At 46.8% G+C, this 57,671-nt stretch carries 52 protein-coding genes (2 of these 52 cut by a window edge); 27 read left to right on the top strand and 25 right to left on the bottom strand.

Annotated elements, in window-relative coordinates:
• The 7 genes from A4R26_RS00475 to A4R26_RS00445 form a co-directional block, all read right to left on the bottom strand.
• On the bottom strand, window positions 1-175 hold the 5' portion of the coding sequence (locus A4R26_RS00475) for a PQQ-dependent sugar dehydrogenase (RefSeq protein ID WP_207625652.1). Its footprint begins 1,310 nt before the window's first position; 175 of the gene's 1,485 nt are visible here — the first part of the coding sequence; it begins with the start codon at window positions 173-175; the stop codon falls past the left edge of the window.
• Between the two features lie 5 nt (window positions 176-180).
• Window positions 181-1,641: a BNR-4 repeat-containing protein gene (locus A4R26_RS00470; protein ID WP_081158536.1), complete on the bottom strand. Its 1,461-nt coding sequence runs from the start codon at window positions 1,639-1,641 to the stop codon at window positions 181-183.
• A 125-nt stretch (window positions 1,642-1,766) separates the two neighbouring features.
• Window positions 1,767-3,233 (bottom strand): RagB/SusD family nutrient uptake outer membrane protein, encoded by a 1,467-nt coding sequence (locus A4R26_RS00465; protein WP_081158534.1) that lies wholly within the window; start codon window positions 3,231-3,233, stop codon window positions 1,767-1,769.
• Between the two features lie 22 nt (window positions 3,234-3,255).
• Entirely contained in the window at window positions 3,256-6,681 is a 3,426-nt protein-coding gene (locus tag A4R26_RS00460; protein ID WP_081159405.1) for a TonB-dependent receptor, read from the bottom strand.
• A 231-nt stretch (window positions 6,682-6,912) separates the two neighbouring features.
• A complete protein-coding gene (locus tag A4R26_RS00455) occupies window positions 6,913-8,097 on the bottom strand; it encodes a FecR family protein (protein ID WP_081158531.1) in 1,185 nt (394 codons plus the stop codon).
• A 68-nt stretch (window positions 8,098-8,165) separates the two neighbouring features.
• Window positions 8,166-8,744, bottom strand: a complete 579-nt coding sequence (locus A4R26_RS00450; protein ID WP_107685780.1) for an RNA polymerase sigma factor — start codon at window positions 8,742-8,744, stop codon at window positions 8,166-8,168.
• A 102-nt stretch (window positions 8,745-8,846) separates the two neighbouring features.
• Window positions 8,847-10,145, bottom strand: a complete 1,299-nt coding sequence (locus tag A4R26_RS00445; protein ID WP_207625651.1) for a glycoside hydrolase family 88 protein — start codon at window positions 10,143-10,145, stop codon at window positions 8,847-8,849.
• Window positions 10,146-10,388: 243 nt separating this feature from the next.
• On the opposite strand from A4R26_RS00445, the gene katG reads away from it, so the two are divergent.
• Both katG and A4R26_RS00435 read left to right on the top strand, forming a co-directional pair.
• Window positions 10,389-12,662: a catalase/peroxidase HPI gene (gene katG / locus A4R26_RS00440; protein ID WP_081158525.1), complete on the top strand. Its 2,274-nt coding sequence runs from the start codon at window positions 10,389-10,391 to the stop codon at window positions 12,660-12,662.
• 395 nt (window positions 12,663-13,057) lie between these two features.
• Window positions 13,058-16,039: a PQQ-dependent sugar dehydrogenase gene (locus A4R26_RS00435; protein WP_081158523.1), complete on the top strand. Its 2,982-nt coding sequence runs from the start codon at window positions 13,058-13,060 to the stop codon at window positions 16,037-16,039.
• A gap of 138 nt (window positions 16,040-16,177) precedes the next feature.
• Here the strand turns inward: A4R26_RS00435 and A4R26_RS34705 are convergent, their stop codons facing one another.
• Together A4R26_RS34705 and A4R26_RS00430 are read right to left on the bottom strand one after the other, a co-directional pair.
• A complete protein-coding gene (locus tag A4R26_RS34705; protein ID WP_165760107.1) occupies window positions 16,178-16,345 on the bottom strand; it encodes a hypothetical protein in 168 nt (55 codons plus the stop codon).
• A gap of 82 nt (window positions 16,346-16,427) precedes the next feature.
• On the bottom strand, window positions 16,428-17,666 hold the full coding sequence (locus A4R26_RS00430) for an MFS transporter (RefSeq protein ID WP_081158520.1): 1,239 nt from the start codon (window positions 17,664-17,666) through the stop codon (window positions 16,428-16,430).
• A gap of 396 nt (window positions 17,667-18,062) precedes the next feature.
• Here A4R26_RS00430 and A4R26_RS00425 point away from each other — a divergent pair, with 396 nt between their 5' ends.
• Complete coding sequence (locus A4R26_RS00425; protein ID WP_081158517.1) at window positions 18,063-18,914, top strand: sigma factor; 852 nt, start codon at window positions 18,063-18,065, stop codon at window positions 18,912-18,914.
• Here A4R26_RS00425 and A4R26_RS00420 read toward each other — a convergent pair.
• Both A4R26_RS00420 and A4R26_RS00415 read right to left on the bottom strand, forming a co-directional pair.
• On the bottom strand, window positions 18,909-19,481 hold the full coding sequence (locus A4R26_RS00420) for a carboxymuconolactone decarboxylase family protein (protein ID WP_081158514.1): 573 nt from the start codon (window positions 19,479-19,481) through the stop codon (window positions 18,909-18,911). The genes A4R26_RS00425 and A4R26_RS00420 overlap by 6 nt on opposite strands.
• Window positions 19,482-19,590: 109 nt before the next feature.
• A complete protein-coding gene (locus tag A4R26_RS00415; protein WP_081158512.1) occupies window positions 19,591-19,836 on the bottom strand; it encodes a hypothetical protein in 246 nt (81 codons plus the stop codon).
• Between the two features lie 256 nt (window positions 19,837-20,092).
• Between A4R26_RS00415 and A4R26_RS00410 the strand changes: the two genes are divergently transcribed.
• Window positions 20,093-21,166: a ligand-binding sensor domain-containing protein gene (locus tag A4R26_RS00410; protein ID WP_081158509.1), complete on the top strand. Its 1,074-nt coding sequence runs from the start codon at window positions 20,093-20,095 to the stop codon at window positions 21,164-21,166.
• Between the two features lie 92 nt (window positions 21,167-21,258).
• On the opposite strand, the gene A4R26_RS00405 is transcribed toward A4R26_RS00410, so the two are convergent.
• Window positions 21,259-21,939 carry a DUF3826 domain-containing protein gene (locus A4R26_RS00405; protein ID WP_081158507.1) on the bottom strand — a complete coding sequence of 227 codons (681 nt, stop codon included), beginning with the start codon at window positions 21,937-21,939 and terminating at the stop codon, window positions 21,259-21,261.
• A gap of 201 nt (window positions 21,940-22,140) precedes the next feature.
• Between A4R26_RS00405 and A4R26_RS00400 the strand changes: the two genes are divergently transcribed.
• From A4R26_RS00400 to A4R26_RS00325, 16 genes are all read left to right on the top strand, one after another.
• Window positions 22,141-23,073, top strand: coding sequence for a helix-turn-helix domain-containing protein (locus A4R26_RS00400; protein WP_081158505.1), 933 nt, complete (start codon window positions 22,141-22,143; stop codon window positions 23,071-23,073).
• A gap of 93 nt (window positions 23,074-23,166) precedes the next feature.
• A complete protein-coding gene (locus A4R26_RS00395) occupies window positions 23,167-23,886 on the top strand; it encodes an SDR family oxidoreductase (protein ID WP_207625650.1) in 720 nt (239 codons plus the stop codon).
• 86 nt (window positions 23,887-23,972) lie between these two features.
• The gene (locus A4R26_RS00390; protein WP_081158501.1) at window positions 23,973-24,608 is read left to right on the top strand and encodes a class I SAM-dependent methyltransferase; all 636 of its coding nucleotides are present in this window, start codon (window positions 23,973-23,975) and stop codon (window positions 24,606-24,608) included.
• Between the two features lie 226 nt (window positions 24,609-24,834).
• Entirely contained in the window at window positions 24,835-25,731 is an 897-nt protein-coding gene (locus A4R26_RS00385) for a helix-turn-helix domain-containing protein (RefSeq protein WP_081158499.1), read from the top strand.
• Window positions 25,732-26,001: 270 nt separating this feature from the next.
• Window positions 26,002-27,213 carry a serine palmitoyltransferase gene (gene spt, locus A4R26_RS00380; RefSeq protein ID WP_081158497.1) on the top strand — a complete coding sequence of 404 codons (1,212 nt, stop codon included), beginning with the start codon at window positions 26,002-26,004 and terminating at the stop codon, window positions 27,211-27,213.
• Complete coding sequence (locus A4R26_RS00375) at window positions 27,210-28,349, top strand: GNAT family N-acetyltransferase (RefSeq protein ID WP_081158495.1); 1,140 nt, start codon at window positions 27,210-27,212, stop codon at window positions 28,347-28,349. The genes spt and A4R26_RS00375 overlap by 4 nt, the downstream gene beginning before the upstream one ends.
• Before the next feature lie 151 nt (window positions 28,350-28,500).
• Entirely contained in the window at window positions 28,501-29,493 is a 993-nt protein-coding gene (locus A4R26_RS00370) for an NAD-dependent epimerase/dehydratase family protein (protein ID WP_081158493.1), read from the top strand.
• A gap of 25 nt (window positions 29,494-29,518) precedes the next feature.
• Window positions 29,519-30,847, top strand: coding sequence for an inositol-3-phosphate synthase (locus A4R26_RS00365; RefSeq protein WP_081158491.1), 1,329 nt, complete (start codon window positions 29,519-29,521; stop codon window positions 30,845-30,847).
• Complete coding sequence (locus tag A4R26_RS00360; protein ID WP_081158489.1) at window positions 30,847-31,317, top strand: phosphatidylglycerophosphatase A family protein; 471 nt, start codon at window positions 30,847-30,849, stop codon at window positions 31,315-31,317. Before A4R26_RS00365 ends, A4R26_RS00360 begins: the two co-directional genes overlap by 1 nt.
• A 56-nt stretch (window positions 31,318-31,373) precedes the next feature.
• The gene (locus A4R26_RS00355; protein ID WP_081158487.1) at window positions 31,374-31,754 is read left to right on the top strand and encodes a GtrA family protein; all 381 of its coding nucleotides are present in this window, start codon (window positions 31,374-31,376) and stop codon (window positions 31,752-31,754) included.
• Complete coding sequence (locus A4R26_RS00350; protein WP_242674790.1) at window positions 31,755-34,307, top strand: DUF5686 and carboxypeptidase-like regulatory domain-containing protein; 2,553 nt, start codon at window positions 31,755-31,757, stop codon at window positions 34,305-34,307.
• 14 nt (window positions 34,308-34,321) lie between these two features.
• Window positions 34,322-35,029 carry a CDP-alcohol phosphatidyltransferase family protein gene (locus tag A4R26_RS00345; RefSeq protein ID WP_081158485.1) on the top strand — a complete coding sequence of 236 codons (708 nt, stop codon included), beginning with the start codon at window positions 34,322-34,324 and terminating at the stop codon, window positions 35,027-35,029.
• Window positions 35,026-35,580 carry a DUF4833 domain-containing protein gene (locus A4R26_RS00340; protein WP_081158483.1) on the top strand — a complete coding sequence of 185 codons (555 nt, stop codon included), beginning with the start codon at window positions 35,026-35,028 and terminating at the stop codon, window positions 35,578-35,580. Before A4R26_RS00345 ends, A4R26_RS00340 begins: the two co-directional genes overlap by 4 nt.
• 239 nt (window positions 35,581-35,819) lie before the next feature.
• Window positions 35,820-36,446 carry a sterol desaturase family protein gene (locus A4R26_RS00335; RefSeq protein ID WP_081158481.1) on the top strand — a complete coding sequence of 209 codons (627 nt, stop codon included), beginning with the start codon at window positions 35,820-35,822 and terminating at the stop codon, window positions 36,444-36,446.
• Window position 36,447: 1 nt separating this feature from the next.
• Window positions 36,448-37,383 carry a phosphatase PAP2 family protein gene (locus A4R26_RS00330; RefSeq protein ID WP_081158479.1) on the top strand — a complete coding sequence of 312 codons (936 nt, stop codon included), beginning with the start codon at window positions 36,448-36,450 and terminating at the stop codon, window positions 37,381-37,383.
• Between the two features lie 10 nt (window positions 37,384-37,393).
• On the top strand, window positions 37,394-38,014 hold the full coding sequence (locus tag A4R26_RS00325; protein WP_081158477.1) for an HAD family hydrolase: 621 nt from the start codon (window positions 37,394-37,396) through the stop codon (window positions 38,012-38,014).
• Between the two features lie 96 nt (window positions 38,015-38,110).
• On the opposite strand, the gene A4R26_RS00320 is transcribed toward A4R26_RS00325, so the two are convergent.
• From A4R26_RS00320 to A4R26_RS00280, 9 genes are all read right to left on the bottom strand, one after another.
• Window positions 38,111-38,926, bottom strand: a complete 816-nt coding sequence (locus A4R26_RS00320; RefSeq protein WP_081159396.1) for a universal stress protein — start codon at window positions 38,924-38,926, stop codon at window positions 38,111-38,113.
• 318 nt (window positions 38,927-39,244) lie between these two features.
• Window positions 39,245-39,970 (bottom strand): DUF5131 family protein, encoded by a 726-nt coding sequence (locus A4R26_RS00315; RefSeq protein WP_081158475.1) that lies wholly within the window; start codon window positions 39,968-39,970, stop codon window positions 39,245-39,247.
• 1 nt (window position 39,971) lies between these two features.
• The gene (gene tcmP / locus A4R26_RS00310) at window positions 39,972-41,096 is read right to left on the bottom strand and encodes a three-Cys-motif partner protein TcmP (RefSeq protein ID WP_081158473.1); all 1,125 of its coding nucleotides are present in this window, start codon (window positions 41,094-41,096) and stop codon (window positions 39,972-39,974) included.
• Between the two features lie 547 nt (window positions 41,097-41,643).
• Window positions 41,644-42,465 carry an outer membrane beta-barrel protein gene (locus A4R26_RS00305; RefSeq protein ID WP_081158471.1) on the bottom strand — a complete coding sequence of 274 codons (822 nt, stop codon included), beginning with the start codon at window positions 42,463-42,465 and terminating at the stop codon, window positions 41,644-41,646.
• 195 nt (window positions 42,466-42,660) lie between these two features.
• Window positions 42,661-43,158, bottom strand: a complete 498-nt coding sequence (locus tag A4R26_RS00300) for a carbohydrate-binding protein (RefSeq protein ID WP_081158469.1) — start codon at window positions 43,156-43,158, stop codon at window positions 42,661-42,663.
• Between the two features lie 253 nt (window positions 43,159-43,411).
• Window positions 43,412-44,302, bottom strand: a complete 891-nt coding sequence (locus A4R26_RS00295) for a helix-turn-helix domain-containing protein (RefSeq protein ID WP_081158467.1) — start codon at window positions 44,300-44,302, stop codon at window positions 43,412-43,414.
• An 82-nt stretch (window positions 44,303-44,384) separates the two neighbouring features.
• A complete protein-coding gene (locus A4R26_RS00290; protein WP_081158465.1) occupies window positions 44,385-45,206 on the bottom strand; it encodes an SDR family NAD(P)-dependent oxidoreductase in 822 nt (273 codons plus the stop codon).
• A 105-nt stretch (window positions 45,207-45,311) separates the two neighbouring features.
• Window positions 45,312-46,304 (bottom strand): aldo/keto reductase, encoded by a 993-nt coding sequence (locus A4R26_RS00285; protein ID WP_081158463.1) that lies wholly within the window; start codon window positions 46,302-46,304, stop codon window positions 45,312-45,314.
• Between the two features lie 62 nt (window positions 46,305-46,366).
• A complete protein-coding gene (locus A4R26_RS00280; RefSeq protein WP_081158461.1) occupies window positions 46,367-47,224 on the bottom strand; it encodes a helix-turn-helix domain-containing protein in 858 nt (285 codons plus the stop codon).
• Between the two features lie 155 nt (window positions 47,225-47,379).
• Here A4R26_RS00280 and A4R26_RS00275 point away from each other — a divergent pair, with 155 nt between their 5' ends.
• Window positions 47,380-48,312: an alpha/beta fold hydrolase gene (locus tag A4R26_RS00275; protein WP_081158459.1), complete on the top strand. Its 933-nt coding sequence runs from the start codon at window positions 47,380-47,382 to the stop codon at window positions 48,310-48,312.
• 41 nt (window positions 48,313-48,353) lie between these two features.
• Window positions 48,354-49,283 carry a VOC family protein gene (locus A4R26_RS00270; protein ID WP_081158457.1) on the top strand — a complete coding sequence of 310 codons (930 nt, stop codon included), beginning with the start codon at window positions 48,354-48,356 and terminating at the stop codon, window positions 49,281-49,283.
• Between the two features lie 3 nt (window positions 49,284-49,286).
• Here the strand turns inward: A4R26_RS00270 and A4R26_RS35780 are convergent, their stop codons facing one another.
• Entirely contained in the window at window positions 49,287-49,418 is a 132-nt protein-coding gene (locus tag A4R26_RS35780) for a hypothetical protein (protein WP_278248395.1), read from the bottom strand.
• Between the two features lie 53 nt (window positions 49,419-49,471).
• Here A4R26_RS35780 and A4R26_RS00265 point away from each other — a divergent pair, with 53 nt between their 5' ends.
• Window positions 49,472-49,798: a hypothetical protein gene (locus tag A4R26_RS00265; RefSeq protein WP_081158456.1), complete on the top strand. Its 327-nt coding sequence runs from the start codon at window positions 49,472-49,474 to the stop codon at window positions 49,796-49,798.
• A 126-nt stretch (window positions 49,799-49,924) separates the two neighbouring features.
• Entirely contained in the window at window positions 49,925-51,040 is a 1,116-nt protein-coding gene (locus A4R26_RS00260; RefSeq protein WP_081158454.1) for an AI-2E family transporter, read from the top strand.
• Between the two features lie 268 nt (window positions 51,041-51,308).
• Here the strand turns inward: A4R26_RS00260 and A4R26_RS00250 are convergent, their stop codons facing one another.
• The 3 genes from A4R26_RS00250 to A4R26_RS00240 all read right to left on the bottom strand — a co-directional run bounded on the left by A4R26_RS00250 (window position 51,309) and on the right by A4R26_RS00240 (window position 54,354).
• A complete protein-coding gene (locus A4R26_RS00250; protein ID WP_081158450.1) occupies window positions 51,309-52,541 on the bottom strand; it encodes a PQQ-dependent sugar dehydrogenase in 1,233 nt (410 codons plus the stop codon).
• Window positions 52,542-52,690: 149 nt separating this feature from the next.
• Window positions 52,691-53,794: a PQQ-dependent sugar dehydrogenase gene (locus tag A4R26_RS00245; protein ID WP_081158449.1), complete on the bottom strand. Its 1,104-nt coding sequence runs from the start codon at window positions 53,792-53,794 to the stop codon at window positions 52,691-52,693.
• A gap of 11 nt (window positions 53,795-53,805) precedes the next feature.
• The gene (locus tag A4R26_RS00240; protein ID WP_081158447.1) at window positions 53,806-54,354 is read right to left on the bottom strand and encodes a hypothetical protein; all 549 of its coding nucleotides are present in this window, start codon (window positions 54,352-54,354) and stop codon (window positions 53,806-53,808) included.
• A 479-nt stretch (window positions 54,355-54,833) separates the two neighbouring features.
• On the opposite strand from A4R26_RS00240, the gene A4R26_RS00235 reads away from it, so the two are divergent.
• From A4R26_RS00235 to A4R26_RS00225, 3 genes are all read left to right on the top strand, one after another.
• Window positions 54,834-55,394 carry an RNA polymerase sigma-70 factor gene (locus tag A4R26_RS00235; RefSeq protein WP_081158445.1) on the top strand — a complete coding sequence of 187 codons (561 nt, stop codon included), beginning with the start codon at window positions 54,834-54,836 and terminating at the stop codon, window positions 55,392-55,394.
• A 60-nt stretch (window positions 55,395-55,454) separates the two neighbouring features.
• On the top strand, window positions 55,455-56,357 hold the full coding sequence (locus tag A4R26_RS00230) for a FecR family protein (RefSeq protein ID WP_081158443.1): 903 nt from the start codon (window positions 55,455-55,457) through the stop codon (window positions 56,355-56,357).
• Between the two features lie 108 nt (window positions 56,358-56,465).
• Window positions 56,466-57,671, top strand: the beginning of a protein-coding gene (locus A4R26_RS00225; RefSeq protein WP_081158441.1) for a SusC/RagA family TonB-linked outer membrane protein. It continues 2,187 nt past the right edge of the window; only the first 1,206 of its 3,393 coding nucleotides appear in the window; it begins with the start codon at window positions 56,466-56,468; its stop codon lies off the right edge, out of view.

Here is a 57,671-nt window from a genome sequence, read left to right as displayed (position 1 = left end):
GATCGTCTGAACCATAATGCAGGTCCCAGGGAACATCCATACCCGATACAAGTACTTCCACTTTCAACAAAGTGTTCGCGGGTTGCAGGTTATCTATGGTCTGTAATTCTTCTCCCTTCCGGCCTGTGCAGGCAGCAAACGACAACAAAAAAAGAATGCTAATTTTCTTTCGCAAAAAAATCATTTTACGGGATCGATCTTTACGGGTTGAGCAAATTCAGTTTCCATTTTTACGGGCAGTTGATACACATTGCCTTTACTATCGCAGAAATACAATCGTGAAGCAGAAGGGGCTCTTCCGTTTCCATCGGCCCAGAAAGCATAAAAGTCTTTGTGCGCATTTACCGGCCGGCGCGGGTATGAATGATTGTATGTGCTGTTATGCGTTAATTGTTTGCTTGTCCAGGTACGGCCTTTATTGCTGCTCGTCCACAAAACAATTTCACCGCCTGTATTGTATCGTTGCGGCCCATCGGCCGTAGGACCGATAATTTGCCAGGTATGGCCGCTGATGTACAGCGACCCCATATCGTAATTGTTGTCAGACTGTGTAACCTCACGGATCTCCCACTCTTTTCCGGTATAGTATGCGGTATACCATTGTCTCGGGCCTTTTTCGGGCCCTGCTTCAAAACCTTTGGCCGTGATATATAGAATAACCGGCCGGCCTTTCTTATCGAAACCGACATCGTTGATGTACACATTCAGTCCCGCGGAAAAATAATCTTTTACCAATGCCTCATTTTGAACCGTGGAAAGCGGCAGGGTTACCTCTCGCCCTTCGGCACTCTGCCAGCTTTTGCCAAAATCTTTGCTTTGCAGGTAATACAGGTTAGACCGGTAATTCAACCCGTTCTCCCCTTTTTTAACGGGATGAAAATTGAACGCAGTAGCAACGGTATTTTTAAACTGGCCGCTTGACTGGTAATGTCCTTCTTCAATTACAGCAATGTCTTTCCAGGAGCTGTAAGCTAACCCGTCGCTGCTTGTCATATAACTGATGGTGCGGCGTGGTTTGGAAGGCTGGCCCGGAATTACATTCCGGTCGTAGTGTGTAAGCAGGTTTATAAAACCCCTGCCCTGCTGATACCAGGTTTGCAGGTAAGAAAAATTATGCAGCGGCACTGCTGTATCATGTTCAATTTTGGTTGCTTTAACCTCCCTGAATTCCGACACATCGTAAGGCTTTACACTTTTATGAATGTATGAAGGCCCGCTGGTACCATGCGCTGTTGAGAAGATCCAGATATAACCCGCTGCATCTACATTCAGTACGGGGTTATCATGTGCGTCGTTCGTTTTTTTATCCAATACTATGGTCGGGCGCGGCACCATCCCTGTTGTATGGTCGAAATAAGAAACGGCATGCAGCAGGGTCTTCCCCGCCGCATCTGTTCCGCCGTAACAGAAAAAGGTCTTTTTTACTTTTGCCACATACACCGAAAACGGGTAATGGTTCGCCGGATAGGTTGCCAGCCCGCCGCCGTACTTATACACATACTCATCGTTCGATGGCTGGTTGGCATACCAGATACCCCGGTACCCATCGTCTTTTGCATTGAGTGTTAAAGCGGCCTGTTGTGCGGTTGCAAATAAGCACAGGAACAAACATGCCGGTAAGAAGAAGAATGTATTCCTCATCTATCAAAAGTTTTTCGAAAAAGTTCAGGCAATAAGGATTACCGGCTGCACTTTTTTACAAAAGCGCAACCCCTGGTACAGGATATACCGGGCCCCGGTATATCCTGTATTATTTGAAAAGATGATTAATTGTACCCGGGATTCTGTTTAATCACTTCAGGATTGATATCGATCTGGCTTTGCGGTAGCGGGAACAATACATGATCAGCCTGCATACCCAATGACGCCAGCACTGCCAAAGCCCGGTCGGTACGTACGAGATCGAACCAGCGATGGCCTTCAAAAGCAAGCTCCACCCTGCGTTCCTGTTCAACAGCCAACCGGAACGAAGCCTGGTCGGCAACCTGCAGGGCGGCATTCGCATTACTGCTTGTCTTTGATGCCAGCCCCGCCCTGGTTCTTACCAGGTTCAGATAGGTAAATGCAGGTCCGTCGGCCACATAACCTGTTTCATTCAGTGCTTCGGCATACATTAGCAAAACATCGGCATAACGTAGTACGATCCAGTTGTTGTCATTATCGAGACTGGCGGCCGGTACACCTGCGTATTTGATGATATAATTATGGTTCACGGTATTCCCGCTCAATACATAACTGTTTCGCATCGACGCTGCTTTACGCAGATCGCCTGCTTCATAGGCATTGCTCATATCGTCGGTAGGTATGTTTTGACCAAGCGGGTTACCCACACTCACCACAGCAGTACCTGAACCAATCGGCGCAAACTGGTTGGTGAACGGACTGCCTTCGCCGCCCGCACCTTTACGGAACTGTACTTCAAAGATCGATTCCCGGTTATTTTCATTGGCAGCGCCAAACAAACCGGCATAAGAAGCAATGAGCTGGTATTTTGTTTGTGCGGAAGCATCGATCAATGCTTTCAGCTTTTGTGCGGCCAGCGGCCATTGTTTCTGCGTTAGATATACCTTACCCAACAATGCCATGGCTGCGCCTTTGGTAGCTCTTCCTATATCTCCGCCGGTAAATTCATAAGGCAGGCTTTGTTCGGCGGCCTCCAGGTCGGCTTTGATCTGTTCGTACACTTTTGCCGTGGTTTCCCTGCCGTACCGGTAACCCTCTTCGGGATTATTGATTATAACGGTGATCAGGGGTACGTCGCCAAATATGCGTACCAGGTTGAAATACATCAACGCCCGCAGAAAAAGGGCTTCGCCTTTATAACGCGCTTTCAACGTTTCGTCCATACTTACTGCGTCTATCTTATTGATCACGATGTTGGCCGACTGTATGCCCTGGTAATGGCCATTCCAGGTGGTGCTGCTGATAGAGTTTACTGCACTATTGGTGAACATATCTACCGCCTGCATATCGGCGCCGGCATTGGGATTGGTGATCTCTGTATTGTCTGAACGCAGATCGCCAATGATGTGCATGGAAGAATAATAAAGGCCGCCGTATTGCAAAGCGCCATAGACCGACGACAATGCATTCTTCATATCTTCTGCTGTACGGTAAAAATTATTTCCGTTCTGCTGCGATACGGGAGCAAGATCCAGAAAGGTTTTCCTGCAACTGCTTCCTGCCAACAACACAACAGCGCAAATGATCATTATTTTATTACTGGTCTTCATGTCGTTTTTTTTGAGGGATGAGTTAAAAACCAATATTTATTCCCAGGTTAAAACTTCTTGCAAGCGGGTAACCGCCTGCATCTACACCGGGCACCAGCGGGCTGCCGCCCTGTGCGCTTACTTCGGGATTATACCCCTCGTACCGGGTAAACGTATAGGCATTCTGCACCGTAAAACTGAAACGGGCATTGTTGATCCTGAGCGTACGCAATGCCTCCTGTGGCAGGCTATACCCCAGTGTAATGTTACGGATGCGCAGGAAAGAACCATTTTCCACAAAATTGGATGTAACGTTATTGATAACGTTGCTGCCTGCATAGGAATTAAAGTTGCGGTCGATCATAGGCGTGATCCCATCGCCCGGCTGCGATTCAGAACGCCATCCATTTGCGGCGCTGCGCAACACATTGTATGAACCTGCATAATTACCATAATAACGACGGGCTAAGTTCAGCACCTCCACGCCCTGTACCCCCTGCAATGTAAAAGCAAGATCAAAGTTGCTGTAGCTGAAGGTATTGGTTATCCCATATGTAAAGTCGGGGAACGGATCGCCGATGACAGTGCGGTCGTCTGATGTTATTTCTCCGTCATCATTTACATCGAGGAACTTCAGCTGACCCGGGCGTGATTGTGTAGTGCCATTGGCATTGATAATGGAAGGCCCTTTTGCCACCTCTGCATCGTTTTGGTAAACGCCTGTTACCTGGTAGCCAAAGAATGCACCCGGTACATCGCCTATTTGGGTGATATGCGTTGGCGCACTGGCCGAAGTGGCCTGCCGTGAAATGATCGGCGAACCATCGGGCCCCAATGCGATCACTTTTACCCGGTTCGTTGAAAAATTAACATCGGTCGTCCACCTGAACTTACCTGTCGTATTGCGGCTGGTAATCGCAAACTCGAAACCCCTGTTCTCTATCTCGCCTATATTTTGTAAAGCATTGGAATAACCTGTAAGTGTGGGCACCGGAACACTCAGCAACAGGTCGGATGTGCGTTTGTTGTAATAATCTGCAACCAGGGTAAGGCGGTTGCCTAATACCACCAGTTCGAAACCGGCATCCATCTGCCTGTTCTTTTCCCAACCCAGTTCGCTGTTCGGGATATTGTTTAAACGAATACCATTGCTAACCGAGCCGCCGTTGTTTCCAAAAACATAGTTATCGGCAATGGTAAGGCCAATGTGGCCGTAATTACTAATGAAGTTGTTGCCGGTAAGGCCATAGCTGGCACGCAGTTTCAGGTCACTGATCCAGCTTACATTTTTCAGGAAATTTTCTTCACTCAAACGCCAGCCCACCGACAGGGAAGGAAACAATCCCCACCTGTTATCTGAACCAAAGCGGGAAGAGCCGTCACGGCGGAACGCTGCAGTAAGCAAATACTTGCCATCATAACTGTAGTTCAGCCTTGCCAGGTAAGAAAGCAGCGACCATTCTTCTTTTGTTGAATTGGCGCTGGTAATTAAACCTGCGGCGTTGATTGTGCGGATAATATCGTTCGGGAAATTGGTACCGTTTATGGTATTTTCGTCGATATATTCTTTCTGAACAGTGTAACCCAGCAACCCCTGCACTTTATGACGGTTGAACGTGCGGTTATAGTTCAGCGTAAATTCAGCCAGCCAGTTTTTGCTTTCAAACGTACTGCTGCTGCCGGTAGGCACTTTGGTAGCATTTACACTGTTCGGATTGACAATGGATGGACTGAACACATCCTGCCGGTTGTTGCGGATATCGGTACCCGCAAGGGCTTTAAATGTGAACTGTTTTGCAATACTGAGTTCCGCAAAAGCAGTACCCAGTAAACGCAGGCTGCCCAGCTGGTTCATACCTTCCCTGGCCAGCTTTACCGGATTATCAACCTCGCTTGTTCCAATACCCTGCCCGGTTATTTTGGTATAATTGCCACTGGCATCGTAAGGTTTCAGGTGCGGGCCGGCAGTAATAGCGGATTGTATAATACCCCCACCCTGCCAGTTACCTTCTGCCGTTACAAGATTGGTGAAGGTATAGGCAGGCATTAAATTCGCGCCCACTTTCAGGTTATCATTCAGCTTTGATTCTGCATTGATACGGAAAGAATAACGCTTAAGGTCAGAATTTAACACAACTCCCTGCTGGTTAAGATATCCTGCAGAAATGAAATAATTCGTTTTATCGTTGCCGCCGGAAATATTCAACTGATAGTTTTGCATATATGCCGCACGGAAGATCTCTTTTTGCCAATTGGTTCCTTCGCCCAACGAATCGGGATTGCTGAGCGCATCGGGCAACCGGTACATTACATTATTGAGGCGTGCCGAATTAGGATCGGATGCCGAACGGCCGGCGCCTGAATTAACCCAAGCATTGTTCCTTGATTCGTTTACATAGTTGGCAAACTCCCGGGCATTTAAAACATCTACCAGTTTCTCAACCGTTTGTACCCCGGTAGTAACGTTGACGTTCATCCGGGTAACGCCATTTTTTCCAGATTTCGTGGTAATGATCACCACGCCGTTTGAACCCCGGGAACCATAGATTGCCGTTGCAGATGCATCTTTGAGTACCTGTATGCTTTCAATATCAGCCGGATTAATAGTGTTCAGCGGGTTATTGCGTTGATCATAATCGTTGGTAACCGGGAACCCATCAATTACATACAGGGGTTCATTGCCCGCGCTGAGCGAACCCGCTCCCCTGATCCGTACTGCTGCGCCCCCGCCGGGCGCCCCTGTGGCCTGTGTTACCTGCACACCTGCCATTTGCCCGGCCATAGCCTGGTCAATACTAACCACCGGCTGGTCTTTAATTTTTTGTGAATTGATAGTACTGATAGAACCCGTTACGTCTTTGCGCAGCTGGGTGCCATAACCTACTACCACAATAGCGTTCAGGTGCTGGTTGGCCGTACGCATCCGCACGGTAACACTCGTTTTTCCTGCAACAGGTACTTCCTGCTCTTCATATCCGGTGTAGCTGATAACAAGAACGGCTGCGGGGCCAAGATCATCGAAACGGAAATTTCCCTTTGCATCGGTTACCCGCATCAGGCTTGTTCCTTTTACCTGTACCGTAGCGCCGGCCAGGGGTTCGCCTTTTTCACCCACAACCGTTCCCCGGGTTTCCTCAATTACAACAACCGGCTGCGGCTCCTTTACAGTAACGGCTTTAACCCTGGTGATCACAATGGTTTTCTGATCGATGGTGTAGGTAAACGGTTGCCCTTTTAACGACTCCTGCAGGGCTTTTTCAAGCGGAACATTTTTCAGATTTAAAGTTACCCTTTTGGCATCCTGCAATTCGTTGTACCGGTAAAAAAAGAAATAACCGCTCTGGTTGCCGATCTCACTCAATACACGGTCGAGCGGGTGATTTTTAACAGTGAGGCTGATGGTTTGCGAAAATCCCCTGGCATGTAACTGCACACAGCCAACAACCAGGAGAATCGTAATTAGTTTCATGCGTAGAAACAATTTAAGGCGCAAACGGGAAGCGGTTCCCGTTTTGCCATTAGCAGTCAATTGCATACTTTTGCAGCGTTTGGTTGATGATTAAGATTCTTTTTCCGGGAATTTTGAGCGCATCCAAATAAGTTCCTTCGGGAACTCAGGGCCGGCAGTGTTGGTAGCACTTCCGGTTTTTTTTGGGGCTTAATGAATACGGTTTTACGATCTCATACTTTCGCGTTTTATTTATTGATTCAAAACAATGATTTTACGTCCTTCAATGGAAGTTTTGATCTTGCTCAAAGCCAGTATTTTCAATACGCCCGATACATTTTCACTCCGGGCAATTTTACCAACGAATACATCATCACTGATCCTGCCACGATACTCTACTTCCACATTGTACCAACGGGCTACCTGCCGCATAATGGTTTGAATATCTACCCGGTCGAACTTAAAGTAGCCATTCTTCCATGCAACCGCTTCTTCCAAATCGGCCGATTGAACACGGATGGGCTCTTTTGACCCGGTGACGACTGACTGTTGACCGGGCACCAATACTTTCGATGAGGTTGCTTTATTTTTTACGCCCCCGGTACAGTTTACTTTTACGCTGCCTTCCAACAGCGTGGTTTTTGCAGCAGGTTCATCAGGGTAGGTATTCACATTAAAATGCGTTCCCAGCACTTCTACCACCTGGTTTTTCGAAATCACTTTAAACGGATGACGTTTGTCCCTGGCCACTTCGAAGTAAGCTTCGCCGGTGATCTGTACTTCTCTGGCTGCGGCGGTAAAAGAGGTAGGAAACGTAATGGAGGAAGCCGCATTAAGCCACACATTAGTTCCATCAGATAAGGTGAGCTGGTACTGGCCGCCATTGGGTGTGGTAATTGTGTTGATGGCCATTGCCGCGCTTTTTTCATTCTCAGTATACACAACGTGGCCGTCGGCGGTCTTTTTTACCAGTGTTCCCTGCTGTTGCGAAATAACACCGTTCGCTTTATCATCGAGTGCGATCACAGATCCGTCGGCCAGTGTAAGCATGGCCTGGTTGCGGCCCGGGGCAATATCATTTACAGTGGGTGCAGCCGGTAGGTCGTTTACTGCAGCAACGCTTTGGACGGCAGGCTGGCGAAGGTTGTATAATACGGCGCCTATGGCAACAATTAACAGCACAGATGCTGCAGCCAACCATTTGAAACGAACGTTGATATACCGGACGGGTGAAGCTGGTTTACCGGTTATCTTTTCATTTATACCGGCACGGATGTCTTCCTTCAACGCCTTTACTTCTGCAGCAGCTTTGGAGGCAATCACATCTTCCTCCACTTCAAACAGATCATAATAAGCGAGTAAAAATTCAACTTCCTCCCTGGTGGCAGTCCCAAGACGGTACTTTTTCAGAATTTCGAGCAAATCTTTTTTATCCATGCTGGCGATAGGTTCTATATAATATAGACCGCCGAAAAAGAAAAAGCCCCACGCAACAGGAACTTTTTTTAAGAAGCATAAAGATGAAGCTGGTAAACAAAATAAACGGCGCCGAGTAGTTCGCGCAAAGTCAGCAGGCTCCTGCCTAACTGGTTTTGCACGGTTTTCCGGCTTACGTTGAGCTGTTCGGCAATTTCTGCTGTCGACAGTTCCTGCTGGTAACGCATCCGGAAGATCTGTTGCTGGGATGGGGTGAGCGTATTGATAAGGTTCTCGTATTTGACCATAAATTCTTTGCGCAACACAGCTGCATCGGCCCCTTCCCGCGCTGCCTGCTGCAGCAATTCGGGAATTGGTTTAATGCGCTGTTCCTTTTCCATCCATTTAAGCACATTGTTACGAACAGCGGTGTACAGGTAAGAAGCGAGGTTTTCAATATTCAGCTCATGCCTTCTGTGCCAGAGCTGCAGGAAAATATCCTGTGTTATATCCTTGGCATAACTGGTATCCTTCAGGCGTTTGTAAGCGGCAGAATAAACAAGTGCCCAGTACTTTTCGTACAGGGAATCGAACGCCGTCACATCGTCGTTTCGCAACTGCTGCAACAGCATCCTGTCATTTGTTCTCTGTTCATGCAAATCTGCCATAGCGTGAAGATCAAATGTAGAAAAAAAATCCTGCATTGCATCTTCACTGCAGCAAATGAAAGTAAGGCCGGTGCAGAAAGCAATTACATGGCAGCATGAAAATCATCTCATTTTGGCAATATCGGATTGTAACGAAGCTGTTCGATCATATTTTTTCTTACTGCGCTCATACCGCAACAAAGCTTCCAGAAAATAATAATCGGCATAAATAAGCGGCACATCAATTTCGCGGTTGCTTGGTAAATTGCCGGTACTGTGCTTCAGTAAAAAATACTTGTTGGCCGCTCCCCTGTTCAGATATGCATCGCTGCCCAACGATCGCAAGATCGCAACAGCGGCGTCATAATAACGCCTGCTTTTCTTCCCGCTTACGAATGTACTCAACTCTATCAACGCCGAACTGGCAATGGCAGCGGCCGATGCATCCCTCGGGGTTTCGGTGAACCGGGCGGGGTCGAATTCCCAATCGGGTGTAAAGCCCGGTTCGCCTGCATTAAAATCCCAATAAGGAATTTTATCCTTTGGCAGGTTTTTGTGTTGCAGAAAGAGATCGGCCATTCCTGTAGCCGTTTTCAGAAACCGTTTATCACCGGTTTCCCTGTAGGTCATCGTGAAGCCATAAATACCCCAGGCCTGCCCCCTTGCCCAGGTTGATTCATCTGAAAACCCCTGCAACGTTTGTTTATGCAACACAGCCCCTGTTTTGGGATCATAATTTACTACGTGATAAGAACTGAGATCTTTACGCAGATGATGCTGCATGGTTTTTCCGGCATGGCTGATAGCAATTTGACGGTACTTCGGATCGTTGCTTACCCGGCTGGCATAAAAAAGTAATTCCAGGTTCATCATATTATCCATGATCACCGGGTATTCCCAGGTATTTTTATCTCCTTTCGACTTTCGTTTGTTCCAGCTTTGTATACAGCCAACCACGGGCGAGTACCGTTTAGTAAGCGATTCAGCCGACTGCAGCAATATTTTCCGATAAGCGGCATTGTGCTGAAAACGGATGGCATTGCCATAACTGCAATACATCATAAACCCGATATCGTGATGGTTCGTATTGAATTGATTGGCTTCCAGCGATCCTGTCCATGCCGTAGCGGCGCGCTTCCAGCTGGTATCCTTTGTATATTCGAACATATACCACAGGATGCCCGGCCAGAAACCGCCTGTCCATTCATCGATGCCATAATATTTGATTGAATCGGGCGCGTACAGCGAATGCGGGTACAAAGCAAAACTGCCTGATGTTTTATGCAGCAGGTTGCGGTAAAGCGGTTCGGCAGCGTCAAAGCTTCGTTTCACAAAATTGTCATCGGGCTGCTGCGAAAAGCAGGAAACAACCGGTACGGTCAGTAAATACGACACGTACATCAATCGTTTAAAAAAATTCATTGGCTGGCTTTTGTGATAAATAAGTATTCCTGTAAACTAAGACCGTCGGGAGCAAAAAAATCCCACACCAGCCGGTTATTTTTTTGAAGCGCCTCCCCGTTACGCCTCCAACCTTATAGTTTTTACCTATAGAACTATAGATTTAATCGATTATCCTTATTACCTCAAAAGCCTACCTTTACCACCCTGCGCAACCACCTGTGCAGGAATGTGTTCAATTAATACCATAAACAACTTTATAAAATGGAAAAAGATTCAAAAGACATCAGTAAATGCCCCTTTCACAATGGCAGCTTAAAACAAAATACAGGCGGTGGCGGTACAAGAAACCGCGACTGGTGGCCTAACCAGTTAAAGGTGAGCATCCTTCGCCAGCATTCTGAAAAATCGAACCCCATGGGTGATTTCAATTATGCCGAAGCATTCAAAAGCCTCGACCTGGAAGCTGTTAAAAAAGACCTGCATGCGCTTATGACCGATTCACAGGATTGGTGGCCGGCAGACTTCGGGCATTACGGACCACTGTTCATTCGCATGGCATGGCATAGCGCGGGTACGTATCGCGTATTCGACGGCCGTGGCGGCGGTGGTTCAGGTCAACAACGGTTTGCCCCGCTCAACAGCTGGCCCGATAACGTAAGCCTCGATAAAGCGCGCAGGCTGTTGTGGCCCATAAAACAAAAATACGGTAACAAAATATCCTGGGCCGATCTGATGATCCTTACCGGTAATGTGGCGCTGGAATCGATGGGTTTTAAAACCTTTGGTTTTGCCGGTGGCCGGCCCGATGTATGGGAACCGGATGAGGATGTGTACTGGGGTTCGGAAAATGCCTGGCTCGGTGGCGACGTCCGTTACGCGCATGGTTCGCCCGGCGTTCCAAAAGAACATGGCGTAGTATCCTCCGACGACGATGCAGACGGCCAGATCCATACACGCAACCTCGAAAAACCGCTTGCTGCCGTTCAAATGGGTTTGATCTATGTAAACCCCGAAGGGCCTGATGGGAACCCTGACCCGATTGCTGCCGCAAAAGATATTCGCGATACATTCGGCCGCATGGCCATGAACGATGAAGAAACGGTTGCATTGATCGCAGGCGGTCATAGTTTTGGTAAAACCCATGGCGCTGCTCCTGCTACCAACGTTGGCAAAGAGCCTGAAGCGGCTGAGATCGAACTGCAGGGCCTTGGCTGGAGCAATAGCTTCGGCTCGGGCAAAGGCGCCGATACCATTACGAGCGGCCTTGAAGTTACCTGGACAAAAACGCCCACCAAATGGAGTAATAACTTCTTTGAGAACCTGTTTGCTTTTGAATGGGAACTTACGAAGAGCCCGGCCGGCGCCCATCAGTGGGTAGCTAAAAATGCAGAAGGCATTATTCCTGATGCATACGATAGTGGTAAAAAACATTTGCCCACCATGCTTACCACCGATCTTTCTTTACGGTTCGATCCGGTGTATGAAAAAATATCAAGACGCTTTTTGGAGAATCCCGATGCATTTGCAGATGCATTTGCGCGGGCATGGTTCAAATTAACGCATCGCGATATGGGACCACGCGCCCGTTACCTGGGCCCCGAAGTTCCGGCAGAAGAACTGCTTTGGCAGGACCCCATTCCTGCAGTTGATCATCCGTTGATCGATGCCAATGATATTACAGCGCTGAAGGCAACAATACTGGCATCGGGCCTCAGCGTTCCGGAACTGGTTTCCACAGCCTGGGCTTCCGCTTCCACTTTCCGTGGTTCCGACAAACGCGGCGGCGCCAATGGCGCGCGTATCCGCCTCGCACCGCAAAAAGACTGGGCGGTCAATAACCCGGCGCAACTGCAAAAAGTATTGGGCAAACTCGAAAGCATTCAAAAAGAATTCAACGGAGCACAACAGGGCGGTAAAAAAGTATCCATCGCCGACCTCATTGTACTGGCAGGCGCTGCCGCCATTGAAAAAGCGGCAAAAGATGCGGGCCATAACATCACGGTTCCGTTTACCCCTGGCCGTATGGATGCTGCACAGGAAAAAACCGATGTTGAATCAGTTGGTTACCTCGAACCGGTCGGTGATGGCTTCCGTAATTACCGCGTTGCCAGATTCCCGGTTTCAACCGAAGCGCTACTGATCGACAAAGCGCACCTGCTCACCCTTACCGCACCCGAGTTGACCGTACTGGTTGGCGGTATGCGCGTATTGAACACCAATTTCGACGGTTCAAAAAATGGTGTATTCACCGCACGCCCAGGTGTGCTTACAAACGATTTCTTTGTAAACCTGCTCGATATGAACACCGCATGGAAAGCTGTTTCTGAAGATAAAGAACTGTACATCGGCAGCGACCGCAAAAGCGGTCAGCCCAAATGGACAGCCACCCGCGCCGATCTGGTGTTTGGTTCCAACTCGGAACTGAGGGCCATTGCCGAAGTATACGGAAGCTCGGATGCCAAAGAAAAATTCGTCAATGACTTTGTAGCCGCCTGGAATAAAGTGATGCATCTCGACCGATTCGATCTTAACTGATAAAAGAACCCGTCATAAAAAAATGGTGAGCTCCGCTGAAAAAAGGAGCTCACCATTTTCATTTATACCAGGTGAGGCAATGCACAAATGTTCTACCTGGGGTCAAAACTTTTCTTCCCGTATCGTCATTGAACGTTCTGCAGCGTATAATCACGTAACATTCCGGTAATACCGGTTGAAAATACTTCCGGCAAAGAACCGGTGCTTTACGCTCAACTATAAGATCAGGTTGCTTTATGCGCATCATTTCTTAGACAACCGGTCTTTCTCCATCTATTTATCTACATAAACGCGCAAAATATATTTAGCCGGGCACAGTTGCACGCCATTTGCATATAACAGTGACGGTTATACCGCATTAGGTTTTTCTTTAATAAAATCAAGTTAAACACGCTATGAGAATCCCACCACATGTAGGGCAACGATCATTTTGCCGTACATATTTATTCACTACGCTGCTGGTGTTGCTATCAGCTTTTTTTTCACCGGTTATTGCACAGTTACCGCCCGGCTTCTTTCAAAGAAAGCTTACCGGCGATGTTATCAATGAGGCAACAGCCATGGTGCATGCGCCAGACGGAAGAATATTTATTGCAGAACGCTCCGGCGCGGTAAAAGTATTTCAGAATGGTACGGTATCAACAGTGCATACCGTTGCAACCGTAACCGCCGCCGAACAGGGTTTATTAGGCATAACCCTGCATCCTGATTTTGCAACAAACGGTAAATGTTACCTTTTTTATACAAAGGCCGACATGACGGTGCATTACCTCGATTACATAGTTATCACGCCGGCCAACCAGGTAAGTTCCGTTACGCATGTGATGGAGTTCGATCCCATTCTGAATGGTTTTCACAACGGCGGGGCATTGCTTTTTAAACAGGGCTTTCTTTATGTGGCCATTGGTGAAAGTAATCAACCCGCGCAGGCCATTATGCCCGATACCTATCGCGGCAAAATTTTGCGGCTGACAGAAAATGGCGATCCCGCCCCCGGCAATCCGTATTACAATGAAGCGGGCGCCACCCGGCAAAAGCGAAGCATGTGGGCCATGGGGATGCGGAATCCCTGGAAGATGAGCCTCGACCCGGTATCGGGTAAGATCTTTGTTGTAAATGTGGGCGGCAACTATGAAGAGATAGACGATGTTACCAATCCCGATGCCACCAAAAACTACAACTATGGCTGGGACCAGAACGGCCGTTCGGGCCCTGAGCAACCGGCCAATACCATTACAGCGGCATTTTACTATGGCCATCCCAATTGGGGCTGCGCCATTACTTCGGGGGTCTTCTTCAATCCCACCGCCACCAATTACCCGGCTGCATATCGCAACCGCTTTTATTTTTCCGACTGGTGTAACGACTGGTTCAGAAGTGTCGATGCCACCAACCCCGGCAATGGGCATACTGAATTTTCAGCTACCGGTTTCGGTTCCGTGCTGGGAACAAGCGTAGGCCTGGATGGAAATATTTATTACATTCTGTATAACAACACCGGCAGCTTATGGCGGGTTGAATACGATAACAGGGATGCGCCGGTTATCATCAACCACCCGGTTAGTCAAACCATCGTTACCGGCGACCCGGTAACGTTTAGTGTTTCTGCCAATGGCGCCGTTCCCTTCCAGTATCAATGGCAATTCAACGGCGTGGATATTCCGGGCGCCAACGCCGGCACCTACACGATAAACGCGGTAGCGGCAGGCGATGCAGGTAATTACCGTTGTGTAGTTACCAATGTGAACGGCACGGCAACCAGCAACAACGCAACACTTACCGTGCTGCCTTTCAATGCCAGACCAGCAGTGCAGATCACTTCGCCATCAAATACCTTAACCTGGAATGCGCTTGACCAGGTAACGTTCTCCGGAACGGCAACAGATGCTGAAGACGGCGTTCTGCCTGCTTCTGCCTATACATGGGAAATACGGTTCTTTCACCGGGAAAACGCCACCAGCGAACACTGGCACCCCGGACCAACCGTACCATCGGGTATAACGAACGGCACATTCATTGCCGACAATGGCGGCGAACAGTCGCACAACGTATGGTTCCGCATCATACTAACCGTAACCGACAGTGATGGCCGCGTTGGCATCGATTCGGTAGATATACAGCCAAATAAAGTAGAACTGACGGCCGCAGCCAACATACCGGGTTTGAGACTGGTATTGGGCGGCGAAGCCGTAGCGCCATTTTCAAGAACATGGGTTGCCAACGGTTCGCTTACACTGGAAGCGCCGGGCCCGCAGGTGCTGAACAATAACGTGTACGCTTTTGCTTCCTGGGCGCATGGCGGAGCCGCTGCCCAAACACTTCGCGCGCCGTTGGTAAATACAACCTTTACCGCAACTTATACGCTGAGCGGTTCGTTACAGAATCCTTATTACGGTACGCCGATGAATATTCCCGGCAAGGTAGAAATAGAAGACTTCGACAGAGGCGGAGAAGGCATTGCCTATCATGAAACATCTGTTGGCAATGCAGGCAATGAATACCGTACAACAGAAGATGTTGACCTGCAGAACTGCGCAGAAGGCACTTATAATATTGGCTGGGTTTCAAATGGAGAATGGCTGGAATATACATTGAATGCTACAACCAGCGCAGCCTACATGGTTTATGTAAGAGTGGCCGCTCCCGGTACAGGCCGCCGTTTTCATATAGAGATGGATGGCGTGGATGTTTCGGGCAGCATCAATGTGCCCAATACCGGTGGTTTCCAGGTATGGCAGTCTCTGACCGTACCACTGGGTAATATCTCCGGCGGCGTACACGTATTCCGTTTTGTTTTTGAAGCCAACGATCTTAATGTAAACTACCTCGATTTCCAGCTGGCCGCGGTATTGCCGGTGCAGATCGTTTCATTCGATGCGCAGCAAACAGCATCAAAAGATGTACTGCTTACCTGGAATGTTGCCAGCCAGTCGGGTATCATAAAATATGAAGTTGAACGCAGCACCGATGGAAAGCGCTTTGCGACGATCGGTACTGTAACCGCCAACGGGCAGGAAAATTATAGCTATCGCTACGACGACAGGTCACCTGCCGGTGACAGGTTTTATTACCGCCTGAAGATCGTTGAGCCCGACAGAACCACCTATTCAAAAACAGCAGAGTTGAATTACCGGCCAACCGCCGAAGCTGCCCGCTTGTACCCGCAGCCGGCTACCAGCACGGTAATAGTAGAATTGAACAATAAGCAGTTATTAAATACCATGGCAACACTGGTCGACAACCAGGGCCGCGTATTGAAACAGATCAAACTAACGCAGCCTCGTCAGCCGATAAACGTATCGGCATTAAAACCAGGCACGTATTATTTGCGATTGAATAATAAAGAGTCATTAAAACTGGTAAAAGCCAATCGATAACAAGAGTAGGTCAACTATCAAAGTTGCTCACCCTTTTTCATGCAAACTGGTGCATATAAAAAAAGCCCTCCGTGTTCCGGGGGGCTTTTTGTCAGATCGTGTTTCGCCGCAAAGCGAGTACGAATTATTTTCTAAAGCTTAAGAGAACATGCAGTGACGTTTTTTGTGTTCCTTTTTCTGCTCTGTTTTCTGTTCCTGTTTTACAGGCGCTTTTTCCTTTTGCGTTCTGTCTGTGCGGGTTAATCTGGCAAATGCAACCGCGCCAATAAAGGCAATGAGTATAACAACAACCACAATTCTTTTCATAACCTGGAATTTTAATGTACATAAGTTACGAAATTCATTACAGGTTCTGGCGTTTTTTTGATGGGTGGTGTAATTGTGAGCATTAAACCTTTCCTGAAGCGCTCCGCTTTCCCTCTATATTTGGCAGAAAACCTGTTATAATCCCTATCAGCGGCAGAAATGCACAAACCTTGAAAACATAACCCACGCTGGTGATATCTGCCAGCTTTCCCAATACTGCCGAACCCAGGCCGCCCATACCAAAGGCAAAACCAAAGAACAGCCCGGCGATCATTCCCACTTTACCAGGTACGAGCTCGGTGGCATATACCAGGATCGCAGAGAAGGCCGATGCGATGATGACGCCGATGATCACAGAAAGCACGCCGCACCAGAACAGGTTGGCATATGGCAGCAACAGCGTGAACGGCGCTGCGCCAAGGATCGAGATCCATATAATGTACTTTCTTCCAAACCGGTCACCGAGCGGTCCGCCTATCAATGTGCCAGCAGCTACCGCTGCCAGGAAAATAAACAGGTGGATCTGCGATTGCTGTACCGATACATGGAATTTATCAATGAGATAGAACGTAAAATAACTGCTCATGCTGGCCATGTAAAAGTACTTTGAAAAGATCAGTACAAGCAGGATAGCCAGGGAAGTGATCACCCTCGATTTCGGCAGGGCATTATGCATCACGGTTGCGGCTACTGACTTACTTTTCATTTTCCAGTCGAGATGACCTTTATACCAGGTTCCTACCCTTACAAGCACAATTATACCCAATATGGCTGCGAGTGCGAACCAGATAATATAGAACTGTCCGTGCGGAACAACGATCAGCGCCGCCAGTAATGGGCCAATGGCGCTGCCGGCATTGCCGCCTAACTGAAAGATCGATTGGGCCAGTCCCTTTTTACCACCGGAAGCGAGGTGCGCAACCCGCGACGACTCCGGATGAAAAACAGAGGAACCCATACCGATAAGACTAACGGAAACAAGTATGGCAATAAAGCTCGAAGCCAGTGATAATGAAAGAAGTCCTGTCAGCGTAAAACCCATTCCGATAGCCAGCGAATACGGGCGTGGTGTTTTGTCGGTATAATGCCCAACAAATGGTTGCAGCAATGAAGCGGTTAGCTGAAAGGTAAAAGTGATCAGGCCGATCTCGGTAAACGACAAATGAAAATTCTGCTTCAGCAGCGGGTAAATAGCCGGGATCACCGACTGCAGCATATCGTTTAACAGGTGCGTAAAGCTGATCGTAAACAGAATGGAATACACGGTTGTCTGGGCAACTGCTTTGGGGTCAATTACTGCGGAGGAACTGGTTGTCTTCATAAATCAGATCATCTCATGTTTAATAATAAAAATTTTACCGGGCAGTATATCCTATAATTATTGCGGCCGTGTTCCAGGCCTTTTTCGCATCGCATGTTTCGATGCTTTTCAGCAATTGTTCATGCAGGTCCTGTGTTTCCCTGAAATCAGTAGTGTTTTGTATATGGAGAGAAACCAACTGTTAATTTGTACAGTATTTCCGAAGGCAATCTGGTTGTAACTGCGCGGCTACTTCATCTGCCAGCGAATGGCGTGGAATTAAGCTACTCGTCATATCATCTGACGATTGCAAAGATAAACAGCCGGGGCTTATTCGAAAAAAATTATTTACGGTGACGATATAATGGTGACACCCCCTTTTTTTCGATAATTTTGTGCAGCTTTTTTATACCGGAAATGGAAATAACAACAGAAGTACTCAACCTCCGTCCTTACCTGTTCACAATAGCATACAATATGCTTGGCGAAGTGCAGGAAGCCGAGGATATCGTTCAGGACATTTATGAGAAATGGATAACCACTGAAAATGTAAGGGAGCCCAAGGCCTATCTGGGACGCATGATCGTCAACAAAACAATAAAACGGCTCGATGAATTGAAAATGCTGCGGTCGGCCTATACCGGTACATGGCTGCCTGAACCACTTATTACCTTCGAAGCAACTGATTCACCGGGCATAGAATACGGTTTACTTTTTCTGCTTGAACGGCTTAACCCGGTGGAACGGGCTGTTTTTATTTTACGTGAAAGCTTTTCAGCGGATTACGGCTATATAGCAGAGATGACCGGACTTTCACCTGATAACTGCCGCCAGATCCTGCACCGCTCCCACGATAAACTCGGCCGTAGCAAAAGTATTCCGGTCAACCCGGCAAAATGTAATGAACTGATTGAAGCATTCCTGTTTTCAGTGTTGAACCAGGACCGGTCTTCACTGGAAAAAGTGCTCCGCAGCGATATTGAGCTCTACAGCGACGGCGGAGGTAAACGCAGTGCCGCCCTTAAACCGCTTGTTGGTTTCGATAAAGTTCAGAAGTTTTTCTTTGGCATAATGCAGCTTCCCGAAAACCAGGGCGACGTATATGAATTTACACCCGCCTTTGTAAACGGAGTACCAGCGGTGCTGATACTCCGTAGGGCCGATAAAGAATTGGATTCCATCCAGTATTTCGAATGGGATAATAATGTTATTACCCGTTTACTGCTGGTTCGAAATCCTGATAAACTAAAGATCAGGAAAGCGTCATAACGCCTTCTGCCGTTTTCTCATTTTGGCAATATCACAGAACATATCTGAATGAACGTTCAGGCCTATGTTGCCTATATTATAATAGAATTCAGTAGCTGTTATCCAGATGATCTCACAAATAGATCTTTCATCGTAATGTTTTGCCAGCTCCTCAAATAATTCCCTTTCCATTTTCCGGTCACGGGCCAGGCGGGTAACGAAATTCAACAACACTTTTTCCTTTTCAGAAAAGCGGGTGCTGGTTTCATATTCATGTAACTCGTCGAATTTCGCCTGGTCCATAGAGGAGGCTATCGTTTTAGACCGGCCGATATCGATACAAAAAAGGCAAACATTGATCTCCGCCACTTTTTGCCGCACAAGCATAACCGTTTCTGCCGGCAACTGTAATTTATTGTCCAGTTGATTGATCTTTCCGGAAAAGGCGGCAAAGCTAATGGGCATGCGGGCAGCCATCACCTTTAAAGGGGTCATCACCTTGCCGAATTTCTTTTTGGAATAGAAATAAAGAAATCTTCCGAGTAAGCCTTTTGGCTTTTCAACAGGGGTAAGAAATGGTGTCTCCATATACATAAAATTTGTTCTTACCTATGATCCGGACTTATTCGTTTTGTGACAGCAACCGGGAAGAAAAATGTAAATAATTTTTCAAGCACCGCTTATCTTCTGATTTACATCAGTTTACCCGCCCTGCTTCTGCGTCGATACCGGTTCTTCTTTCTTTATTGCCGGCAGCTTTTCCAAACCGGTAGCTGAAAGTGAGATCAAACCGTTGGGTGTCGAACTCAAGGTAGTAACGCACCTGTGCGTATGGGATAATGATCTCTCTTTTTAATTTCCAGGTATGAAAAATATCCCTGGCTGCCAGATTGAGTGTTGCCCTTTCATTGATCTTTTTTGCACACCGGCATGCATTTGCCATATCGGCCGAAGCGCCCCGGCCGGGACCTTTAGTTTAGCATTATGATGATCTTAAGCAACGGGTTTCAAGGTCAAGGTGACTTTTACAATTATTTACACAGTTTACATCTTAATTTACAATCCTGCTCCTTTAAACTGAAAGGATTAAAGTAGGTTCGCTGTATCCTCTTTAATAGGATATGAAAAATAAAGGAACCGTTTTGAACAGCCTGCTCATCATGCTTTGTTTCTGTTCACGATAATTAAATAGAAAAATTATGAAATGCGTACACGTATATGCGTTGTTTCTAGTGTTTGTTGTTCACACTTCCTGTCGACAAAAACAAACAAACGTACCACAAGATAATATCAGGCACCATAGAACAGGATTATCCGAGTCTCAACTTAAAGAGGCTGCCACCTCCAAAGTGCCTATGAGTATGGTTAGGAATGTAAGGCAGGCCAAAAACGGAGACATTTTAGTTGCTTCTTACATAGGCGTGTATCGGTACGATGGAAAATCGTTTACCAATATAACAAGTACAATACAGTGGCCGACCTTCTGGGATGTGCTGGAAGATCGAAATGGAAATTTATGGTTCGCTTCCCAGGATTCAGGTGTTTATTTTTACAATGCCCGCCTGAATGACAAATTCGCGCAGGGTAAATCCCTGCCTGGCGCACAGGCAGGCTTCCAGCATTTTACAATAAAGGATGGACTTGCCGGTAATTCAGCGCTGCATATTTATGAAGACAGAGCCGGTAACATTTGGTTCGGAGCAAGCCGTTACGATGGGAAATCTTTTCGAAATTTTACCACAAAAGATGGATTTCCCAGTAACAGTATTCGTTTACTCCTTGAAGACAAAACCGGCAGGCTTTGGTTTGGTGCACAAGGAGAAAATATGTTCGTTTATGATGGAAAAACATTTACCGTTTTAAAAAACAAAGATGGCAAGGCGTTTAAAAATGTTTGGTCAATAATCGAAGATAAAAAAGGATGCATTTGGTTCGGTGATAATAATGGACTTTGGCGTTATAACGGCAAAACCTTTACTAAAGTTTCGCAGAAGGGGGCTTATGCAATAATCGAAGATAAAAAGGGAAACATCTGGACTACAGGGGCAGATGAGCCTCCTGGAGCTGGGCAGGTCTGGTCAGTTTCCCGTTATGATGCAAAATCCTTGTACAGTAAAAAGCCAACTGTAACCGAAATTAAGTCAGGACCACCAGCTTTTTTGGGGCTTTTGGAAGCTAACGATGGCAGTATTTGGTTTGGATCTCTGAACGGAGTATATCGTTATGATGGAAAGACCATCACGGACTTTAAAAGTGCTGCCGGTCAGAAATAATGTGTATAGCCCTTTTTTAAGATGGAATTATGCTTCAGGCGGTACTTTTGTTTTTGACGTAGATTACGCTCTGTAAATTTCATGTTCCATCATTATTTTTTGTTCGCCGCCTTCTCCGCTTTTACCTTATCTACATACGCTTTATACAATTGCCGCCAGTTACGGCCATTGTTGTTCAGGTGTTGTTCGCATTTTGTTTTATAGATCTCGAAAATGGCGGAGATCTGTTTCATGCTTTTATAATCGATCGCCTGCTCGCGGGCCTGTTTAAGATATTCCAGAATTTTGGCTTCCTCTTCAGGTTTCAGGTCGGGAACAATAGCATTATAACCCTTAAGTGTAAATGCCACTTTGCCAATGGTGTATTGATCAAGAATAAACTCCACCTGTTCAGGCGTCAGCTCTTTTTTCAATGCATCCATCAGGTCTTTATGAATGGAAGCCGGCATGGCTGAATTGGCAATGATCTGCCGGTCGAGCTCGGAAAGTTTATTTCCGGTAGCGGGATTGATCCCGGCCGGAACAGTTGTAAACGGATGCTCGTTGTTCCAGTCGCGAATGGCATTTAAATGAATACCGATCACCGTGGCTACCCGCTTTTCCTTTTCCGTATCTGCCAGTTTCAGACCGGCCGCCCATTCGGTTGCTTTTTTCACTGATTCAGCATTTGACCTTTCGATGGCCGCTGCGGTTTTGGCGTTATCGGCCTGGGCCTGGGCCGCTACGGAAATAATAAACGACAGCGCAACAATTAATGGCAAATTTGTCTTCATGGTAAGTTAATTAAACAAAGGATTAAAACTAAGACCAATAATTACACAAGACAGTTGCAAAGCTGAAATGTCTTTTTTACAATATTTGGTACCGGCTCCAACTCCCCGGAGAAAGGAGTCGATTTCGACCCCTTTGCTCCCCGGGATTGTGCAGTTTTTATCAATTCCCGTACATTTGATTTTTGCAAACCCGCTGGTAATATGAAGAAGGATGAAATAAAAACCCTGTCGGCTTTTTATAAAAGCATTTCCGCCAACATTCCCGAGGGGATCGATAAGGCCGTAGGGCACTTCAATGTGTTTAAGATCGATGAGTACCTTGCCGGTATTCGCGCTCAAAAAGGCGTTATGCCCTATAACCGGCGCAATTATTATAAGATCAGTCTTATTAACGGGCGCAACCATGTGGAGTATGCCGACAAGGTGATCAATATTGAAAAAAGCGCCCTGCTGTTCGGCACGCCCCGCATTCCCTATCATTACGTACCGCAGGACGAAAAGCAGATGGGTTACTTCTGCATATTTACCGACTCTTATTTTTCTTCTGCTAAAAACGGCGTCGTGCTCGACGAGTTGCCCATTTATAAACCTGGCGGTTTTCCGGTATTTCAACTCACCGATGACGACTATGAAGAAATAGCCGCCATTTTCCGTAAGATGGCAAAAGAGCTGGCTTCAGACTACGTTTATAAATACGATCTGCTGCGAAATTATCTTATGGAACTGATCCATTACGGACAAAAGCTGCAACCCGCTTCTACCCTGCCAACGCAGCACAAAGCGGTTGACCGCGTCACTTCCATATTTATAGAACTGCTGGAAAGGCAATTTCCCATCGAGTCGCTGTTTCAGCGGCTTGAACTGCGCACCGCCAGCGATTATGCCAACCGCCTGTCGGTGCACGTGAACTATTTAAACAAGGCGTTGAAGGAATCAACCGGCAAAACCACTACAGAGATCATCGGCCAGCGGGTGTTACAGGAGGCCCGCATTCTGCTGCGTCATACCAACTGGAACATCTCACAGGTGGCCTGGGGCCTCGGATTCGAGGAAGTGGCCCACTTCAGCAACTTCTTCCGTAAACATACCGGCCTTTCCCCCAACGCTTTCCGCGAAGAACCGGACAAGGTTTGATTTTTGCAAATATTGGATTGTTGTTTACAACACCGCTGCCCGCCTGTGCCGCTACCTTTACACTTCAATTAACGAAGTAAAAAGTAAATGAACATGAAACCAAACAGTAAAATACTTGTCACCGGTGGCGCATCCGGTATCGGACTGGCCATCGTTGAACGTTTATTAAAAGACAATCACACCGTATTGGTTTGCGGCCGGCGCGAAGAGGTGCTGAAGGAACTGACCGATAAACACCCGGCGGTCATTATAAAAAAATGCGACCTGGAAAGCGCCGCGGAAAGAGAAGCCTTGTACAAATGGATAGCATCGGAGCACAGCGACCTGAATGTGCTCGTTAATAACGCCGGTATTCAACACTGGATGTCGCCTTCTGACGATAACTTCTTTACAAAGGCACAAAAGGAAATTGCCATCAATATTGAAGCGCCTTTACACCTGACCGCAATGTTTATGAAACTGCCTAAATTGGATACCGTCATGAATGTGACTTCGGGACTGGCCTTTTCGCCTTTCGCCAAAGTACCCGTGTATTCCGCAACCAAAGCGTTCTTACGGTCATTTACCCTGTCGTTAAGGTATATCCTCAAAGACAGCAATATTAAAATTGTAGAGATCGTTCCGCCGGCATTGAAGACCGACCTGGGAGGAAAAGGTTTGCACGATCATGCACCCGAAGTAGGCCCCTTTGTGGAGAGCATTTTTGAACAACTGGAACAGGGCAAAACCGAACTTACCTATGGAATGAGTGAGCACCGGGCTAACATAGGCGCCGAAGAATTGAAAAAGGAGTTTGCGAAACTGCACCCGTAAAGTTCGATCTGCTAAAAATATAAGGCATCTGTAGTGAAAATTTTCAGATGTCTTATATTTTTGATCTTTTATAGGAGTCATTATCCATGTCACCATCACTTCAACTACAACATATCGAAAGGCCGGGTTATACCATCAACCTGTTTGTACCCGATGCACAGGAAGTGCAAAACGATTACTTCCGGCAAAAACAGGTACATACAGACGTGCCTTTTCCGCACTGGACAAAACTATGGCCTGCCGCGCTGGCACTTGCCGATTATATACAGCAGCATCCTGAACTGGTGCAGGGCAAACATGTGCTGGAACTGGCGGCCGGTCTGGGCCTCCCCTCCTTCGTGGCCGCACACTATGCAAAAACAGTTTGCTGCAGCGATTACCTCGAAGCGGCGGTTACATGTATGAACGCGTCTGCTAAACATTTGCAGCTATCAAATATTACCTGCCGGCTGCTTAACTGGAACCAGCTGCCTGCCGGTCTTACCGCAGATGTTTTGTTGTTAAGTGATATCAATTACGATCCAGAGCAGTTCAACCAGCTCTATGAGGTCTTACATCAATTTATTCAACAAGGCACTGCCATTCTCCTCACCACACCCCAGCGGCTGATGGCCAGGCCCTTTATTGAAAAACTGCAGCCCTGGTGCAAACAGCAATTTGAAATGCACGTGGTACATCAACAGCAGCATACGGCAGTCAGCCTTTTATATCTCAGCATATAAAAAAAATAAAAATCTAATCTTTTTTTAATTTTCTTTAAACCTGCTGAACAATCATTCAATCTCCGGCGTTACTTCCTCGTTAACATTTGATCTGGCATTCCCGCCATATTAATATGAAAGGAATACCATCAATTTAATACTGCTATGATTTCAACACTGATCTGTAGTATATTATTATATACACATAACCTTTCTATGCCCTCTTCATACACTTTAAACCTTTCGTATGAAGAGCGTTAGTCCCATTCATCTGCGTACCATTAAGGAGATGAATGACCTCACCGGTCAGTCATGGCATCTTGATGGCCTCCGGGTATTTATAAAAAAGCCCGATCCCGATAAGATCCACTTTTCACAGCCCTTTCGTACAGACTCCTATTGGGTATTGCTTGTTACGCATGACGCTATGAGTATTCACCTGAATGGAGAGGAACAAATTGTAAAAGAAAATGACCTGTTGATCATTCCCCCGCATGTTATACGCCAGGCCGACGATGTAGAGGATACCTGTAAAGCAGCCTGCGTGGCATTTACGCCCGACTTCCTGTTAGGCACCGGACTTTCACAAAGGTATATCGATCTTTTCGATTTCCTTTTTAACAGTGGAAGCATGCACATTCAACTGGGCAGCGATGATGCGGCGCGGCTCATGACAGTTATTTCCATGCTGCGCGAAAAGAACTTCGCCGAAGGCGATCATCCTTTTACCGCAGAAGTGGTACGTCACTTCTTCAATGTGTTCCAGTTTGAACTGGCCGGTCTTTACCACAAATATTCAAATCAGAAAAAAGCGGTACACGATCATAAAGAAGAGCTGCTTTGGCGCTTCCTTGCATTGCTTTCGAAACATGTTAAATCGGAACGCAGCCTGCAATTTTATGCCAACAGGTTATTCGTAACGCCCAAATACCTCACCCAAACGGTAAAAAAATTGTCGGGCAAAACAGCCGGCGAATACATCGATGAGCTGGTGATCGTTGAAGCAAAAATTTTGTTACGCGACCCATCACTGACCATTGCACAGGTGGCAGACCTGTTGTATTTCAGCGACCAGTTCTTCTTCAGCAAATTCTTCAAACGCTACGCCGGCATCACACCATCCGACTTCAGGAAAGGTGCATAATAAACATATTGACATCCTTTTTTGACATAGGCCAAACAGGCTTGTGCCAACGTATAATTATATTCGTACAACCATTTATCAATTCGATACAATACAACGCCGGCAAGCTTTTGTTCAGAAAAAGTTCGTTATTATTTTTACCTGGTGATTGATTTATAAGACAGGGAATTTTAGACATACTCCGGAGACTTTCTGACATTGCGCTTATGTTGTTCTATTTCCAACTTTGCATCCGTAGATCGGATCATATAAAGTTTGGAAAGTTATTTAATGCGAAATATACTACAGCAAAAAATTTCACTGTTCAAAGATGCGGACCTGATAAGAGCGCAAAACGTGTATCCTTATTTCCGCGTAATTGAATCAGGACAGGAAACAGAGGTAACACTCAACGGGAAACGCGTGTTAATGTTTGGCTCCAATTCTTATCTTGGCCTTACTAACCACCCACGGATAGCCGAAGCCGCCAGTCGTGCCATTGTAAAATATGGCAGCGGATGTGCCGGCTCGCGGTTTTTAAATGGTACACTGGACTTGCATGTTGAACTGGAGAGAAGACTGGCCGCCTATACCGGCAAAGAAGATGCGATCCTTTTCAGCACCGGCTTCCAGGCCAACCTTGGTACGCTCTCTGCTTTGTCGGGCCGTGCAGATGTGCTCTTACTCGATGAGTACGACCATGCATCGATCATCGATGGCAGCCGGCTTTCATTCTCACGGGTGATCAAGTACCGGCATAACGATATGCAGGACCTCGAGCACCGGTTGCAATTGTTACCCGAAAACGCGTTCAAGCTGATCGTTACCGACGGCATCTTCAGTATGGAAGGCGATATCGCCAATCTTCCCGCTATTACAACACTTGCCGATAAATATAACGCTGCCGTAATGGTAGATGATGCACATGCCTTAGGCGTTATTGGCGTGAATGGCGCAGGCACCGCCTCGCATTTCAACCTTACCGCCGAAACCGACCTTATTATGGGCACCTTCAGCAAGTCGCTTGCTTCACTCGGCGGTTTTGTTGCAGGCGATAGTGAAGTGATCGATTATCTGAAGCACAAGGCCCGCGCACTTATTTTCAGCGCCAGCATGACGCCCGCTTCTACCGCCAGCGTTATTGCCGCCCTCGATATTATTGAAGAGGAACCGCAACGCATCAATAAACTCTGGGATAATACCAATTATATGATGGGACTGCTGCAGGAGCAGGGATTCGATACCGGCGAAACACAAAGCCCCATCATACCCGTACGCATTGGCGACAATCACAAGACATTCCTGTTCACCAAAGCCCTGCAGGACACCGGCGTTTTTGTAAACCCCGTTGTGTCCCCTGCTGTGCCTTCAGAGTCGTCCCTGATACGGCTTTCGCTCATGAGCACCCATTCCTTTAGCCAGATAGAGGAAGCCGTGGATAAAATGAAGAAAACAGCCCTGACACTGGGCATTGACCTGAAACTGAAAAAAGAAAGCGCATGACCGGTATAGTGAATGTAAATACAAAAAAGCAGTTAAAAGATTTCATCGACTTCCCGCATGAACTGTATAAAGGGGATGCCAATTATGTTCCTGAACTGTTTATCGCGCAGCGCGATCTGCTGACGCCCGGCAAACATCCGTTTCATGAACATTCAAAAATGCAGTTATTCCTTTATTATAAAGACTATGCCATCGTTGGAAGAATTGCTGCCATCCTGAACAATAACCACAACCGGTTCAACAATACCACCGATGGGTTCTTCGGCTTTTTTGAATGCATCAACGACATGGAAGCGGCATCGGCGCTGTTCACCTCGGCGGAACAATGGCTGAAAGACCATAGCGCCACGACCCTCATCGGGCCGGTAAACCCGTCAACCAATGAGCCATGCGGTTTGCTGATCGACGGTTTTGACAAACCACCGCTGGCCATGATGACGTATAATAAACCTTATTATACATCGCTGCTCGAGATGCTGTCGCTGCAAAAGAAAGTAGACCTGCTGGCCTGGGACCTTTCACTTGAATCGGTGGGCAAACGGCCGGTATTGCTCGAAGAAAAATTACTGAACAGGCTACGCCGGAACAATATCACCATACGGCCCGTAAATAAAAAAGACCTCGCCAACGAAGCAAATAAAGTGCGCGAAGTATACAACGCTGCCTGGGATAAGAACCTCGGATTTGTACCCATGACCGACAGCGAGTTCAGCTACCTGGCAAAAGACCTGAAGATGGTGCTCGATGAAGAGTTTTGCCTCATAGCGGAACACAATGGCAAACAAATAGGTTTTGCCCTTGCTATACCCGATATCAACCAGATCCTGATAAAGGTACGGCGGGGACGACTGCTGCCAACCGGCATCTTCAAACTGTTGTTCAATATGAAAAAGATCGACCGCATTCGCGTGCTGGCCTTGGGCGTAAATAAAGAATACAGGAAGATGGGTATTGAAGCCTGTTTTTATGCCGCGATAATCAAACGCGTAAGTGCACGGGGAATGAAAGGCGCAGAAGCATCCTGGATCCTCGAGCACAATGAAATGATGAATAAAGGAATTGAAAGCATCAATGGTAAAGTTTATAAACGCTACCGAATTTTTGAAAAGACGTTAGCTGACAGGTTGACAAGTTGATAGGTTGACAAGGTTGATAGAGGTGATAGAGGGAAAGAATAGAAATAAAGGAGCTTAGCATTTGATAGTGAGCTACGAGTATAAATCTTTCACGTTTGCCGATTCACCATTGACCATTCACCATTCACCATTGACCATTCACCATAGATAAATGAAAGAAAAGGTATTGATAACAGGCGCCAGCGGGTTTATAGGTTTTCACCTTATTGAAGCCGCCTTGCAAAAAGGACTGGCCGTATGTGCTGCGGTCAGGCCGGGCAGTGTTATCGATCACCTGAAAGCATTCGATCTCGAATACTGTGAACTGGATTATACCAATGAAGAACTGCTGGTGAAACAACTGGCAGCCACCGGCTGTAAATATATTATACATGCGGCCGGCGCTACCCGCGCAGGTTCACAACAGGTCTATGATACCATCAATGCCGGGTATACGTTCAACCTGGCAAACGCCGCATTGAAGGTTCCGGGCAAACAGATCACCCGGTTTGTATTTATGAGCAGCCTGGCTGCGGTTGGTCCGCTCAACCACTGTAACACCCTGCTAACGGAAGAGGTAACACCCGCCCCGGTAACCGCTTACGGCAGAAGTAAGCTGCTGGCAGAACAAAAATTACAGGCATTGCCACAGTTGCCGCTGGTGGTGCTTCGCCCAACGGCGGTGTACGGTGCACGTGAACGCGATATCCTGATCATGATGCGTTCCATCAACCGCGGAATAGAAGCATATATCGGAAGGGGCCATCAACAGTTAAGTTTTGTATACGTGAAAGATCTGGCTTCGGTAACCGTCGATGCATTGTTCTCCCGGGTATCACAGATGACCTTCCATATTTCCGATGGCGGAAATTATGATCAGTATGAGCTTGCCCGACTTTGCAAATGGATCTTACAAAAGAACACATTACGATTGCACCTGCCTCATAAAATGGTACAAGGTATTGCCTTTACCCTTGAAAAATTATATGCATGGCGGGGTAAAACCCCGGTGCTGAACAGGGAGAAACTGCAGGAGCTAACGGCCATCAACTGGCAATGCAGTATCGAAAAGGCAGGAACGCATTTAGGTTTTCGTCCGCAATACCCTTTGGAGCTGGGGCTCAGGGAAACATTACAATGGTATAGAGAACACAAGTGGTTATAATTTATATAAGAAAAATTAAGGTTTTATGAAAGAACAAATGTTACCGGCAAAAGGAAAATTAGGCATCCTGCTTCCTGGTTTAGGTGCTGTAGCTTCCACTATGATCGCAGGCGTTATCGCCACCAGGAAAGGCTTGTCGAAGCCGGTTGGATCGCTTACCCAAACCGGTCATATTGAACTGGGCGAAGGAAAAGGCGACCGTTTTCCGCTGATAAAGGATTTTGTACCACTGGCATCACTCGAAGACGTGGTTTTTGGTGGCTGGGATATTTACGAGGACAACGTGTACGAAGCGGCCAGCCATGCGAAAGTGCTCGACCAGCATTTGCTGGATGCGCTGAAACCCGAACTGGAAACCATCAGGCCCATGAAAGCCGTTTTCGACAGGGATTATGTAAGGAACCTCGACGGTAAGTTCATTAAACAATCGGCTAACAAATGGGATGCCGCCCAGGAACTGATCAGGGATATCGAAACATTCAAAAAAGAAAATAAAGTAAGCCGCGTTGTGATCGTATGGACCGGCTCAACCGAAAAATACCTCGAAGCATCTGCGGTACATGAATCGATCGCTGCTTTTGAAGCGGGCCTGAAGAACAATGACCCGGCTATTGCCCCAAGCATGGTGTATGCGTATGCAGCCGTAAGCCAGGGCATTCCTTTTATCAATGGCGCCCCTAACCTTACTACCGATATACCTGCTATTGTGCAGCTGGCCAACAAAACAAAAACGCCCATCGGCGGTAAGGATTTTAAAACAGGCCAAACGCTGATGAAAACGATCGTGGCGCCCGGACTGGCAGCGCGTTCGCTGGGTGTTACCGGCTGGTACTCGACCAACATTTTGGGTAACCGCGATGGACTGGTGCTGGATGATGAACAGAATTTCAAAACGAAGGAAGTATCGAAGCTCGGTGTACTGGAAGACATCCTGCGGCCCGATCTGCATCCCGACCTCTACGGCGATCTGTACCATAAGATCCGCATTAACTATTATCCCCCACATGGCGATAATAAAGAAAGCTGGGACAATATCGACATCTTCGGCTGGCTCAATTACCAGATGCAGATCAAGATCAATTTCCTTTGCCGCGACTCCATTCTGGCAGCACCATTGGTGCTTGACCTCGCGCTTTTTGCCGACCTGGCCCAACGCGCCGGCATGTACGGTGTACAGGATTGGTTATCGTTCTATCTGAAATCGCCGCAAACGCAGGAAGGCGTGCCTGCTGAAAATGATATTTTCAAACAGCTGAACACACTGAAAGAAGTGTTACGGAATATGATGAAGGAAGATGAGCCGGAGTTCAACACGGTGAAACATATTCGGGCAGCCGAACAGGTTATAGGATAATGATGAGCATAGCAGGCATAGTAGCAACTGCAGGTGGCATCGGCTTCCTCAATAAAGGAGCAGGTACCGTCGCTGCAGTTGCTTTTTGCATAGCCTGGTATTTTATTCCCATAGGGTATACATACCAGGTATTGCTGATGGTGGCATTACTGGCAGCCGGTACATGGAGCGCCACAAAAATGGAAACCGTGTGGGAGCACGACAGCAACCGTATTGTTATCGATGAAGTGGCAGGCATGATGATAACGCTGGCGTTCTTACCCACCGGTGGCTGGTATATCATTACAGGTTGCGTATTGTTCCGCTTTTTCGATATTGTAAAACCGCTGGGCATTCGTAAAGCAGAAAAGCTGCCGCGCGGTATAGGTGTAATGGCCGATGATGTGCTGGCGGGTATTTATTCCCATCTGATCTTATGGCTGTTCAAGAACTTTGAGATTTTGGGATTTCGGGATTTCGCATTCTCTTAAGCTAATGAGCAATAAGCAAATCTCAAAATCTCTAAATCTCCAAATCAGAAATAGTAATGTTCACTTTCCTGAAAGCCAATGTGGCATCGCTGGCAGCATCACTGTGCGATTTTTTAATGACCATGCTGCTGGTACAATGGGGCCAGGTAAATGTGGTAACGGCCGCGGCTACAGGTACGGTAACGGGAGGTATTGTTAATTTTTCAATAGGCAGGCATTGGGTTTTCAGGGCAGGAGATGATAAGGCGGTAAGGCAATTGGGGAAGTATGCGCTGGTATGGGCCGGCAACCTGTTATTGAATACGGGCGGCGTATATCTGTTCGCCTGTCAGGCCGGCTTACACTACACTATTTCAAAAGTAGTGACATCACTGCTGGTTGCTTTCCTGTACAATTATCCCCTGCAAAAGAATTTTGTGTTCAGCAATAATTGGTAGATGATGATTAGTTTGATCGATAGTAAAAAAAGCCTGACCTTATTCCTTTTTATTACCTGCTTTTTTGTTTACACGCAGGCGCAAACGGTTGTAAAGGGAATGGTCAGAGACGCCCAGACACATGCGCCGCTTGCTTTTGTAAGTGTATACTTCAAAGGCAGCAAAGGCGTGATAAGCGGTGAGGACGGCAGTTATTCCATTTCAACCACTAACCCGAAAAATACCACGCTGGAGTTTTCCTTCAACGGGTATAAAGTATTGCGTAAAAAAATAGAAACCGGCATTACGCAAAACCTCGATGTAAATCTCGAAGTGGCGGAAATGGCGTCGGTAACCGTAAACTCCAGAAGACGCACCAAATACAGCAACCGGAACAACCCGGCAGTTGATCTTATCAGGAAAGTAGTTGACAACAGGGCCCGCAACCGGATGAGCGCCTTCGAATATGTGCAATTCCAGCAGTACGAGAAAATGGAACTGTCGCTCACCAATAAACCTGAAAAGCTGATGAACAGCCGGCTTTTGAAGAATTATAAATTTCTGGTCGAGAACCAGGACACTACCCGCCTCGAGGGAAAGGCCCTGATACCGGTTTATCTCGAAGAAACCCTTTCTGATAAATATTACCGGAAAAACCCTTCAAAAGAAAAGACCTATGTGCTGGCAAAGAAAAAAGTGAACCTGGGCGAATTCGTCGACAACGATGGTATTACGCGGTACCTGAACAGCATGTATACGCCCATCGATATTTATGAACCCAACCTCACCTTGCTTTCGAACCAGTTGCTAAGTCCCATTTCCGACCTCGCTCCCACCTTCTACCGTTTTTACCTGAAAGATACCGTTGAACAGGATGGCATCAAACTGGTACAGCTTACGTTTGCACCACGTAACCCCAACGACCTTTTGTTCAGGGGCTCCATGTTCGTAACGCTCGATGGCAATTATGCCGTGCAGAAGATCCAGATGGGCCTTACAAAACATGCCAACCTCAACTGGACAAGAGAACTGCGGATAAAACAGGATTTTGAACGTGGCGCCGATGGCCGGTACCATGTGGTGAAGAGCAACATGCTGGCAGAATTTGCCCTGTCGAAAAAAGCTTCCGGCGGCCTGGTTGGTGAAAGAACGGTTTCCTATAAGAATTATATCACGAACCAGCCCGCGCCCGATTCGGTGTATGAAGGCAGCCGGGAAGTAATTGTCGATATCCCCGGTTCGGCTACCGATAGTTTCTGGACGGCCAACCGGCATACGGCCCTTTCTGCCACTGAACAAAAGGCCTACACGAACATGGACAGCCTGAAAAATATGAGATCGTACCGCAGGTTGATGGACTGGGCCACGTTCCTGCTGGCAGGATACAAGGCGGCCGGTCCATTCGATATCGGTCCCGTAAACGCATTTTACAGTTTTAACCCGGTGGAAGGATTCCGGCTGCGGTTCGGCGGCCGTACCACCCCCAAATTCAGCAAGCGGTTGTATTTCGAAACCTATGCCGCCTACGGTTTCAAAGATGAGCGCGTGAAATATTTTTTATCCGGCGCTTATTCCTTCAACAAAAAATCGATCTACACCTTTCCCTATAATTTTTTGCGGGTAAGTTTTCAGCACGATACCAAAATACCGGGACAGGAACTGCAGTTTGTACAGGAAGATAACTTCCTGTTATCATTCAAACGGGGCGATAACAACAAGTGGTTGTACAACGATATTTTTATTGCAGAATATGTGCGCGAGTTTGGCAAAAACATCAGCTATACATTCGGTTTCAAGAACTGGAAGCAACAGGCTGCCGGTAATATCGTTTATCAAAAATTTGATGGTACCGGCATCTCAACCATCCGGGATATCACCACTACCGAATTATCGGCAGAAGTACGCTGGGCGCCGCGGGAACAATTTTACCAGGGAAAAACCTATCGCATCCCTATCTATAATAAATACCCGATCTTCCGGCTAAGGTATATCTCGGGTATAAAAGGACTGGCCAACGGTGATTATGATTATCAGCAGGTCACCGCCAATATTTTCAAGCGGTTCTATTTTTCACAATTCGGTTATGCCGATGTGGTAACCGAAGGTGGTTATACCTTCGGGCAACTTCCCTACCCTTTACTTACCATCCATCGCGCCAACCAAACGTATGCTTACCAGCTCAATTCTTTCAATATGATGAACTTTATGGAGTTTGTAAGCGATCATTATGCCTCGGTAAGCACCGATTATTATTTCAATGGGTTCATCTTTAATAAACTCCCGGTGATAAAAAAGCTGAAGCTGCGCGAAGTGGCCGGTTTTAAGATGGTGTATGGCGGTATCCGCAGGGAAAACGATCCGGCGTACAGCAAGGAAGCGTTTGTATTCCCTACAGATGAAACAGGCCGCACCACCACATTTTCACTGGCCTCCAAACCTTATATGGAAGCCAATGTGGGCATCGGTAACATCTTCAAAATATTACGGGTCGACTACGTTAGGCGGTTGTCGTACCTGGAAAACCCTGATGTACCGAAATGGGGGATCCGTGCCCGGGCAAGATTTGAATTTTAATAAAAATAGTTGTTATGAGTCAGATAGCTATGCGTGACCGTTTGCAAAGAGGTATTTACAGTGTAATTGACCCCGTGGTGCGGGGATTGGTAAAAGTGGGTGTAACGCCAAATTTCATTACTACTACCGGTTTAATACTGAACATCGGTGTGGCCATCGTATTTATTGTGGGGGCGGAAGAAGGCAACCGCGGCGATCTTTCCTATGTTGGCTGGGCAGGCGGCCTCATTCTTTTTGCCGGCTTGTTCGATATGCTCGACGGACAGGTAGCACGTACAGGTAATATGAGCTCCCGCTTCGGCGCCCTGTACGATTCGGTACTTGACCGTTATAGCGAAATGTTCATGTTCCTCGGTATTTGCTATTACCTGGTGGCGCATCATTATTTCCTGAGTTCTTTGTTTGCATTTATCGCGCTGATCGGTTCTATGATGGTGAGTTATACCCGCGCCCGCAGCGAGGGCCTCGGTATTCAGAACAAAGGCGGTTTAATGCAAAGACCCGAACGGGTGGTGCTCACAGCCTTATCTGCCATTGCCTGCGGCCTTACCGCGGCCATCATCGGCGGCGACTACAAACTGGTTATACCCGGAGTGCCTTTTCATGTTTTTGAAACCATGTCGGTATTTACCATTCCCGTTACCGTCATGGCAGTACTCACGAACATTACGGCCATAAAACGATTGATGGACGCTAAAAAAGCGCTTGACGAAAAAGTATGAAGCGAAAAGTATTATTGATGTGGTTGTGCAGCATCGTTTCTTTTTATGCTGCAGCGCAGGAAGGGTTTCCGGTTCCGGCAGGTAATGCCCAACAATTATTTTACCTGCAGCGGACCTCCAATACCAACACGATCGTTTACGAACTGAATCTCAAAAAAGGGGTGCTCGATACAGACAATCCCGTTCATGTATACTGGATCAGGTATGCCGAAAAAGGACAAACGGCCGAACTGAGCTGGGTGCAACGGGTGTTTGCATATGGGGTAAGAATAAAGTCGTATCCCGATAGCAGCTACCGCGTGCGGCTGGTATCTTATGCAGGCTACTCCATGTTCCTGAAAAAAGGGCGCGACGGGAAGTACAGGTTGTACGCTCCTATCAACGGGAAGATGATGATCCTCAACCACATCTTTGTGAAGATCACCGGCGGCTCTATGTGGTCGCCCGACATCGAGTATTTCGAGGTTAGCGGCTTCGACCCTGTCACCGGCAAGGCTGTATCGGAGAGAAAGAAGGTGCTGAAAAGTGAGATCAAAGAGAAAGAAGGTTGAAGAGGCAACAAGGCAACGAGGCATAAAGGCAACGAGGGGGCTCTCGATTAATTGGGAGCTTCGAAAACCGGCAACCCTTGCCAATTGTCTATTGCCTATTGTTTATTGGTTTTCATTGCCTATTGTCTTTTATGCCTTGTTGCCTTTTTCTTTTTGCTTTTCCTCGTTGCCTCGTTGCCTTGTTGCCTTGTTGCCTTTATGCCTTGCTACCTATATTGTACGTATTAACTCTTTATGAAATGAAGAAACTATATATATCAAACTCCAGCGAATCGGTGCGCATGTTCAAAAGCAACTGGATGGAAGCTTTGTCAAAAGTACATTTCACCATTCCGCTCTTCATCTATATTCCCGTTATCGCTTTTATGACCTGGCAGGCTTTTGCAAAAGGCATTTCAGCGGGTTACTATTTTTTATTCCTGGCGTTGGGCCTTGTTATATGGACCATCACGGAATATATCCTGCACCGTTTTATATTTCATTTTGAACCATCTTCCGAATGGGGAAAACGCATCCATTTTATATTTCATGGCGTGCACCACGATTATCCCCGGGATGCCAAAAGGCTGGTGATGCCTCCTTCCGCCAGTATTCCCATTGCTCTATGGTTTTACTTTTTGTTTTCGCTGATCTTTTCAGATAAAACCTTACTGTATTCTTTCTTTTCTGGCTTTGTGGCCGGTTACCTGGCGTACGACATGATGCATTACGCCATGCATCACTATAATTTTAAAAGCCCGCTCATGAAGCGGATAAAACAACATCATATGCTGCATCATTACGACGACCCTACAAAGGGATATGGTGTAAGCTCCTCCTTATGGGATGTAATTTTTCAATCGGGTTTTCCAAAGAAGAAAAAGTAATATGTTTAGAACCGCCCCTGCCGTTTTTTTTGCCCCGAGAACCATAGTGATAACTACGTTTGTTTCGGTGATCTACCTGTTGCTGTCTGTATGGCTGGTTGGCTTCAAGACCGATCAACTGGTATTGATAGCTATTTTTAACGGCTTGTATTACAGTAGCGCCGTCACACGGAAGTTCATTACCGGGTTTTCGATCTTTATCGTATACTGGATCATTTTCGACTACATGAAAGCATTTCCCAACTATCTGTTCAGGGGAGTGCATATTGAATCGTTGTACAACGCGGAGAAGGCATTGTTCGGTATTTCAACGGCAACAGGAAGCGTTACGCCCAATGAGTTTTTTCAGCAACATCATTTTATGGCCGGCGACCTGTTAAGCGGTATTTTTTATTTATGCTGGGTACCGGTTCCATTGTTGTTTGCGTCTTTCCTGTTTTTTAAAGACCGGGCATTGTTCCTGCGGTTTGCCCTCGCGTTCTTCATAGTGAACATGATCGGTTTTGTGGTGTATTATATTTACCCCGCCGCACCACCCTGGTATGTACAGGAACATCAGTTCAATTTTATAGCTTCCACGCCCGGGAACACGGGCGGTTTGAAGCGGTTCGATGAGTTGGTGGGTGCACCGGTCTTTCAATCGCTCTATGCCAAAGGCTCGAATGTTTTTGCCGCCATGCCCTCACTGCATTCATCGTACCCGGTGATCGTATTATATTATGGCCTGAAAGGGCGGTACCGGTACGCGAGCAGTATGTTTGCGGTGATCATGGCAGGCATCTGGTGCGCCGCGGTATATACCAGCCATCATTATGTGCTCGACGTACTGGCGGGCATCTGTTGCGCCGTAACGGGTATTTTCCTGGTACAGCGAATGATTACCGGAACAGGATGGTTTTCCCGTTTCTTTAATTCTTATTTGCAAAAAATTATTTAAGCGATCTTATATGAGCAGTATTCTTCCCGTCCCCGATAAACAAACGATCCTGACCCGGTTGAGCGAAGGCAGTTACGACGCTTTCCTGTACGACTGCGACGGTACACTGGCCGACAATATGGGCGCGCATAAAGCTTCCTATAGCGCAGCAGCCACTATGTGCGGGTTTGAACTGGATGATGCCATCATCGATGAACTGGCAGGCTGGCCTATTATACAGGTAGCTGAGGAGATCAGGAAGCGGTACAACGGGAACTTCGATCCTGCGGCCTTTGCGCAACTGAAGAATAAATTGTACGAAAGCAATTTTATCAATGAAACAAAGCCTATTGAATTTGTGGTAGCACACCTGAAAGCGCATGTGGGCAAAGTGCGGATAGCGGTGGTATCGGGCGGCAGCCGCCCTTCGGTGTCGAAAACACTGCAACTGCTGGGCATCAGTAAACTGGTGGAAGTACTGGTATGCGCGGGCGAAACGCCCCGGGGCAAACCTTACCCCGATCCGTTTTTATCTGCAGCCGAAAAGTTAGGGGTTGACCCAACAAAATGCCTGGTCTTTGAAGATGGCACCCCGGGTGTGCAGGCAGCAGAAGCAGCCGGTATGCGCTGGATACGCATAGATCATGCGTAACGGGAATTTTGAGATGTAGGATGTAGAGATGTAGGAAATATAAAAAGGGGTGCCACATTTTCCCTGTTCGTCGAAAACAATGTGGCACCCCTATGATCAGGACGGTAACGACAATAAAGGAATGTCATTCCCACTGGCCATCATCCTTGTTTTGCTCCGGTGCACCATAGAATCCCAGAAGCCGTATTTGTACGGCGCCATAACAAGCAGGTCGGCATCGATCGCTTTTATTTCATCCTGGATGGCATCTATTATTTTTCGCGACTGTACGTTCTTATAATAATAATTGATGCCTGCAAAGTTCTTGTCGATCGCTGCATGTTCCGCTTCTTCCGCTTCCAGTAACTCGTTTATTTTGTCTTTAACATACAACACTTCGACTGTAGCGCCGAAAGCCGTTGCCAGTTCATGTACATTCTCTAGCACCATATCGCCTACACCTTTTTCCATATCACAGGCAAACAATACTTTGTGAAAGCCGTGGTATTTGGTGGTAATTGGAATGGCAAGTATGGGGAATTGCAGCTTATGAATGGCAGAGGTGGTAGTGTTGCCCAACAGGTCCTGTTCAACCGATTTACTGGCCATGCCCATTACTACCGCTACCGCCTCAAACTGGTTGATACAATTTACCAGGCTTTCGTAAAAATTACCCGATGCAAGATGAGGTGTCACTTTTACATTATATTTTTTCGCAAGCGCCTGCGCCGCCTTGTTCAGGTTGGCATGGTAAATTTCGAGTATTTCGTCTATGGCGTTACCCGACACCCGGGCATTTAAAACATGGATCGAAATTTCGCTGTAGTTAAAAAGGATCAGTTCGTGGCCCTGTTCTGCTGCTACCGCGGCGGCAAAATCAGCTGCATTCTCAGCTTCAGCCGAATAATCGGTAGCGACGATTATTTTCTTCATAAAAGGAGGGGATTGTTTCCCGATAAAAACATCAGCAAAAGGAAATTGTTGAGTGTATTTTCGCATTTTCACCGGATTCTAATTTTATGTTGAAATTAGTATCAATACGCCCGGCTTCATATGATCTTACTCATACACGCAAATGATGCTGATTTGTTTTCATTCCCGAAAGTAAAAACTCACGCGTAGCTTGCATTATTCGTAAATAGTAACGAATCAGTAACATATTTCGAGGATATGGGAAAGAAGCAATTATTGAGTTGCTTGCGTTTAAAAATTCAATTCTCCATTACACAATATGTGAATTTCACTTTCTCATTAAACACTCTTTTGAAGCTCTATTTCTGGCATTTCATCATAAGTGCGGCCATTAAGGATACGACCATTAGCTCTCTTGCTCCTCCCTCCCCACTGTTTAAAGAAGAAAGCAACTTTAGCTTTTCTGCATTGTTCTTGAATACTCAATACCCAATCGGGCTCCATCGGGCGTGGCTTTATTCCGCTTTCCCCGCCCACTATTACCCAGTCTATTTTTTGCAAGTTTAGATTCCCTAATGGTCCTATTAATGGCTCCAATGATAGAAACTTCACCCTTGCATCTGTTTGTCGAAGAAAATCAATCCTGCTTATTACTTTCTCATTTTCAACAGATACCCCCATCCAAATGTTATGAGTCCAATTTAATTCGGTATGCAATTCCAATAATCTTTCTGCACGCTTGGTTAATACCTGAAATACATGCTGGGGATTATCATTCATCACCTCGAATACCCTTTTAATAAACGACAGGGGAATATCCTTATGAAATAAATCACTCATAGAATTTACAAACACCAACTTCGAGTGCTTCCAGGTGTACGGTATTTTTAAGGCATCCTGGTGTGTCCGAACTTTGAAATTGTCCTTATATTTCTCGACTCCCATTGCCTGTAATCGCTTAGACATAATTTCAGCATAACAATATTTACATCCTGCCGAAATCTTGGAACATCCAGTAGTTGGATTCCAGGTCATTTCAGTCCATTCAATACTTGATTGTGCCATTTCATATAAAATTTATGGAAACCTTTTTATTTTCATCTTTAAAATACCTGTAAGCGATATAAAAAGCGCCTTTTCTTGCTTTTACACCATTCGCCATCGTAACTTCCAATTTGCCATTGCATTGCCAGTTATAGAGAACCTCATTTGTATGTTTAGGCAAAAAGCCCTGTCTTAATGTAAAGACATAAAGTTCGCCGTTACAACGCTCTTGCTCAGATATAAACTCCTTTAGCTTTTCTTCTAAGGGGTTAGTTTTATACTCATGGAATAAACTTGGTCCATTCCCGGCATAATCCCACCCTTTGCCCTGCTCAGTGTCTATTTCCCATTTTGCTTCAAGCATTTTTTCAAAACCCTTTATATGAGAAGTAAAGAAGAACAAGCAAAAAACAGTGCTTGCATCCTTTTGGATTGTAAAAGTGTCTACAAAAAATCTATCTCCCAAATAACTTTGAAAGCCTTCCTTTAACTTTCTTATAAATTCCCATACATTTCCAGGTTTCCACTCACCAAAATTTGGCACAATTTCTAAAATAAAATCTTTCAGCGCTTCCGGGGTGCCATTGTTTGCAAATCGATACATAAATTGGGTCGGCAACCATAAAAGAACTTCGGCATTACCATTCGCCATCAAATTTTTAATCTGACTTGCCTTTATGTGTTTGTATTCATAAGGATCTATAAAAATAAAAGCCTTTTGATTTTGAGATTTGAGCTTAGGTAATAAGGATAAAATGTGTTCGTATAGGACCTGATAATCATTCGTAGAAAAATTTATATCTCCAAATTCAGGGTAAAATAGCGATTTGTCATTTAGCACATGGGTTACTTTCTCTACTTTCTTAGGATCAATGTCATTAAAATGACAATCTATTTTCGGAAAGTTTATCGTCTTTGCTACGTTTATGAAATGAATATCTTTTACCCTTCTCATTATCACAAGCGGACTTCCTTCACCCCCGTTTTCATAAACTCCTTCCCCACAAAACATATCAAATACTTTTATCCTGGTTGTATACTTGTCATTACTTATTATATTCAAATACCTGTCCAGATATTCTCCAAGCAATCTAACCTTAGCTTCAGAATGGTTAAGCAAATTCTTTTTAGTGTCTTTTTTTGTCATGTTTTGGTTATTGACATTTGTGACTTAAAACCCTATGAAGAAAGCTTTCTACCCGGCAATATATTTATTTAAACATTTCCGTTGCCCAATACCGGTACTGTGCCAAACGGCATAGTATTCACAATCTTTGCCTGCAAAAAAGATCCATCCATTGTTATATTTTATTTAAAGCTAATAAGTAAATGCCATTTATTTTAGCATTTTTATCCACATTTGCGCATTTTTTTAGCAATATCAATAATGAATTTATACTGGAAACAATGGATAAAACTTCACTAATATCACAGCAATATCGCAAAAGTGTTTCCCCTACACTCTGCTCAAATAATAAAAAATATGGAGATCATTCACTTTCTCTGTAATCGTTGTACCCCTTGATATCAACCCAGTCTCCTTCGCCTGGTTGATCAGCGATACAATATTGCAAACCTGAACTTTGCAACAGGGGGCTGAACGATGTATTTAACGGTGAGCGTACAGACAGGAACCACACTTGAGGCATCAGATGGTGGTTTGATATGGCGTCAAGTGACAAAGCGGATTATAATCAATACATTCTTCCGATATTTAAAACCACCCCGCCCCTGATCTCGAGTATCCGAAGGGGTGATGTGTATACCTGGGCAACTTTATGCTGATGTATATCCTGGGTGCTGACGTTGATGAATTTCACCATCAGCGGTTTGCCGCCCGTATCGGGGATCTCCTGCTCGTCTTTTAGGTGTTTGGTATTGATGTAATCGAGTTTGCCGCCGTAGATGGTGTTTACGCTGAGATCTATCTTCACCGGGCCGTCTCTTTTACGTCTTGAAAATACAGAAGGATCAATCTGGAAACCGGCGCCTGCGCCCCAGTAAAAAGTTTTATCGTTGATGATATTTTTCTTATCGAGCGGCTTGCAGCCATCGGGATCATTGGGATCTTCGATTGCGATATTGCTATAAAAATTATACAGGCCTGCTTTTGCACTTACGTAGGGAACTATCAGCCTGTTATCATTCAATAACTGGTACCTGGCCTGTACATTGGCGTTAAACACATTACTGTTATAATTTACCGGCACCACGGTGGATGTGTTGGCATCGAAGTTAAAGGTCTGTTCTATCTTTTTATGAGCATACATGCCGGCGCCCAGTTCCAGGCCTACCGACAAATTCCTTAACTGGTTAGGCAACCGGTATAAACCGCCTATATGCAAACTATGTATCGCCTGAATATTGCGCGCCATTTGCTGCTGAGGTAAACCCAGCCCGTAGTCGATAAGCAGTTTAAAATTTTCATTGCCTGAGGAACGGCTGCTGACCGTCTGACTGCCGGCGCTAAAACATAATGAAGAACCAATGAAGAAGAGTGTAAATATTTTTTTCATAACAGTAGTATTTGGCTAACAGAAATGGAACACCCCTATAAAGTTACTCTTCTCCCCCACCGGAATGAAATAATTGGTGTTAAAAATCCGGCAATATTGTTCAATGTTTTCAAAACCCGTTGCCACCAAAAAAATGGACAAGCCAACATTCACCTGGCTTGTCCAACAGATTAATATGGATGAAATTATAAATACTTATTTTTTCAGGAACTTCTTGGTAATGATATTCTGTCCGTTATACCACCTGATGGTATAAACACCGGGCGAAAAACCGCCTACGTTGACCCTGCTTTTATTTCCTTTGATCCTGGCTTCCATTACCTGGCGGCCCAGGTTGTCGAAGATCGCCAGGCGCACATTTTCATCAGGATGCCCGCCTGTTTCCAGAATTATTTCCTCATCGGCCGGTGAAGGATACAGCCTGATGCGGTCGTCATTGCCGCCCAACGGTTCGGCACCTGTTGTTACATCGACGCGGCTGCCACCTGAGGTAAAAACAAAATGATTCAAATTCAGCAGGTAGCCGCTGGTAGTGCCTGAAAACACCAGGTACAGATCGTGCACCCCGGTAGCCCCGCCGGCCGACGTGTTGACGGTTGTCCAGTTTTGCCAGCCACCCGTATTGCCAACGTTACAACTGCCGATCTGCGTTCCGCCCGCCGCATCGATCCGCAGCTTTATGGACGATGTCATACTGCGCACGCGCTTGCGAAAGCAATAAAATATACATTACAAAAAACAGGAGTTTTTTCCCCGTTGGGGAGAATGGCAGATGCTTTCTCATACGGCTTGTTTTAATGGTGTGAAATAGGCAGCCGCAATCGTTTTAACGGCTGTCATAAATCTATTCAATACAAGCCACGATGGGGTTCGTTAATTGGTCAATTAGGTTTAAAAACAAGTATTTTATAACCGGCGCTCAATTATTGGCGTTGGGGCGTGATTATCAATTCATCGCATGCTTCTTGAACTCCAGCGGCCGCATGCCCACCTGTTTTTTGAACAGGCGCGTGAAATAGGAAGTATTTTCAAACCCCAATCCATAGGCGATCTCCGCAATGCTTTGGCCGGAAATTTTTATCTGGTTCTTGGCTTCAGTGATCAACGCAATATGGATCAGGTCCATGGCCGTTTTGCCCGTTTCCTGTTTTAACAGGTCGCTGAGGTACCGGGGCGACATATACAATTGTCCGGCCAGGTCCTGCACGGTAGGTAATCCTTTTGTATGCAGATGCCCCGCTTCAAAATAACTGCGCAGGGCTTCATTGAATTTCGTTACCGTTTTGCCTGAGAGGTCCATGCGGTTGATGAACTGCCGTTTATAGAACCGTTGCGAATACATCAATATAGATGCAATATGGCTAAGGATGATCTCGCGGCTGTACTCATCGGGGTTGTTGTTGTTCTCCGTTTTTACCTTCTGGTACAATTCCCAGATGATGGTTTCCTCCTTTGGTGAAAGATGCAGCGCTTCATCGGTCTCATACTCGAAGAACCCATATTTCTGAATTACCTTATGCAGCTCATGCCCGTTAAAATAATCTTCATGGATCCAGATCATAAAACCGGCTTCCTCAAATTCGAGGTTCGTCATCTGAACGATCTGGCGCGGTTTTACAAAGATCATCGACCCGCTGGTATGATCGTATTGAGTACGGCCATATAAGATCACCCCTGCTTTCAGTTTTTTGAATCCGATCAGATAGCAGTCGGTAGTGAATTCCTGGCCGTTCAGGGGACAGTTTTCAACACAATCAACAACGCTGATCAATGGGTTCTCGGGCAATGGCCAGCCGGCGATCCGGTGCAGGTCTGCAGGTGTTTTATAATGTAACATCGGGAATGATTTTATAAGAACAAAGCCTGTGTCAAATGTAAGTTTTCTTAACATGTCACAGGCTTTGCCGTTCTGTTTATTATTAACCGTGGGCAGCGATACTTACCTCTTTCCATTCGTCAAACTCCTTCAACCTGCCTGCGTATACCTCTTTTACACCATGGTAGGCAATTTTGCCAAGCAGTAACCGCGCCGGCGGATTGGCCTCATCTACCACTTTCAGGATCGGCGCAACTGTCGCTTCCGGTTTACCCCAGATTTCAGGGCTTTCAGCCGATTTGAAGAACGCGTCGCGTACGGGTGCATAATCGGTAATATCGGCGGTGGTTTGACTGGCAGACGCGCCGGCCCATTCGGTACTGTACCCGTTGGGTTCTATCAGCGTCACTTTTATGCCGAGGTGCGCCACTTCGCTGGCCAGTGTTTCACTCAACCCCTCTACCGCGAACTTAGATGCATTGTACACGCCTAAAACCGGTAATGTAGTGAGTCCCAAAAAGCTGGATACCTGAATGATGTGACCGCTTTTCTGCGCCCGCATCACCGGCAGCACCGCCTGGGTAACCCATAGCAAACCAAAGAAATTGGTTTCCATTTGCGCCCGGGCCTGCTCTTCGGTGGTTTCTTCCACGGTACCGAACAAACCATAGCCGGCATTATTAATTAGAACATCTATGCGGCCAAACTGTTTGGTAATGCTTTTAACCGCCTCTGCGCTCGCCTGTTTATTGTTTACATCCAGCTCAACAGGCAGCATGTTGCTGCCATAGGTGTCAACCAGGTCCTGCAAGGCAGCGGTATTGCGGGCGGCGGCAGCCACTTTATCGCCCCGTTTTAAAAATGCTTCGGCCCACAGTTTGCCGAACCCTCTCGATGCACCGGTAATGAAGATAACTTTTGACATGATTATAAGTTTTATTGTTATTCCTTATTTGACATGTCAAAGCTACCAGCGCCCGCGCGGCAGAAATAACCCATTTGTAGGGAAGAATAGCACGGAATTACGTGCTTACCGGTTCAATAACTTCATGAACGTTTCAGGATAGCGGGTGCCTGAAACGATACCCGCCGGCATAATAGCGTCAATGCTTTCCAGGTCTTTCGGCGTAAGCTGCACGTTTTCAGCGGCAATGTTCTCCTCCAGGTAGGCTATACGTTTGGTGCCCGGAATAGCTATGATATCTTCTCCCCCTGCCAGCACCCAGGCAAGCGCCAGTTGGGAAGGCGTACAGTTCTTTTCAGCGGCCAGCGCTTTGATCTTTTCCACCAGTTCAAGATTTTTATAAAAGTTCTCTCCCTGAAAACGCGGCATATGCACCCGGTTATCTTTCAGGTCATCCGGTGTTCTGATCTCTCCACTTAAAAAACCCCTGCTAAGCGGAGAATAAGCCACCAACCCGATACCAAGTTCACGAATGGTGGGGAGCACTTCCGCTTCAATATCCCTGCTCCAGAGCGAATACTCTATCTGCAGCGCCGTAATGGGATGAACGGCGGCGGCCCTCCGGATAGTGGGTGCTGCTGCTTCAGAAAGCCCGATGTAACGGATAATGCCTTTTTGCACAAGGTCGGCCAGGGCGCCAATAGTGTCCTCAACAGGCACATTGGGGTCAACCCGCGCCGGTGTATACAGATCGATATAATCCGTTTTGAGCCGCTGCAGGCTGTACAGTACAGCATTGCGAATGTAATCAGGGTGACCATTAACTGGTCCGATGGTCATTGACCCGTTGGGGCCGGGTGCAAGCATCATTCCCGTTTTTACTGAAAGAAAGGCTTTGTCGCGTTTGCCCCTGATAGCCCTGCCTACCACTTCTTCGTTATGACCCGTGCGGTAAAAATCGGCAGTGTCTAAAAAATTATGTCCAAGCTCGAGCGCCCTTTCAATGGTAGCAATGGAGGTTGCATCGTCCGATTGCCCGTAAACACCCGACATGCCCATACACCCCAGGCCTATGGCCGATACCAACGGTCCGTTTGTTCCGAGTTTCCTGTTCTTCATTTTTATTTTTTTATGTGCACGAATCTCTGAAGAACAGGTAACAATGGGCCGGACAAAACATATTAGTTCCCTGACAAATCCTGAACGAACACGGTGATGGTTTTACCGGTTACTTTTTTGAATAAGCGGGCGAAGTATTCGGGATCGTTAAAACCTAAGTCGTAGGCCAGCTGTTTAATGGAACTTTCTGAATAGTAGAGCCGGCGTTTTGCTTCGAGTATAAGGCGGTTGGTGATGAATTCCTTGGGCGAAAGCCCCGAGTAATGTTTAACGATGTTGTACAGGCTATTGGTGTTGAGGGCGAGCGCTTCCGCCAGCTCTTTGATCGTCGGGTGATCGATGAGCTTGTTCTCTACATAGATCTTAAAACTGATGTATTTGGAAAGCTTTTCATCTGCCGGGTTGGGGTCATTTGCAAAGTAAGCGGCATTGATCTCCGTTAACAGGCTATTGAGGTGCGCGAGAATAAGTGCGGGATCGGTGCTCATTGCGCTTAACAGATCAAGCAGTACTTCAAAGATCGACCTCAGTCTTCCCGCAGCGGATGGCGTAAACTTAATTTTCTGATTATTTAACGGGTTGATAAGAAAGGGATATTGTTTCGGCAGCAACGACAAACAGTTTTCGTCAAAACCAAGTTTGTAATAATCAGTGCCCTGTTTTGTTAATGGCAACTGGTGGATCTGATGCGGGACAATGAAAAGCAGTTCGTTATTTTTTATGTCGAACTGCTGCAGATCGACGCCGTGGTGTGTGAGGCCATCGAGCATAAAAATAAAAAAGTAGTGTGGTTTGCGGTGGGTTAAACCATAACAATACACCATTTCGGGCGGCAGCTGGCCGAAGGTGGGTGAAATGAGCCTGATGGAGAGTTGGTGGTTTTGTTTATGAACATCGAGGAACTTTTCAATGGTCTGCATAAAGTAAAATTAGTAAATTAAAATTGCAGGGGGTGCGGGGCTTCTTTATTGATATATATCCACACTTGTCGCTTTTACCCCCCTTATAGTCACAAACACCCCTCCCCGGGCATGGCATTGTTACCGAGATTTGTATCGTTAACAAAACATACGACATGAATAAGTATATCAGAACCAGTTTATGGATCATTATGGTGGCGGTAACAACATCCTGCCGGCAGGGCACTACAAACGAACAAAACACTTCAACCTCATCAAAAGACACGGCTGCCGCTCAAAACATAAAACCGGTTGATACCGGTTATGTAGCGGTAAACGGTTTAAAAATGTATTACGAGGTGTATGGCAGCGGCAAACCCATTGTACTGTTGCATGGCTCTTATATGAACATTCCTTTGAACTGGTCGCACATCATACCTATGCTGAAAGACCGGAAAGTAATAGTAGCGGAAATGCAGGGCCATGGCCGTACAAAAGATATCAGCCGGGAACTTAGTTATGAAGGCATGGCCGACGATGTTTCGGAACTGCTCAAACATCTTAAAGTAGACAGCGCCGACATACTCGGTTATAGTATGGGCGGTGGCGTTGCTTTTCAGTTTGCGGTACGGCATCCGGAGCAGGTACGCAGGCTGGTGATCTTATCGGGCACTTATGCCCACGATGGCTGGTGGCCCGATGTGGAAGCGATGTATGCTACTTTCACCCCTGATGTGTTCAAAGGTTCACCCATACAAAAACAATATGATAGTTTTGGGAACGACCCGGCCCGGTTTGCTGATTATGTAAAGAAGGTCATCAGTATCGACCTTAAACCGTACGACTGGTCGAAAGAGGTGAAGAAGATCCAGGCGCCCCTTTTCATTGCCATTGGCGATGCCGACGGCGTACGTTATGAACATGCACTGGAACTGTTCCGCGCCAAAGGTGGTGGTAAAATGGGCGATATCCATGGAATGCCAAAATCACGGCTGGCCATTATTCCCGGCACCACGCATATTGGTATGATGCAACGCGGCGGCTGGCTGATACCCATGATCACCGATTTCCTCGATGCAGACCTGAACGCCCCGCCCCCAACGTTTTGATCAGTTACACCGGTCACTATTAACTTATAAAACAAAAAGTCATGCAAAAGATCATTCCGCATTTATGGTTCGATAAGGAGGCCAAAGAAGCCGCACAGTTTTATACATCCGTTTTCCCCGGATCGACGATCACACACACCAGTGTGATCCGCAATACCCCGTCGGGCGATTGCGACTTCGTAAATTTCGAGTTGTGGAATTATAAATTTATGTCAATCAGCGCCGGGCCATACTTCAAATTCACCCCGGCTATTTCCTTCATCGTAAATTTCGATCCACTGCTTTTCGGTTCCTCACCCAACCCCGAAAATGCGGCCCGGGAAAAGATAGATGAAGTATGGAATAAACTGATCGATGGCGGAAATGCATTGATGCCCATCGGCGAATACCCGTTCAGCAAACGGTATGGCTGGGTAATGGATAAATACGGCTTAACGTGGCAACTGATGCTTACCGATGCTGCCGGCGAACCACGCCCGCCCATCATTCCTTCCCTGCTGTTTGTAAAAGATAAATGCGGCAAGGCCGAAGAAGCGATCAATTTTTATTTATCCGTTTTCAGGAACACACAGGCCGGCTCGCTGCACCGCTATCCCGCCGGGATGGAGCCCGATAAGGAAGGCAATGTTATGTTTGCCGATTTCAACCTGGAAGGAAACTGGTTTTCCGCTATGGACAGCGCCCGCCACCATCATTTCGATTTCAATGAGGCGGTGTCTTTATTGGTGAATTGTAACGACCAGGCTGAAGTTGATCATTACTGGCAGCAATTATCGGCCGTACCGGAGAGTGAACAATGCGGCTGGTTGAAAGATAAATTTGGCGTGTCGTGGCAGATCAGTCCTGCTATTATGAACGACGTGTTCACCAACGGTTCCCAACAACAAATAGACCGGGTAACACAAGCGTTCCTGCCAATGAAGAAGCTCGATATTGCCACACTGAAAAAAGCGTATGAAGGGAAAGGATAGTTCTTATTTACGGGGCATGGCAAGGCCCCGTTCTTTTTTCATTTCGCCGATAGCGGTGAACTCGGGGTGATCGCCTTTCGGCTCATAAAGTACTTTTATATGATCGCTTGTGCCGGCATTGTTTTTAAACAGCATATTATCATAAGGGAAACATATAGAATAATCTATATTTACAAGCAATTCAGTGTATGCCCAATCAACATCGTATAAAAATTGATCTTTCCCACCCCAATGCCCGCAATGCGGAAGCTTTTCTGAATTCCTGGGAAGAACCATTCCTGGCCGAAGAAAATGGCAATAACCAGTTGGTATTTCGCTCAACGGTGTCCCAAACAAAGGTTGAGCTGTTTTTCTTTGATTCATATGCAGCAGCCGATGCGTATGGAATGAAACATTATAACCCCGATACGGAAAAAAGAAGGTGGAGCCTCAATGGCGCTATGCTGTTTGTAATAAGCGGCGAAGATGTTTATAAACTGCAAAGTTTACTCAGCCACTTTGCCGGAAGGGAATAAACCACGCAAATACTGTGTAGACATTATTCTACAAGAATGATGCAACAGGTACCGGTTATACATTGCCAAAGCTGGTAACGTCAATGGATGGTGAGCCATAGGTATAATAATTTCTATACCGTAGGTATGACCCCGAGGCAATTATTGAAACCTGTACTTGTTTTGAGCGCCGCTGTTCTTATTGTGGCGATCCTGGTGTATGCCAAACCATTTTTACTGCCCCTCACTTTTGCCGGCCTGTTATCAATGCTGCTGCTGCCGGTGGTAAAATGGCTGCAAAGGAAAAAGGTGCCGCATATTGCCGCCATCCTGCTCAGCATCCTGATGCTGGTTGCTTTTTTTGCAGCGGTTTTTCTTTTTACGGGCTGGCAGGTTTCGAATATTGCGCAAAATAGCGCCGGGCTCGAACAACAGCTTACGGCTAAATACAATGCCGTGCGTGAATTCATTGCCGAAAAGGTTGGCATTTCACCGGAAAAGCAAAAACAATTTCTTGAAAAACAACAGGCTTCAACTTCGGGCACTGCCGGTTCGTTCGTGACCGGTATCCTTACTGGGATCTCGGGGTTTCTTACCAACGCCCTGCTGACCCTCGTTTACATTTTTCTCTTCCTTTTCTTCCGGGGAAAACTGAAAGGTTTCATTGTGCGGATGGCGCCGCATGGCAGGTCGGCTGAAGCAACGAAAACCATGAACGAAGCGCAAAAAGTGTCGCAGCAATACCTCACCGGTCTTTTTATGATGATCGTTTGCCTGTGGATCATGTATACCATCGGCTTTACCATAGCCGGGGTTAAGAACGCGCTGTTCTTTGCCATCATCTGCGGCCTGCTCGAAATTGTGCCCTTTGTGGGCAACCTCATAGGCACAGCGCTTACGTTAGGAATGTCGCTTATGCAGGGCGGCAACTCAACGCTGTTGATCGGCATAATTGTAACCTACGCGGTTGTACAATTTCTTCAATCGTATATTCTGGAACCACTGATCGTGGGCGCTGAAGTACAAATAAATCCATTGTTTACCATCGTTGGCCTTGTTGCCGGCGAGGTGCTCTGGGGCATCCCGGGAATGATCCTCGCTATACCGTTGATGGGAATAACAAAGATCATCTGCGAACATGTGGAGCCCCTTAAACCTGTTGCCTTCCTGATAGGTAATGATAAAAAAGAAGATAAGGGACTAAAAAAGAAAATAAAGACCTTTTTCCATAACAAAAAAGCCGCACTAAAAAAAGGTAAGTAGTTCCGTTCAAAAAATCCTAATTGGTGTAGAAACCGTTTGATGCCAGGGGTGCAGGCACATTTTTTTCGCCCGGCAACTGCTTTATATTTATTTCAATGTTACGCGCAATGGCAGTAACCGGCGTATCGCCTGGCCAGGGAGCTCTTACTGCTGTTGGGCGTTGCAAAGAACAGGCCGGGCGGAAAATGCAAAGTGCTGCCGGCCCAAAAAACAACGAAGCCACCCTGATTCAACCCGGGTGGCCTCGTTTATATTCGCCGACTATAAATTACTGCTTATCTATCTTATACAACCTGCCCTGGTCGGTGATGGCGTACAACGCTTCATCAGTCCCCTGGGTAACATCCCTGAAGCGCTGGCCTTCGCTTTCCAGCAATCTCTCCTCTCCTACTACTTTGTTATCCTCGAGCACCAGGCGGGCGATATGGGTACCGCTCAATGCGCCAATGAACAGATCGTTCTCCCATTCAGGAATACGGTTGCCATTGTAAAACGTCATGCCGCTGGGTGAAATTACAGGGTCCCAGTAATATACCGGTTGCTCCATACCGTTTTGCTGCTGAATGGGCGGATTACCGATGGGTTGTCCGCTATATTCTATCCCGTAAGTAATAACCGGCCAACCATAGTTGGCGCCGCCTTTTACCCGGTTTATTTCATCGCCGCCGCGCGGACCATGTTCGCTTTGCCATAATTCTCCGGTTTCAGGGTGTATGGCTATCCCCTGCGGGTTCCTGTGACCGATGCTGAATAGTTCAGGCAACGCACCCGTCTGGCTGAAGGTCGGATTTCCCGGCGCCGGCGCTCCGCTGGTGGTAATGCGGATAATTTTTCCCAATGCAGCCGTTACCGACTGGGCCAGTGGCCGGGTAGCTAAATCTGAGCGTTCACCTGTGCTTACGAACAGGTTACCGGTTTTGTCGAAAAGGATACGGCTACCGTAATGCAGTGTGCCATTATATGCGGGAATGGCACGATAGATCACCGTTGCATTCTCGATGCTGGCCTCATTATCAGCCAGCCTGCCTTTGGCAACAGCGGTGACCGTACCGCCTGATACATTTTCAGAAAATACCCAATACACCATCCGGTTCGAACTGAACTGCGGGTCGATACACAAACCTAACAGTCCGCCCTGCCCGCCGGCATTGACCGCAGGCAGACCGGTTATGGGATTACTTACCGCGCCGGTATTCGTAACAATACGCATTGTACCTGCTTTTTGCGTGATCAGCAACCGGCCATCGGGCAGGCTGGTGATGCCCCAGGGCGATGCCAGCGATGAAGTGAGTACCGTTGCCTTATAAGCGGCGGAAGTTTTAACGCCATTGACGCGGGTTTGGCCGGTAAACGCGGGCGCATACGTGGTATTGGCCGGCTTTGTCTCCACGGGTTTACCTGTTGACGGCGACTCGGGTTTTTTATCTTTATCATCCTTATCACAGGCATTCAACACAGTGAATGCAGCTGCAAGGCTGATAAACCAGGAAAAAGATTTCATGAACTTCAATTTTTGGTGGTTAAATCAGAGTTTCCACTTCATGATAAAAAATCGTTCCAGAGATCTTCTTTAACCAATAAAAATTATCACATTGTAGTTAAATCACCGGGCGCATCAATCATATTAAATATAACAGCCATCCGTAAACACTACCCGCTAATTTCAATGATCTTATCGTTATTGCCATTAGATGTACAGAGATACACTTTTCCCTGGGGAGAAATACAAAGATCGCGCAACCGGCCAAAATGGCCCCTTAAATAAATGGTAGTATTAATAACGTGCTCACCGGTAGCATCAAGCTGTAATTGCCATAACGTTTTATCCTTTAGTGTGGCCAGCAGCAATGAGTTTTTCCATTGCGTTATAAGATCGTGGTTGTAGTATTCCAGTCCGCAGGTGGCCACCGTGCCCCGCCCGCTGCTCCACAAAGGTTCTTTTACATTTGCTTCCTTACAAAAACGGCCCTCATCGACATCACAGGGGCCCAACACCAGCGGCCAACCGTAATTACGTCCTTTTTCGATAATGTTTATTTCATCCTCAACGCCCGCACCGTGTTCAGAAGAATACAGCATTCCGTTGGCCATCACCAGTCCCTGCGGATTGCGGTGCCCATAACTCCACACCGGGTCGCCGGGTACCGGATTATCGGCAGGAATACTTCCATCGATATTCAGGCGCAGCACTTTGCCACTGAGCGAATTTGTTTTTTGCGCAGCGGCCTGATCGCCTGCCTCACCGGTTGTCATGAAGATCTTTGGCGCTGCTTCGTTAGTGATCCATAAGCGGGAGCCGTTATGTTTGCCGGAAGCGGGAATGTCATCCAACAGCACAGTTGCATTGGTAAGCGTATTGTTACTGTACGTATACCGCACCAGTTTTTCTTTATAACCGTCGCCGTTATCATAATTGTAAACAAGGTATATAAAGCCGTTGCCGGAAAAAGCCGGATGCAGCGCCATCCCCAGCAGTCCGCCCTCGCCCATCGGCAGCACTTCGTCGATCATAAACGAGAACTCGGTATTTCCACTGGCGGGGTCGATGCGTGACACACGGCCAATCCTTTCGGTCATCCAGATCTTACCGTCACTGCCCCACACAATTTCCCAGGGGAACTCCAGTCCTTCTTTTACTACCCGCGGTGTTTGCGTAAGCGAGCCGTTAATTACAACCGCCTTCTTTTTGCATGAAGCAACGCCGCAAAAAAGCAGTACCGTCAGCATTCCTGAAAAAAAGTATTCTTTTTTCATACACACCATTTTTACTTCCGTGGAAATAAATACAACTGGAAGCCCAAACCAAACCTAATTTCGTTTATCGCGTCTTCATTGTCCGATCGCAGCAATGCATCATATTTAATGATGCCTTCTATCGATGCATTCTCCCTGATAAAATAAGCGAAGCCGGGACCAACGCCCAGATTGATCCCTGAAGACGAAACTTCCGCAATGGTAGAACCGGCATAACCGGCGGTTGCTTCTATGAACAACCGGCTTGTGCCTGATAAATTACCATCGTTTTTGCCAACATAGTAACGGGCCAGCGCACCTGCCTGATAGATCCATTCAATGGCTACCTGGTACGAGCGGGCCAGCCCCAGGTTGGCATAACCGCCAACGGCAATACCGTTCCTGATAAATTTGGCTATTTTAGGCGACAATAACACGTTCAGTTCACCGGCTTTATCCGTTTGCACATAGCCGCCGATCAAATTACCACCCCACATCACAGTGCCTTTACTGAGTTGTGCGTTGGCAGCAGCAATGGTGCAAACGAAGGCGATTATGGCCAGCGTTGATCTTTTCTTCATAGCGAGGTGTTGATGGTTCGGAGGAAACTTCCCTGTATAAATTTAAGAATAATCTTCCACCCATTAGAAAGCAATGGCTTATACGTACGGCAGGGCTTGCCGGAAACCTGTAAGGGAAACTGGCAGGGCCGTATACAGCAAAGTGGCAATGAATGCTGCTACCTAAAAAGCGCCAATAAGAAAATGAGTAAACAATGGCTACGTGGAGTAATGCGTAACGGAATAAGGCTTAATGTAAAAAGCATGCCGTGTAACATTTATTACAATTAATGATAACGGTTTAAACAATGCCTTCTCGTGTTATACAGGTGAACCTGGGGTCAGTAATTCAATGTTACTGTAAATTTCTGATACAAAAAATTACCTGTGCGGCAAAATTTAAAATACCCACATTAAAGAATGGGAAGTCATGAACCAATTTAAATTTTGGTGAATGTCAAATTAAATTATAATTTGACCGGGCTTGCTATCACGAATTTATGAAATTGAACGAAACTGCTCCCTGGTCCGATGAGGTGCTTACTGGCCTGATAAGGCAGGGCGATGCTGTTGCCTTTGAGGCGGTTTATAATAAATATGCAGCGCAGCTTTTTCATGCTGCCCACGCCATTCTGAAAGACCGCCCAACCTGTGAAGACATTGTACAGGAACTATTCACCAATCTTTGGGTAAAGCGCAAAAGCCTCCATATTCACCATCTCAGATCATACCTGTTCACCGCTACAAAGAACAATGTGCTCATGACCATTCGCTCAGGAAAGATAAAGGTTGCACTGTGCGACCTGGAAGCGCTCGTGGCACAACATACCGCTTCAGATAATATAGATGCAAAAGAACTGCAACAATGCATCGACCGCAACGTAGCACAGCTGCCCGAAAAATGCCGCACCATTTTTATGCTCAGCCGCGAAGAAAAACGCTCGCACAAAGAGATCGCCAGCCAGTTGAACATCTCCGCCAAAACAGTTGAAAACCAAATGACCATTGCGATGAAACGCCTACGATCTTCCCTGAAAGACTTTTTATCCTTCTTCCTGTGATCTATTTTTTATTTCGCTTTGGGGGGTACCGCCTGTTCCTGCATCTTAACTAATAACGTAATGAAAAGAAAAAGCAAAGAACACTCAGATGACAGCAGGCTGGAAAACCTGGTAAGCCGCTATTTCAAAAAAGCCGAAGAAACCGGTGTTGAAAGCAGTGGCCACTTTGACGGCCAGGGCGTTTTCCAATGCATTAAAAATAATATTGCAGCTAAAAGAAGACGTGTAATCCTATTCAGCGTTGCCGCTGCTGCCGCTGTTCTTGTACTGTTGCTGGGCAGTATTGCGCTGTGGCAACAACATACGGCCCAACCTCAATATGTTGCCATGCTGGAAAAAACAACCGGTGCGGGTAACATTGCGCAGGTACAGTTGGCAGATGGTTCAACCATCTGGCTCAACGCAGGCAGCACGGTCCGGTATCCTGCCGCTTTTGCCACCGGTAAGCGCGAAATATTTTTGGAAGGCGAAGCTTTTTTCGAGGTAAGTAAAGATGCTAAAAGGCCCTTCCTGGTACATACGGGAAACATTATTACGCATGTACTGGGCACCTCGTTCAATGTAGCCACCTGGCCACAAAACAAACAGGTATCGGTTACCGTACTCACCGGAAAAGTAAGTGTGGGTAACCACCAGCTTACTCCGCGGCAACAGGCCACCTGCAGCCAGGATGGCAAAACGGTAGCATTCTATGAAAATATTGATCCCGGCGAAATCACCGGGTGGAAAGAACATAAAATTATATACAACAATAAAAGCCTGTTACAGGTAGCAGCATCGCTTGAACGGTGGTATGGCATAACCATCAGGCTCCATGCACCTGTTGCCGATTGTATCGTTTCTGCCGATTTTACCGGCGAACCGGTTGCAAACGTAATGACCGTACTGGCACGGTTGGTAAACGGGAAGGTTGAACGAAAGAACGGCAGCTACCATATTACAGGTGAAGGTTGTAGTAATTGATCCAAAACGTATAACAGAACCGCGTATAAGAGACCATAGGCCCTAAACTGCTGCGCCCCTGCACTCATGGGGGGATTACGATTGTATACACTTTAATGTTTAAAAATTATGAAAAGAGCTCTATCTGCAAAGAGTAGAGTATGTCCTTCTTTGTCCCTAACCAAACGATGCTGCGCCATTGCAAGAGTATTACTGCTATTGATTGTTCCGCTACTGCAGGCATCCGGTGGTTATGCACAGGATATACTTCAAAAAGAGATTTCCATCACCCTCAAAAAGAAATCGCTCGATGCGGCGCTCCAGGAGATCTCCGCCGTATCAAAAGTAAAATTCGCCTATCCCAATAGTTTAGTGAAGCAGGACGGCACCATCTCGAGGCAGTACGTCAATACCCGTTTGGTGCATATCCTCGACGACCTGCTGGAACCCGGCAGGCTAACCTATGAAGTGGTAGGCAACATGATCGTTATAAAAAAAGCGGTACAGGCAGCGGCGCCCGTTAGCGCCAGCCAGGAAAAAATTACCGCCAGCGGTATCGTTGCCGACTCAGCCGGCCGGCCGCTCAATGGCGTTTCGGTTATGGTAAAGGGTAACGCCGCAGGCGCCCGCACCAACGCAAATGGTGAATTCACCCTGCAGGTACCTGTGGGTGCCTCGCTGGTAATTTCAATGATCGGTTTTACATCGGAAGAAGTTACGGTAAAAGACCGGCAGCCCCTCCACATCACCCTGCTCGACAACAGAACGGGGTTGAATGAAGTGGTGGTGGTAGGTTTCGGTACCCAGCGTAAGATCACCCTTACCGGTTCAGTAGCTTCCGTACAAACCAAAGAACTGAAACAGTCGGCCGTTTCCAATTTGTCAAGCGCACTGGTAGGAAGATTACCCGGTCTTATCGCCCGCCAGCCAAGCGGCGAACCGGGCGCCAATGGGTCTACCATCTGGTTGCGCGGCCAAAGCACCTACTCGGGCAGCAGCGGCCCCCTCATCATGATCGACGGGGTACCGCGCGATGGTTTTGAATTTATTGACCCCAACGAAGTGGAATCAATCACCATCCTCAAAGATGCATCGGCCACTGCGGTATACGGGGTGCGCGGCGCCAACGGCGTAGTGCTTCTTACTACAAAAAGAGGAACGGTAGGCAAACCCACCGTACAATTCAATATAGAATCGGCGGTGAACACCCCTACCCGGCTGCCTGAATACCTGAACTCGGTGGATTATTTTCGCTATTACCGCGCCGGGCTTATCAACGATGGCCGCCTCACCGAAGCACAACGGTATACCGATGAATACATTTCGCGGTACGAC

This window comes from Niastella populi, from assembly GCF_002078015.1.
Taxonomy (GTDB): Bacteria; Bacteroidota; Bacteroidia; order Chitinophagales; family Chitinophagaceae; genus Niastella; species Niastella populi.
This window is presented reverse-complemented; position numbering and strand designations above follow the sequence as displayed.

What these genes read in the sequence shown, in the direction of transcription:
- A4R26_RS00470 (WP_081158536.1), bottom strand. Translation starts at nt 1,641, where the DNA reads ATGAGGAATACATTCTTCTTCTTACCGGCATGTTTGTTCCTGTGCTTA.
- A4R26_RS00465 (WP_081158534.1), bottom strand. Translation starts at nt 3,233, where the DNA reads ATGAAGACCAGTAATAAAATAATGATCATTTGCGCTGTTGTGTTGTTG.
- A4R26_RS00460 (WP_081159405.1), bottom strand. Translation starts at nt 6,681, where the DNA reads ATGAAACTAATTACGATTCTCCTGGTTGTTGGCTGTGTGCAGTTACAT.
- A4R26_RS00455 (WP_081158531.1), bottom strand. Translation starts at nt 8,097, where the DNA reads ATGGATAAAAAAGATTTGCTCGAAATTCTGAAAAAGTACCGTCTTGGG.
- A4R26_RS00450 (WP_107685780.1), bottom strand. Translation starts at nt 8,744, where the DNA reads ATGGCAGATTTGCATGAACAGAGAACAAATGACAGGATGCTGTTGCAG.
- A4R26_RS00445 (WP_207625651.1), bottom strand. Translation starts at nt 10,145, where the DNA reads ATGAATTTTTTTAAACGATTGATGTACGTGTCGTATTTACTGACCGTA.
- katG (WP_081158525.1), top strand. Translation starts at nt 10,389, where the DNA reads ATGGAAAAAGATTCAAAAGACATCAGTAAATGCCCCTTTCACAATGGC.
- A4R26_RS00435 (WP_081158523.1), top strand. Translation starts at nt 13,058, where the DNA reads ATGAGAATCCCACCACATGTAGGGCAACGATCATTTTGCCGTACATAT.
- A4R26_RS34705 (WP_165760107.1), bottom strand. Translation starts at nt 16,345, where the DNA reads ATGAAAAGAATTGTGGTTGTTGTTATACTCATTGCCTTTATTGGCGCG.
- A4R26_RS00430 (WP_081158520.1), bottom strand. Translation starts at nt 17,666, where the DNA reads ATGAAGACAACCAGTTCCTCCGCAGTAATTGACCCCAAAGCAGTTGCC.
- A4R26_RS00425 (WP_081158517.1), top strand. Translation starts at nt 18,063, where the DNA reads ATGGAAATAACAACAGAAGTACTCAACCTCCGTCCTTACCTGTTCACA.
- A4R26_RS00420 (WP_081158514.1), bottom strand. Translation starts at nt 19,481, where the DNA reads ATGGAGACACCATTTCTTACCCCTGTTGAAAAGCCAAAAGGCTTACTC.
- A4R26_RS00415 (WP_081158512.1), bottom strand. Translation starts at nt 19,836, where the DNA reads ATGGCAAATGCATGCCGGTGTGCAAAAAAGATCAATGAAAGGGCAACA.
- A4R26_RS00410 (WP_081158509.1), top strand. Translation starts at nt 20,093, where the DNA reads ATGAAATGCGTACACGTATATGCGTTGTTTCTAGTGTTTGTTGTTCAC.
- A4R26_RS00405 (WP_081158507.1), bottom strand. Translation starts at nt 21,939, where the DNA reads ATGAAGACAAATTTGCCATTAATTGTTGCGCTGTCGTTTATTATTTCC.
- A4R26_RS00400 (WP_081158505.1), top strand. Translation starts at nt 22,141, where the DNA reads ATGAAGAAGGATGAAATAAAAACCCTGTCGGCTTTTTATAAAAGCATT.
- A4R26_RS00395 (WP_207625650.1), top strand. Translation starts at nt 23,167, where the DNA reads ATGAAACCAAACAGTAAAATACTTGTCACCGGTGGCGCATCCGGTATC.
- A4R26_RS00390 (WP_081158501.1), top strand. Translation starts at nt 23,973, where the DNA reads ATGTCACCATCACTTCAACTACAACATATCGAAAGGCCGGGTTATACC.
- A4R26_RS00385 (WP_081158499.1), top strand. Translation starts at nt 24,835, where the DNA reads ATGAAGAGCGTTAGTCCCATTCATCTGCGTACCATTAAGGAGATGAAT.
- spt (WP_081158497.1), top strand. Translation starts at nt 26,002, where the DNA reads ATGCGAAATATACTACAGCAAAAAATTTCACTGTTCAAAGATGCGGAC.
- A4R26_RS00375 (WP_081158495.1), top strand. Translation starts at nt 27,210, where the DNA reads ATGACCGGTATAGTGAATGTAAATACAAAAAAGCAGTTAAAAGATTTC.
- A4R26_RS00370 (WP_081158493.1), top strand. Translation starts at nt 28,501, where the DNA reads ATGAAAGAAAAGGTATTGATAACAGGCGCCAGCGGGTTTATAGGTTTT.
- A4R26_RS00365 (WP_081158491.1), top strand. Translation starts at nt 29,519, where the DNA reads ATGAAAGAACAAATGTTACCGGCAAAAGGAAAATTAGGCATCCTGCTT.
- A4R26_RS00360 (WP_081158489.1), top strand. Translation starts at nt 30,847, where the DNA reads ATGATGAGCATAGCAGGCATAGTAGCAACTGCAGGTGGCATCGGCTTC.
- A4R26_RS00355 (WP_081158487.1), top strand. Translation starts at nt 31,374, where the DNA reads ATGTTCACTTTCCTGAAAGCCAATGTGGCATCGCTGGCAGCATCACTG.
- A4R26_RS00350 (WP_242674790.1), top strand. Translation starts at nt 31,755, where the DNA reads ATGATGATTAGTTTGATCGATAGTAAAAAAAGCCTGACCTTATTCCTT.
- A4R26_RS00345 (WP_081158485.1), top strand. Translation starts at nt 34,322, where the DNA reads ATGAGTCAGATAGCTATGCGTGACCGTTTGCAAAGAGGTATTTACAGT.
- A4R26_RS00340 (WP_081158483.1), top strand. Translation starts at nt 35,026, where the DNA reads ATGAAGCGAAAAGTATTATTGATGTGGTTGTGCAGCATCGTTTCTTTT.
- A4R26_RS00335 (WP_081158481.1), top strand. Translation starts at nt 35,820, where the DNA reads ATGAAGAAACTATATATATCAAACTCCAGCGAATCGGTGCGCATGTTC.
- A4R26_RS00330 (WP_081158479.1), top strand. Translation starts at nt 36,448, where the DNA reads ATGTTTAGAACCGCCCCTGCCGTTTTTTTTGCCCCGAGAACCATAGTG.
- A4R26_RS00325 (WP_081158477.1), top strand. Translation starts at nt 37,394, where the DNA reads ATGAGCAGTATTCTTCCCGTCCCCGATAAACAAACGATCCTGACCCGG.
- A4R26_RS00320 (WP_081159396.1), bottom strand. Translation starts at nt 38,926, where the DNA reads ATGAAGAAAATAATCGTCGCTACCGATTATTCGGCTGAAGCTGAGAAT.
- A4R26_RS00315 (WP_081158475.1), bottom strand. Translation starts at nt 39,970, where the DNA reads ATGGCACAATCAAGTATTGAATGGACTGAAATGACCTGGAATCCAACT.
- tcmP (WP_081158473.1), bottom strand. Translation starts at nt 41,096, where the DNA reads ATGACAAAAAAAGACACTAAAAAGAATTTGCTTAACCATTCTGAAGCT.
- A4R26_RS00305 (WP_081158471.1), bottom strand. Translation starts at nt 42,465, where the DNA reads ATGAAAAAAATATTTACACTCTTCTTCATTGGTTCTTCATTATGTTTT.
- A4R26_RS00300 (WP_081158469.1), bottom strand. Translation starts at nt 43,158, where the DNA reads ATGACATCGTCCATAAAGCTGCGGATCGATGCGGCGGGCGGAACGCAG.
- A4R26_RS00295 (WP_081158467.1), bottom strand. Translation starts at nt 44,302, where the DNA reads ATGTTACATTATAAAACACCTGCAGACCTGCACCGGATCGCCGGCTGG.
- A4R26_RS00290 (WP_081158465.1), bottom strand. Translation starts at nt 45,206, where the DNA reads ATGTCAAAAGTTATCTTCATTACCGGTGCATCGAGAGGGTTCGGCAAA.
- A4R26_RS00285 (WP_081158463.1), bottom strand. Translation starts at nt 46,304, where the DNA reads ATGAAGAACAGGAAACTCGGAACAAACGGACCGTTGGTATCGGCCATA.
- A4R26_RS00280 (WP_081158461.1), bottom strand. Translation starts at nt 47,224, where the DNA reads ATGCAGACCATTGAAAAGTTCCTCGATGTTCATAAACAAAACCACCAA.
- A4R26_RS00275 (WP_081158459.1), top strand. Translation starts at nt 47,380, where the DNA reads ATGAATAAGTATATCAGAACCAGTTTATGGATCATTATGGTGGCGGTA.
- A4R26_RS00270 (WP_081158457.1), top strand. Translation starts at nt 48,354, where the DNA reads ATGCAAAAGATCATTCCGCATTTATGGTTCGATAAGGAGGCCAAAGAA.
- A4R26_RS35780 (WP_278248395.1), bottom strand. Translation starts at nt 49,418, where the DNA reads ATGCTGTTTAAAAACAATGCCGGCACAAGCGATCATATAAAAGTACTT.
- A4R26_RS00265 (WP_081158456.1), top strand. Translation starts at nt 49,472, where the DNA reads ATGCCCAATCAACATCGTATAAAAATTGATCTTTCCCACCCCAATGCC.
- A4R26_RS00260 (WP_081158454.1), top strand. Translation starts at nt 49,925, where the DNA reads ATGACCCCGAGGCAATTATTGAAACCTGTACTTGTTTTGAGCGCCGCT.
- A4R26_RS00250 (WP_081158450.1), bottom strand. Translation starts at nt 52,541, where the DNA reads ATGAAATCTTTTTCCTGGTTTATCAGCCTTGCAGCTGCATTCACTGTG.
- A4R26_RS00245 (WP_081158449.1), bottom strand. Translation starts at nt 53,794, where the DNA reads ATGAAAAAAGAATACTTTTTTTCAGGAATGCTGACGGTACTGCTTTTT.
- A4R26_RS00240 (WP_081158447.1), bottom strand. Translation starts at nt 54,354, where the DNA reads ATGAAGAAAAGATCAACGCTGGCCATAATCGCCTTCGTTTGCACCATT.
- A4R26_RS00235 (WP_081158445.1), top strand. Translation starts at nt 54,834, where the DNA reads ATGAAATTGAACGAAACTGCTCCCTGGTCCGATGAGGTGCTTACTGGC.
- A4R26_RS00230 (WP_081158443.1), top strand. Translation starts at nt 55,455, where the DNA reads ATGAAAAGAAAAAGCAAAGAACACTCAGATGACAGCAGGCTGGAAAAC.